We start from the raw sequence: 53,737 nt of genomic DNA, 5'->3' as shown, positions 1-53,737 counted from the left end.
AAGAAAACCCCCCGCCGGATCGCTCCGGCGGGGCTCGTTTCTGTCAGCGCAAGGCCGGGAGTAAGGCTTACGCCTCGCCCTCACCCTCCGGACGATCTTCGACCATCACGTCGTCGGTCGTGAAATCCTCACCCTGCACCTTGCCCAGCGGATCGTCGCCCATCGCGGCTTCCGGGCCTTGCGCCAGCTCGGCGGCATGCTCGGCAGCGGCGCTCGCCGGCGCGATCAGGTCCACCTGGTTCGCGGCGCGCATGGCGGCACGCAGCGCGGCATCCTTCGACGAGGCGGTGACGCGGACGCGGTTCATCGCCGCGCCCGTACCCGCCGGGATCAGGCGGCCGACGATGACATTTTCCTTGAGGCCCATCAGCGAGTCGACCTTGCCCTGCACCGACGCTTCGGTGAGGACGCGGGTCGTTTCCTGGAAGGACGCCGCCGAAACGAAGCTGCGCGTTTGCAGGCTCGCCTTGGTAATGCCGAGGAGGACCGGGCGGCCCTCGGCCGGCTTGCCATTCTTCGGCAGCTTGGCGTTATATTCCATCATCTCCAGATAATCGAGCTGCTCGCCCGGCAACAGCGTGGTGTCGCCGCCGTCGGTGATCTCGACCTTCTGCAGCATCTGGCGAACGATCACCTCGATGTGCTTGTCGTTGATCTTCACGCCCTGCAGTCGATAGACTTCCTGGATTTCCGCCACCAGATATTCGGCCAGCGCCTCGACGCCCATGACATCCAAAATGTCGTGCGGGTTCGGTGAACCGCTGATCAGCGCGTCGCCGCGCTTGACCTGGTCGCCTTCCTGCACTTCCAGCACCTTCGACTTGGGGATCAGATATTCGATCGGATCACCTTCTTCCGGAACGATCGCGATTTTGCGCTTCGCCTTGTAATCCTTGACGAATTCGATGCGGCCGCTGATCTTGGCGATCACCGCATTGTCCTTTGGAATGCGCGCTTCGAACAGCTCGGCCACCCGCGGCAGACCGCCGGTGATGTCGCGCGTTTTCGACGCTTCGCGGCTGACACGCGCCAGCACGTCGCCCGCCTGCACCGTCTGCCCGTCCTCGACCGACAGCATCGTGCCGACCGCGAGCAGGTAGCGCGCGGCTTCGCCCGACGCATCGTCGAGCAAGGTCAGGCGCGGCTGCAGGTCTTCCTTCTTGGCACGGCCCGCCGAACGATATTCGATCACGACGCGCTGGGCGATGCCCGTTGCTTCGTCGACCTGTTCGACCAGCGTCTTGCCGTCCAGCAAGTCCTGATATTTCACGACGCCCTGCTTTTCGGTGATCAGCGGCATGGTGAACGGATCCCATTCGGCAATCCGGTCGCCCTTCTTCACCTTTTCGCCGTCCTTGTGCATGATCTGCGCACCATAGGGCAGTTTGTGCGACGCGCGTTCGCGGCCTTCGCTGTCGATGATCGCGATTTCGCCCGAACGCGACAACGCCAGACGGCGGCCGCGCTGGTCGACGATCGTCGCCATGTCGCGATATTCGATCGTGCCGTCCGAAATCGCTTCGGCGTTCGACTGCTCGTTGACCTGCGCCGCACCGCCAATGTGGAAGGTGCGCATCGTCAGCTGCGTGCCGGGCTCACCGATCGACTGGGCAGCGATGACGCCGACCGCTTCGCCGATGTTGACCGGGGTACCGCGGGCGAGGTCGCGGCCATAGCATTTGCCGCACACGCCCAGCGTCGCTTCACAGACCAGCGGCGAACGGATCTTGACCGACTGAACCTCGGCATCTTCGATCCGCTGCGTCGTCGGCTCGTCGAGCAACGTGCCGACGGGCGCGATGACATTGCCGTCCTTGTCGACGACATCTTCCAGCGTCGTGCGGCCCAGGATGCGCTCGCCCAGCGAGGCGATCGTCGAACCGCCCTGGATGATCGCGCGCATTTCCATACCGCGGGTCGTGCCGCAATCTTCCTCGATCACGACGCAATCCTGCGACACGTCAACCAGACGGCGGGTCAGATAACCCGAGTTTGCCGTCTTGAGCGCCGTATCGGCCAGACCCTTGCGCGCACCGTGGGTCGAGTTGAAATATTCAAGAACGGTCAGACCTTCCTTGAAGTTCGAGATGATCGGCGTTTCGATGATCTCGCCCGACGGCTTGGCCATCAGGCCGCGCATACCCGCGAGCTGCTTCATCTGCGCCTGCGAACCACGCGCGCCCGAATGCGCCATCATATAGATGGAGTTGATCGGGGCGAGACGGCCGTCGTCGAGCTTCGGCGTCGCGCGGATTTCATCCATCATCGCGTTCGCGACCTTGTCGCCGCACTGCGACCACGCGTCGATCGCCTTGTTGTACTTTTCCTGCTGCGTGATCAGGCCGTCCTGATACTGCTGCTCGAAATCCTTCACCAGCGCGCGGGTTTCGTCGACCATCGCTTCCTTCGACGCCGGGATGATCATGTCATCCTTGCCGAACGAGATGCCGGCCTTGAACGCGTTGCGGAAGCCCAGCGCCATGATGGCGTCGGCGAACAGCACCGTCTCTTTCTGGCCGGTGTGGCGATAGACCTGGTCGATCACGTCGCCGATTTCCTTCTTGGTGAGAAGGCGGTTGACGACGTCGAAGGGCACCGTGTGCGACTTCGGCAGGCATTCGCCGATCAGCATGCGACCCGGCGTCGTTTCGAAGCGCTTGAGATACTCATTGCCCTTTTCATCGGTCTGCGGGACGCGGCTGATCACCTTGGTGTGCAGCGTCACCGCGCCGATGTGCAGCGCCTGATGGACTTCGGCCATGTCGGCAAGCAGCATACCCTCGCCCGGCTCGCCTTCGCGCTCCAGCGAGAGGTAATAGAGACCCAGCACCATGTCCTGCGACGGTACGATGATCGGCTTGCCGTTCGCGGGGCTCAGGATGTTGTTCGTCGACATCATCAGCACACGCGCTTCGAGCTGGGCTTCCAGCGACAGCGGGACGTGGACCGCCATCTGGTCACCGTCGAAGTCGGCGTTGAACGCGGCGCAGACCAGCGGGTGCAGCTGGATCGCCTTGCCTTCGATCAGCACGGGCTCGAACGCTTGGATGCCGAGGCGGTGAAGCGTCGGCGCGCGGTTCAGCAGGACCGGGTGCTCGCGAATGACTTCGTCGAGGATGTCCCAGACTTCCTTGCGTTCCTTTTCGACCCACTTCTTCGCCTGCTTCAGGGTCATCGACAGACCCTTGGCGTCGAGGCGCGCGTAGATGAACGGCTTGAACAGTTCGAGCGCCATCTTCTTCGGCAGGCCGCACTGGTGCAGCTTGAGTTCCGGCCCGGTCACGATGACCGAACGGCCCGAATAGTCGACGCGCTTGCCGAGCAGGTTCTGACGGAAGCGGCCCTGCTTGCCCTTGAGCATGTCGGACAGCGACTTCAGCGGACGCTTGTTGGCACCCGTGATCGTCCGGCCGCGGCGGCCGTTGTCGAACAGCGCGTCGACGGCTTCCTGCAGCATGCGCTTTTCGTTGCGCACGATGATGTCCGGCGCGCGCAGTTCCATCAGGCGCTTCAAACGGTTGTTGCGGTTGATCACGCGGCGATAGAGGTCGTTGAGATCCGACGTCGCGAAGCGGCCGCCGTCGAGCGGCACCAGCGGGCGCAGTTCGGGCGGGATGACCGGCACGACTTCCAGGATCATCCATTCGGGACGATTGCCCGATTCGATGAACGATTCGACGACCTTCAGGCGCTTGATGATCTTCTTGGGCTTCAGCTCCGACTTGGTCGTCGCGAGCTCTTCCATCAGGTCGACGCGCTCCTGCTCCAGATCGAGATTCTCGAGGAGCACGCGGATCGCCTCGGCGCCGATGCCGGCCGAGAAGGCATCTTCGCCATATTCGTCCTGCGCGTCGAGCAGTTCGTCTTCGGTCAGCAGCTGGAACTTCTCGAGCGGGGTCAGACCCGGCTCAAGAACGATATAGGCTTCGAAGTACAGCACGCGCTCGAGCTGCTTCAGCTGCATGTCGAGCAGCAGGCCGATGCGCGACGGCAGCGACTTCAGGAACCAGATGTGCGCGACCGGCGCGGCGAGCTCGATATGGCCCATGCGCTCGCGGCGCACTTTCGTGACCGTGACTTCGACACCGCATTTTTCGCAGACGATGCCCTTGTATTTCATGCGCTTATACTTGCCGCACAGGCATTCATAATCCTTGATCGGACCAAAGATGCGCGCGCAGAACAGGCCGTCGCGCTCGGGCTTGAACGTGCGGTAGTTGATGGTTTCGGGCTTCTTGATCTCGCCGAACGACCACGAGCGGATGCGTTCAGGGCTCGCGATGCCGATCTTGATCATGTCGAAAGTTTCGGGCTTCGCGACCGGGTTCATGAAGTTGGTAAGCTGGTTCATAATCTGGCTCCACTCTTCCCCCTTCGCGCCAGGCGAAGGGGGTGAGGAAAAATCTTATTCGGCGGCTTCGGGAAGGGCTTCCGGGCCTTCGTCGGGATCGATCTCCGCATAGGACGACAATTCGACGTTGAGGCCCAGCGAGCGCATTTCCTTGACGAGCACGTTGAAGCTTTCGGGAATGCCAGCCTCGAAGGTGTCGTCACCCTTGACGATCGCTTCGTAAACCTTGGTGCGGCCGATCACGTCGTCCGACTTCACCGTCAGCATTTCCTGAAGCGTGTACGCCGCGCCATAAGCTTGCAGCGCCCACACTTCCATTTCACCGAAGCGCTGGCCACCGAACTGCGCCTTACCGCCCAGCGGCTGCTGGGTGACGAGGCTGTACGGCCCGATCGAACGCGCGTGGATCTTGTCGTCGACCAAGTGGTGGAGCTTCAGCATATAGATATAGCCCACCGTCACCTTGCGATCGAAACGATCGCCGGTGCGGCCGTCGTACAGGTCCGACTGACCCGATTCATGCAGCCCCGCGAGGGTCAGCATGTTGGTCACATCGGCTTCCTTCGCACCGTCGAACACCGGGGTCGCGAACGGCACGCCAACCCGCAGGTTTTCGGCCATTTCGACGATGTTATCGGCATCGCGCGACTTGATGTCCTCGACATATTCGGCGCCATAGACATTCTCGAGCGCATCGCGCACCGCTTCGGGCATCTGCCCGCCGGTCGCGTCGGGATTGGCATCACGCCATTCGTCGAGCGCCTTGGTGACGCGCTGTCCCAGACCGCGCGAAGCCCAGCCAAGGTGCGTTTCCAGGATCTGCCCGACGTTCATGCGCGACGGCACGCCCAGCGGGTTGAGCACGATATCGACATGCGTGCCATCTTCCAGGAACGGCATGTCCTCGATCGGCAGGATGCGGCTGATCACGCCCTTGTTGCCGTGACGGCCGGCCATCTTGTCGCCCGGCTGCAGCTTGCGCTTCACCGCGACGAAGACCTTGACCATCTTGAGCACGCCCGGGGCGAGTTCGTCGCCGCGCTGCAGCTTTTCGACGCGGTCTTCATATTTCGCGTTGATGCGCTTGATCGCCTCGTCATACTGCGCCTTGATCGCTTCCAGCGCGGTCTGCGCGTTGTCGTCGACCACCGCGAGCTTCCACCAGTCGGCACGGTCGAGTTCGACCAGCATCTCTTCGGTGACCGTATCGCCCTTCTTCAGCCCCTTCGGCACCGCGCTGGTCGCCTGACCGATCAGCAGGTCCTTCAGGCTCGAGAAGGTCGCACGGTTCAGGATCGCGCGCTCGTCGTCGGCGTCCTGCTTCAGACGTTCGATCTCTTCGCGTTCGATCGCGATCGCGCGCTCGTCCTTGTCGATGCCGTGACGGTTGAAGACGCGGACTTCGACGACGGTGCCCGACACGCCGGGCGGCAGACGTAGCGAGGTGTCGCGCACGTCGCTGGCCTTTTCGCCAAAGATCGCGCGCAGCAGCTTTTCTTCCGGCGTCATCGGCGATTCACCCTTGGGGGTGATCTTGCCGGCCAGAATGTCGCCCGGGCCGACTTCGGCACCGATATAGACGATGCCCGCTTCGTCGAGGTTGCGCAGCGCTTCCTCGCCGACGTTCGGGATGTCGCGGGTGATGTCTTCCGGCCCCAGGCGGGTGTCGCGCGCGGTGACTTCGAACTCCTCGATGTGGATCGAGGTAAAGACGTCGTCTTTCACGATGCGTTCGCTGATGAGGATCGAGTCCTCATAGTTATAGCCGTTCCACGGCATGAACGCGACGAGCACATTCTTGCCCAGCGCCAGTTCGCCGAGCTCGGTCGACGGACCGTCGGCGATGATGTCGCCGGCCCGGACCACGTCGCCCACCTTCACCAGCGGACGCTGGTTGATGCAGGTGTTCTGGTTCGACCGCTGGAACTTCTGCAGGCGATAGATGTCGACGCCCGACTTGCCGGGTTCGACCATGTCGGTCGCACGGATAACGATACGCGTCGCGTCGACCTGGTCGATCACGCCGCCGCGGCGCGCCGCGATGGCGGCGCCCGAATCGCGCGCAACCGTCTCTTCCATGCCGGTGCCGACCACAGGCGCTTCGGCCCGCAGCAGCGGCACAGCCTGACGCTGCATGTTCGATCCCATCAGCGCGCGGTTGGCGTCATCGTTCTCCAGGAAGGGGATCAGCGACGCCGCGACCGAAACCAGCTGCTTCGGCGACACGTCCATCAGCGTGATCTGCTCGCGCGGCGCCATCAGGAATTCGCCCGCTTCGCGCGCCGAGATCAGCTCGTCGATAAAGCTGCCGTCGGGGTTGAGGTCGGCATTCGCCTGCGCAACCGTGTGCTTCTGCTCTTCCATTGCCGACAGATAGACGACCTCGTTGGTCACCTTGCCATCAACGATCTTGCGGTACGGGGTTTCGATAAAGCCGTACTTGTTCACCCGCGCAAAGGTGGCGAGCGAATTGATCAGACCGATGTTCGGGCCTTCCGGCGTTTCGATCGGACAGATGCGGCCATAGTGGGTCGGGTGAACGTCGCGAACTTCAAAGCCCGCACGTTCGCGCGTCAGACCGCCCGGCCCGAGCGCCGACACGCGGCGCTTGTGGGTGACTTCCGACAGCGGATTGGTCTGATCCATGAACTGCGACAGCTGCGACGAACCAAAGAATTCGCGCACCGCAGCGACCGCCGGCTTCGCGTTGATCAGGTCGTTCGGCATCACCGTCGACACATCGACCGAGCTCATCCGCTCCTTCACCGCGCGCTCCATGCGGAGCAGGCCGACGCGATACTGGTTTTCGAGCAATTCGCCGACCGACCGGACGCGGCGGTTGCCGAGGTTGTCGATATCGTCGATTTCGCCCTTGCCGTCCTTCAGGTTCACCAGCTCCTTGACGACGGCCAGAATGTCGTCGCTGCGCAGCGTCGTCACCGTGTCCTCGGCATCGAGGCCCAGGCGCATGTTCAGCTTGACGCGGCCCACCGCCGACAGGTCGTAACGCTCGGGGTCGAAGAACAGGCCGCCGAACAACGCTTCGGCGGTTTCGCGCGTCGGCGGTTCGCCGGGGCGCATCACGCGGTAGATGTCGCTCAGCGCCTGGTCGCGGTCCTCGGCCTTGTCGGCCTTCAGCGTGTTGCGGATCCACGGACCGGTATTGTTATGGTCGATGTCGAGCAGGACGAGCTTGTCGATGCCCGCCGCGTCGATCTTTTCGAGGTTTTCGGCCGACACTTCGTCACCGGCTTCGATGTAAATCTCGCCGGTCGACTCGTTGATCAGGTCATAGGCCGAGTAACGGCCGAAGATTTCCTCGGTCGGGATCAGCAGCGTGTCGAGCCCGTCCTTTGCCGCCTTGTTGGCCAGGCGCGGGCTGATCTTGTGCCCGGCGGCAAACACGACTTCGCCGGTCTTGGCATCCACCACATCGAAAGCCGGCTTCGATCCGCGCCAGTTTTCGACCTGGAACGGAACCTTCCAGCCGTTTTCGGCGCGCTCGAAGACGAGGCGGTCATAGAAATGGTTGAGGATTTCCTCGCCCGACATGCCCAGCGCATAGAGCAGGCTGGTGACCGGCAGCTTGCGCTTGCGGTCGATGCGGACGTTGACGATGTCCTTGGCGTCGAATTCGAAGTCGAGCCACGAACCGCGGTACGGAATGACGCGGGCAGCGAACAGGAACTTGCCCGACGAGTGGGTCTTGCCGCGGTCGTGGTCGAAGAGCACACCCGGCGAACGGTGCATCTGCGACACGATGACGCGCTCGGTGCCGTTGACGAAGAAGGTGCCGTTCTCGGTCATGAGCGGCATGTCGCCCATGTAGACGTCCTGCTCCTTGATATCGAGGACCGAACGGGTGTCGGTTTCGCTGTCGACCTCAAAGACGATCAGGCGCAGCGTGACCTTCATCGGCGCCGCATAGGTGATGCCGCGCTGACGGCATTCCTCGACGTCATACTTCGGCGCTTCGAGTTCATAATGAACGAAGTCGAGCTCGGCGGTACCGGCGAAATCGCGGATCGGGAAAACGCTGCGCAGCGTTTTTTCGAGGCCCGAGACATAGCCGATCGACGGATCCGAGCGCAGGAACTGCTCATAGGATTCGCGCTGCACCTCGATCAGATTGGGCATCTCCACCGCTTCGTGGATATTGCCGAACAGCTTGCGGATACGCTTGCTCGCCGTCGCTTCGAGGGCCTTGCCCACCGACTTCGCCTTGGTCGCCATAAGTGATTGTCTCGCCTGTCAAAAAATCGAATCGCGGGCGCATCGACGCGAAAAAAGCCGCAGGCAACCGTTACCGGTTTACCGCAGCTTTCCAACGCGTATCGTAATCCCCGCCGATCTATTCGTACAATCCGCTGCGCAAGGCGGACTCTATCTCGAACGACAGGGTGTGACGGCGATATAGGTTTGGGGGAGCAAAGTGTCAACGGGCCGATCGCAAAATGCCGCGTTCTGAGAGACGGTTTTGGGGCTGGGAGCGGCCATCCCGGTTGCGAGCTGATTTCCCCTCCCGCAAGCGGGAGGGGCAGCGAGACTTACGAACTTGTTCGTTAGTCGCAGCGGGGTGGGCCTTCTCAACGTCGTCGCCCACCCCCAACCCCTCCCGCCTGCGGGAGGGGAGAGGAAACGTCCACTATCGACCCTTTGCAGCCACCCCGATCCATCGACGCCGCCCGATCCGCGGCTCAGAAAATACCCTTCAGCAGCCCCGCCGGATTTTTACGCAGCGCCGCCTCCTCCCCCGCCATATAGTGAAATATCCCCTTCAATGCCTGCTCGGTCACTGATCGCGACAACCCGTCGCGCGACAGGCCGGCGCCCGCCAGCATGGGATTGCTTTGCGAAAGCTGGTCGAGCTGGCGAAACGCTCCCACGTCCGCCAGTGCCGAACCGACGAGCGGGGACAGCTTGCCGAACAAGGTGTCGCCCGCGCTCGACTGCAAATATCGCGTTGCGCCGTCTTTCTTCCCCACCAGGGCGGGCGCATCGCTCCAGCGCAGATCGTCGATTGCCGACCGAAAAATCGGCTTTGCCTCGCCCGCCGCCCGCCCCCCGGCATCGTTCAGGCTTTTGGTCAAATTGGTGGTCAGCCCCAGTCTGTCGCCCATGCCGAACAGCTTTGACGCCGCCTTGCCACCCGCACCCGGCAACAGGATACGCACCGCGGCATCGCGGTAAAAGGCACCCGGCACCGCCAGCTTGTCGAGGGCACCATCGGAAGCACCGCCAATCAGCCCCTTGACGCCGCCGCTCGGCAGTCTTGCGAGCGCCCAAGGCGCCTGCGCCAGCGCCGCCACACCAACCACTCCGGCGATCAACATGCGCCGCGCAATTCCTGATTCGTCCGACTCCATCGCGCGCTCCCTTCGGCCCGTTCATCCGCCGCGCGCAACCTAACAGCAAATCGCTCCTGGCCAAAGGGCATGACACACGAACGGCAATGACGTTCGCCATGCCGATTTAGCGGCTGTGATCCACTATTTCCTCTACTTGTCGCTGCTTGGGCACGGCTCGTCAGCACGTGGGCGGCTTTTGCGGCCCGACGCGCGTTCGATGGAGGAATGTTCCATTTATCATCCTCAAGGAGACCACAATAATGCGCAAATTTACTGGCTTGATCGCTTCCCTTTCGCTTGGCGCGGCCGCGATTGTCGCCGCTCCCGCAATTGCGCAGGATGCCGCGACGGCGACCGTCGAACTGTCGGCGGGTACCAAGGTTTTTGATTCGGAGGGCGCCGAACTCGGCACTGTCACGGCCACCCAGGACGCCAACGTCGTCGTCGACCTTGGCGCTGGCAAGCAGGTGACGCTGCCCAGCAATGCCTTTGCCCAGCTGGAAAAGGGCCCGACCATCGGCGCCACCAAGGCGCAGGTCGTTGCCGCGGTCGATCAAGCCGCCGCGGGCAGCGATGCCAAGCTGGCTGCCGCGCTTCAGCCGGGTGCCGACGTCCGCAGCGCCCACGGATCGGCGATTGTCGGCAAGGTGAAGCTCGCCGAGGCCGATGGCGTCGTGCTGACCACGTCCGACGGCGACGTCAAACTGCCGCGCAACGCCTTCTTCGTCGGCCAGTCGGGGCTTGCAACCAGCTTCACCGCCGAACAATTCGCCGCTGCGGTTGCGCAGGCCACTGCCGCCGCGACGTCGCAGCCGGGCGCGACGGCCGAGGCTGAAACGGAGACGCCGGGCACGCCGGCGAACTAAACTAGTGATCGGCTGACAAACAAAGGGCGCGGGAGTTGGCTTCCGCGCCCTTTCCCGTGGCCGCTTTCAATCACCGCGCGGCGTCAATTCACCATCCGCGCGTACCCCGCCCAATAAGGCGCCCGCAAATCCTTGCGCAAAATCTTGCCGCTCGCGTTGCGCGGCAGCGCGTCGATCACATCGACGCTGCGCGGGCATTTGAACGGCGCGATGCGTTCGCGCGCCCAGGCGATGATGTCGGCTTCGTCGATCGTCATCCCGGGCTTGGCGACGCACACCGCCTTCACCGTCTCGCCCCATTTGTCGTCGGGGATGCCGAACACCGCGACCTCCTGCACCGCCGGGTGGCCAAAGATCGCGCTCTCGACCTCGGCGGGATAGATATTCTCGCCGCCCGAAATGATCATGTCCTTCATCCGGTCATGGATGAACAGATAGCCGTCCTCGTCCATATAGCCCGCGTCGCCGGTGCGGATCCAGCCGCCGGCATCGACCGTCTTCGCCGTCGCGTCGGGCAGGTTCCAATACCCCAGCATGTTGTTCGACGAGCGGGTTACGACTTCACCCACCTCGCCCACCGGCATTTCGTCGCCATCGGGGCCAAGGATCTTGATCTCGACCCCCGGCAGCGGCTTGCCCGCCGACCGCATCCGCTTGTTGCCCGCGGGATCATGATCCTCGGGCGGCAGCATCGAAATGGTGCCGGTGGTTTCGGTCATCCCATAGGCTTGGATGAACTGCGCCCCGAACATCTGGATGCACTGGCGCAGCAGTTCGAGCGGGATCGGCGCGGCGCCATAGAGGATATATTTCAGGCGGCTGTAATCGACCGTCGCGCAGCGCGGGTGCATCAGCAGGAATTGTAGCGCCGCCGGCACCATGAAGAAACGCGTCACGCCATGCTGCTCGACCGCGTCGAACACGCCGTCGGGGTTGAATTCGGCCAGGATGATGCCGGGCAGCCCCGCCGCGAGCGCCATGATGCCGAGCCCGGTGCCGCCGATATGCGCGCAGGGCATCGCGACCAGCACCGCCTCGTCATCCTCCCACTTGGTATAGGGCATGTCGAGCGTGCTCGAATGTTTGCGCAGCGCGAACAGATTATGGTTCGACAGCACCGCGCCTTTGGGATTGCCGGTCGTGCCCGACGTGTAGAGCTGCAGCACGGCATCATGCGCGCCCGATGGTGCGAACGCCGTCCGCGCCGCCGCGTCGATCATCGCGCGCGCTGCGGCGGCGTCGATGATCCGCGGGGCGTGGTCAAGCTTGCCGGCGAGCTGGTCGCCCAGCGTCTCGAACCCCGGCCCCGCGAACACCATCTTTGCCTGCGTATCGTTGACGATGAACGCCCATTCGGCGGGCGACAGCCGCCAGCCGACCGGCGCCATCACGATCCCGGCGCGCGCCGCGCCATAGAAGAGGATGAAATAAAGGTCGCTGTTCTTGCCGATCCACGCGATCCGGTCGCCCTTGGTCAGCCCCGCGGCGAGCAACGCCGAGGCGACCTTCGCGGTCGCTTCGTCGAGCTCGGCATAGCTATAAACACGGTCTTCTTCGCGAAGCGCAATGCGATCGGGACGTTCGTCTGCCCAATGGGTCAGGAATTCGTCGAACGTAAACAGCTCCGAAACGTCGCGGGCCATGGGCTCTCTCTCCTCGAATCGCATCTTCTGTGCGCAATCGGGGAAAGGCTAGCGGCTGCAGGCAACAGGTAAAGCGCGTATCGACAACCCTGTCAGCAACGTCAGGTCGGGCGGAATAGCAGCATCAGGTTGTTGGCGGGCATCGCGCGGCGTTCGGTGAAGGTCAGTCCGGAGGCGGCTGCCGCTGCCTTGACGGCATTGAGATCGCGCAGCCCCCACACCGGATCGCGTGCGCGCAGGCTGGCGTCGAACGCCAGGTTGCTCTCGGCCGTCGGCACGTCGGGCTCGACATAGGGTCCATAGAGGATCAACGGCGCACCGGGCGCCAGCAATCGCGCCGCGCCCGCCAACAGCCCCAGCGTCGCCGCCCACGGGCTGATATGCACCATGTTGATGCACAATATGGCGTCGGCACGGTCGATCGGCCAGTCCGCCGCCGCCGCGTCGAGCGCCAGCGGCGCCGCGATATTCGCCAGGTCGGAATCGGCGCTCCAGGCGGCGATCGACACCAGTCCCGCGGGATCGGGATCGCTCGGCTGCCAGTGCAGCGCGGGAAAGGCCGCGGCAAAATGGACCACATGCTCGCCCGATCCGCTCGCGACCTCCAGCACCGTGCCCGTCGCTGGTAGCCATTCGGCTAGAACCGCGGCGATCGCGTCGCGGTTGCGCAGCGTCGCCGGGGCATGGCGCTTGTTGTCGTGGTCGCCGTCGCCGTCGCCGGGCATCCACGGCGGCGATGACGCCATCAACGCTTGGCCTGTGCCCGCGCGCGGCGGTCGCGGACGATCAGCCAGGCCAGCAGCCCGACCGGCCCGACCAGCAGGGTCAGGAGCAGGAACGGGAATTGCATGACGCGGCTGAACCCCTTCTGGTCGGCGTCGCGCGCGATCCACATGCCGGTGAACAGGTCGAACGCCAGATAATGCGTCCACCCCAATGTCGCGCCGCCGGGGCTGTCGAACAGCTTCATCACACCCGCCAGCGTCGTGAAGTCGCCACCCCCCGGGCCGCCCGGATCGATCCCGCCGCTCAGGAAGCCGACGATCATCACCGTGTAAGCAAGGCAGAGCAGGAACACCCCGGCGTAGAGGATTACAGCGAGAATTTTCGGATCGCGCGGCAAAAACGCCAGCGCGATCCAGCCAGCGAAAGCCCAGTAGTTGACGAGCAGAAAGATCGTATCCCAGGTCATGTTTGCTCCTCTTCGGCTGTCGTCGCGGCGGGTTCGGTCCAGCGATAGCGCGACGCAAAAATGCCGATGCTGATCGGCAGCGTCGCATACACCATCGGCGCAAGCGGCACCGTCACGCGAAAAAAGGTCATGACGGTGGAAACCAACCCCGTCGCGCCTAGGATCAGCCAGATGATGATCTGGCCAAAGGCCTCGCGATGCCCCTGCGCGTCCATCAGCGGATTACGGCGAGCCGCGGCGAACAGGCCCGCGGTCAACAGCGACATCAGGATGAAACCCGCGCCATAGAGCGCGAACATCTGCCCCAGCCGACCGTCATAGTCGTCGGCCCGTCCGGCAATGAACGCCGCAAAGCTTGCTGCCATCGCGCGCAGCGGATGAACATAGAGCAGGACGGTGAAGACGAGCGCGAGGGTGAGCAGCAGGAACCGCCAGTCGCCATCGCCGACCATCCGCCGCGCCCGAACATGCGCCAGCCAGAACATCGCGATGATCGCAAAAGCAATGGCAAAACTCGGCGCCCCGGCTATCGCGGCTTCGAGTTGGCGATAGTCGGGCGCCATGCCGCCGGTACCCGCGACCATGAGTGTAACCGCAAAGGCAAAGGCCGCGTCGGTGAACGCGTCGAGCCGCTCCTGTCCGCTGGTCATTGCCCCTCCCCCGTTCAAGCCTTGTGCCAGCGCTAGATCAACCCGCCAAGTCCGAACAGCACGATGCCGCCGAAAAGCGCAACCAGTCTGGTCGTCACGATCAGCAACGTCACCCGCGCCGCCGGCAGGCGTCGCGTTGCGGAAAAGGCCGCGGAGAGGCCCATCCCTAATGCGATTAACGGCGCGTAGAGAAACGCCCAGCCGTAGCTGAACTCGCGGCGCACCGCGATCAACTCCCACTGCTCGACGACCAGCCCGTAGAGCGTGATCGCGGCGAGCCAGACGGCGACGAAGACGACTGCAAACAACGCTCCGCCTGCAAGGCAGCCCGCCGCCGAGCGTTTCGCGCCGCTGTCGCCGTTTTCGCTCAACTGCCGCCGATCTCGCTCAGCGACGGTGTGCCGGGTGCAGCGGCGGGCTCGTTCCACGCCAGGATCGGCTTGCGCGCTGCGCCCGTCTCATCAAGCCGCGCGCGCGGCGCAAAGTGCGGTGCCGATTTGAGCGCCGGGTCGCCGTTCTTGGCGCGCATCGCGACGCTGCGCAGCGCGCCGATAAACTGGTCGAGCGCCGCCTTGCTCTCGGTCTCGGTCGGCTCGACGAGCATCGCGCCGTGAACGACGAGCGGGAAATAGACCGTCATCGGATGATAACCTTCGTCGATCAGCCCCTTGGCGATGTCGAGCGTCGAGAAGCCCTCCGCGAGGCCTTTGTCGCTGAACAGTGCCTCGTGCATGCACGGACCGGACGCCGCGAACGGCGCGTCGAGCACGCCCTCCAGGCTGCGCAGGACATAGTTCGCGTTGAGCACCGCATCCTCGGCGACCTGCTTCAGGCCGTCGGCGCCGTGGCTGAGGATATAGGTCAGCGCGCGGGTGAACATGCCCATCTGGCCGTGGAAAGCGGTCATGCGGCCAAAAGTCTGCGGATGATCCTCGCCCGCGCTTTCTTCTTCGATCAGGCGAAAGCCTTCGGCGTGTTTGGTCACGAAGGGCAAAGGCGCGAAGGGCGCTAGCGCTTCGGACAGCACCACCGGACCCGAACCCGGACCGCCGCCGCCATGCGGGGTCGAAAAGGTCTTGTGCAGGTTGATGTGCATCGCATCGACGCCAAGGTCGCCGGGGCGCACCCGGCCGACGATCGCGTTGAAATTGGCGCCGTCGCAATAGACATAGCCGCCCGCGGCGTGGACCGCGTCCGAAATCGCTTTCATGTCGCGCTCGAACAACCCGCAGGTGTTCGGGTTGGTGATCATCACCCCCGCGACATCGGGACCAAGCCGCGCCTTCAGTGCTTCGAGGTTGACGCGTCCTGCCTCGGTGGCCGGAATATCCTCAACGGTAAAGCCCGCAAAGGCGGCAGTCGCGGGATTGGTGCCGTGCGCGCTTTCAGGGACCAGAATGACGCGGCGGTCCTCGCCGCGCGCTTCCAATGCCGCCTTGATGCAGAGGATCCCGCACAGCTCGCCGTGCGCGCCCGCCTTGGGCGACATCGCGACGCTGTGCATGCCGGTGAGCGTGATCAGCCATTCGGCGAGTTCGTGGATCACCGCATAGGCGCCCTGCACCGTCTCCTGCGGCTGCAACGGGTGCGCGTCGGCAAAGCCGGGCATGCGCGCGACCTTTTCGTTGAGGCGCGGGTTGTGCTTCATCGTGCAGCTACCGAGCGGGAACAGGCCAAGGTCGATCGCGTAATTCTGGCGAGACAGGCGCGTATAGTGACGCACCGTTTCGGCTTCGCTGAGCCCCGGCAGCCCGATCGGCGCGGTGCGCGCCAGCGCGCCGAGATCGGCGGCGGGTGCGGCTTCGTCGAAATCGACCCCCGTCGTCGCGGTCGAGCCGATCTCGAAGATCAGCGCTTCCTCGAGCATCAGCGCGCGGTTGCCGGTGAAGGTCGTGTTATCATCGGCACCGCCCGCGGCGGTCATTTCGGGGCGCCAGCCGCCGGGGTTGAGCGCGGTCATGCCAGCACCTCCTTCAGAGCGGCAGCGAAGGCGGAAATATCCGCCTCGGTGACGGTTTCGGTGACGGCGACGACGAGGCCGTTCGCCAAGTTTGCGTTGGCGGGATAGAGCCGCCCGAGTGACACGCCGCCAAGGATGTCGCGCTCCGCAAGCTTGTGGATCACCGGGCGTGCCTCAGTCGGCAGCAGCAGCGTAAACTCGTTGAAATAGCTGTTGTTCAGCACCGACACGCCCGGGATTTTGGCCAGTTCGGTCGCGGCCATCTTGGCGCGGCCATGATTGATCGCCGCGAGCTGGCGCAGCCCTGCTTCGCCGAGCAAAGTCATATGGATGCTGAAAGCCAGCGCACAGAGCCCTGAATTGGTGCAAATATTGCTCGTCGCCTTCTCGCGGCGGATATGCTGCTCGCGCGTCGACAGCGTCAGCACAAAGCCGCGCTTGCCATTGGCATCGACCGTCTCACCGCACAGGCGGCCCGGCATTTGACGAACATATTTGGTCTTGCACGCGAACAGGCCGACGTAAGGCCCGCCAAATTGCAACCCGACACCGATCGACTGCCCCTCACCGACCACGATGTCAGCGCCCATTTCGCCCGGCGCCTTGATCAGACCGAGCGCGACGGGTTCGGTGACCACCGCGATCAGCAGCGCCCCCGCCGCCTGACACGCCGCGGCCAGCGCCGTCATGTCGTCGATGCGGCCCAGGATGTCGGGGTATTGCACGACGACACAGCTGGTGTCCTTGTCGATGCTGTCTGCCAGCGCCGCCCAGTCGGTCCCCGCCTCAAGGCTGGGATCGCCGTCAACCAGCACGTCACCGGTATATTTTGCCATCGTGCGCGCGACGCTGCGGTAATGCGGGTGCAGCCCGGTCGACAGCAGCGCCTTGCCGCGCTTGGTGATCCGCCGCGCCATCACGATCGCTTCCCAGCACGCGGTCGAGCCATCGTACATTGACGCATTGGCGACGTCGGTGCCGAGCAGGCGGGCGACTTGCGACTGGAATTCGAACAGCATCTGCAGCGTGCCCTGCGCGATTTCGGGCTGGTAGGGCGTGTAGGCGGTCAGGAACTCGCCGCGCTGGATCAGATGGTCGACGCTCGCGGGGACATGGTGGCGATAGGCGCCGGCGCCCAGGAAGAAGGGCCCGTCACCCGCCGCGCGATTCTGGCGTGCTAGCGCCGCCATATGGCGTTCGACCGCCAGTTCGCTGGCGTGCCGCGGCAGGTCGGCAATCGGTCCGTCGAGCCGCGCATCGACCGGAACATTGGCAAACAGATCATCGATCGACGCCGCACCGATGGTGGCGAGCATTGCGCTGCGGTCGTCTGACGTGAGGGGGAGGTAACGCATGAACTACTCCGCAGAAGAGGCTGGTTTTTGGGCAAAAAGCTGGACGGTATCGGCAAGCGTGCCGGAAAAGATCGCCGGACCGGCGTGGGTCGTGCGGATCCACGGCGCGAGCCAGAGGCGAAACCCCGCATCGCGCACCCGGCGGCAAAAGGCATAATCGTCCGACAGCAGCGCCTGGCTTTCGGGCTCGATATAGGGGCAGAAAAAGGCGGGGACGATGTCGCCAACGCCATGCGCCTGCCGTTCGGCGGGGTCGGGCCGGAACACCAGATCGGGCATTGCCGCCGCCATGCCTTCCAGCACCGCGCGGCGGATCAGCATCATCGCGGTGCCAAGCCGCGCCAGCTCGACCAGATCGGTCATCTTGAAATTTTGGTTCGGGTTCAGGAAATGCAGTGCGAAATCGCCGGTGTAGCGCGCCAGGTCGGCGGGATTGTCCTTCGCCAACCCTTGTTCGACCGCGCGCGCGACATTCGCCCAATTGATCATCCGCCGCGGATAGGCACCGCCCAGCACCCCGCAGTCGGGGTTCGCCTCCATCGCGCGGACCAGCGAGAACACATCGTCCGCCGAAAAGTCGATGTCGGCATCGATGAACAGCAGATGCGTGCAATCGCTGGCGAGGAACATCGCGGTCAGCATGTTGCGCGCGCGGGTGATCGACGGCTGGTACAGGATAAACTCGAACCGCACCGAGACGCCCGCCGCCTGCGCCCGCAGCGCGAGAGCCAGCGCGGCGCGGACATAAGTGCCCTGCGCGCCTTCGTAGATTGGTGTTGCCACCATCAGGCGGCAATTGGCGAGCGCGGCGTCGGTCATCGCATCCCTTCCCCCTTCCGTCCGGAAGGGTCGATCGTCTTACAGCGCGTCGCAGAACGCCTTGTACGCCTTTGCGTCCATCAGCCCTTCGAGCTGGCTCTTGTCGCCCAACGTCATGCGAAAGAACCAGCCTTCGCCTTCGGGGTCCGAGTTGACGAGCGCGGGGTCTTCCTCGAGCTGGCCATTGCCTTCGGTGACGGTGCCGTCGACCGGCGCATAAACGTCGCTCGCCGCCTTCACCGATTCGACCACCGCGGCATCGCCGCCCTGGCTCAGTTCGGCACCGGTGTCGGGAACCTCGACGAACACGATATCGCCGAGCTGGCCCTGCGCAAAATCGGTGATGCCGACCGTCGCGACATCGCCGTCGACGTCGATCCATTCATGTTCTTCGGTGTAATAACGCGGCATCGATCAGGCTCCCTGTTTGCGCACATAGCGGTGCGGAATGAATGGCATGGCGGTGACGGTGCAAGCGACGCGCTTGCCGCGCACCTCGGCGGCGATCGCGGTGCCGGGCTCTGCGTGATCGCGCGGGACATATCCCATAGCGATCGGCGCGCCGACGCTGGGGGCAAAGCCGCCCGACGTCACGACGCCGATTTCGGTGTTGCCATCGAACAATTTGGCGCCCTCGCGCACCGGCAGCTTGCCTTCGACCAGCAGCCCGACGCGCTTGCGCGGACTGCCGTCGGCCAGATGCCCCAGAATCCGCGCCGCGCCGGGAAAGCCGCCTTCCTCGCGGCGCCGCTTGCTGATCGCGAACGCCAGATCGGCTTCGACTGGGTCGATTGCGGGGTCGAGATCATGGCCATAGAGCGGCAGTCCGGCCTCCAGCCGCAGCGAATCGCGCGCGCCGAGACCGATCGGCTTGACCTCGTCCATCGCGCACAGCGCATCGGCAAAATCCGTGAGTGCCTCGTTGGGCAACGAAATCTCGAAACCGTCCTCGCCGGTATAGCCAGAACGGCTGATCGCGATCGCATGGCCGTTCCACGTCGCGCGCGTCGCCTGCATGAATACGAGACCCGCGGACTCGGGCACCAGCCGCGCCAGCGCGACAACCGCCTTCGGTCCCTGTAACGCCAGCAGGCCATAATCTTCATTATGATTGAGCGTGATGTCGTCGGGCAGGTTTTCGCGCAGATGACCGATGTCTTCCCACTTCACCGCGCCGTTGACGACGATACCGAACTGGTCGCCCTCATTCGTGATCATCAGGTCGTCGAGAATGCCGCCGTCTTCGTCCAGCAACAGCGAATAACGCATCCGTCCGGGCTTGAGCGCCGAAATGTCGCCGGGAACAAGCGTTTCGAGCGCTTCGGCGACCTTGTCGCCCGAAATCAGCAATTGACCCATGTGGCTGACGTCGAACAGGCCGGCGTTTTCGCGGACCCACAGATGTTCGGCCATGATGCCTTCATACTGGATCGGCATCCAGTAACCGGCGAATTCGACCATCCGCCCGCCCTGCGCGCGGTGCCACGCGTCGAGCGACAGCGCCTGAGTTTCCACCGCTCCTTCGTCGCCCGTCTGTTCGATTTCGCTCATGTCAGTCTCCCGCGGTTGCACGGCGGATGCGCGGCGGGGTGCCGCGCCTTTCGCCATGCCCCCTCTGTCACGGGAACCTGAGAGTTTTCCTCCGCCGCACGGCGAAGTTACCCCTTCGGTGGTTCCAGCCGACCGCCGGAACGCTTTCCAGAGTGTCCGTTCCAGCCTGCGCGGTCCTGCTGACCTGAGAGTTTCCGGGGCGGTTGCTCCTTCGGTGGTGAGGCGCCGGTTGCCCTGCCCCCACGCTCTCCCGCGCGGCCGGTCGAATCCCTTGCGAAACCCGACAGACGCCCGAGCCTTGGCGCTGCCCTTGCAGCAAGTCAATCGGCGAGCGCGCGGATGGCGTCGTTTTCGTGGATGTGCACGCCCGAACCGCCCTGCCGCGCCAGCCGGACGATCGCGGCGGCAACTATGTCGCCCGGAATCGAACGGTACCGGCGAAAGGAACCGTGGAGCAACGCGTTGGTCAAAGGCGCGGCGATCGTCGCCAACCCCTCACCCAGCCTCGGCGGCCCCGGCCGATCGCCGAGCAGCAGGCCGGGACGCATCAGATCGAGCCGCGCGAAACCCAGCGCGCGCAGCCCATCCTCGGTCTCGCCCTTGGTGCGTAAATAGAAATTGCCGGCTTTCGCCGACGCGCCGACCGAACTGACGGCAATCGCATGCGGCGTCCCGCCCGTGCGGGCGCCGCGCGCCGCGCCCAGGATCAGGTCGTGATCGACGGCCCGAAACGCCGCCTGCGACCCCGCCTGACGGATCGTCGTGCCCAGGCAGCAGATCAACACCGCGGGCCTTTCTGCGGCGATGATGTCCGTCCAGCCTTCGGGTGACGCAACGATTGCGCGGTGATGCGCGGCCAGCGCGGCCACCGGTCGGCGCGTGACGACCGTCGCAGATGCCGACCCCAGATGCTCGATCACTGCGCGCCCGACCATGCCGGTGGCGCCGACGATCAGCGCGTCAGACATGCGCCAGCGCGTCCGGCACTGCCTGCCGCCCGAAAATCTCGGCATAGCGGTCGATGGCAAAGCGGTCGGTCATTCCCGCAATATAGTCGCCGATATGGCGGATTGTCGCGCATTCTTCGCCGGGCAGCCGCGCCGACCAGTCGTCACCCATCAACCGCGGGTCGCGGCCATAAGCTGCAAACAGGTCGCCAACCACCTTTTGCGCGGCTTCGGCGGCGGCGAGTTGTTCGGGGTGGTGATAGAGGTTCGCGTACATGAAGCGTTTGAGCTCGCGCTCGTCGGTGGCCAGCGCGCCCGAAAATCCGCCGAGCGTCCGCCCCGCGGCACGGACGTCGGCGACGCTGGCGACGCCCGCCGCCGCGACATTGGCTTTGGTGGCGGCGATGACATCATTGACCATCACCCCGATCTGGTCGCGCACCAGTTCGCGCAGCAGGCGATCGCGCGGTGCGCCCGGAAAGCGCTGTTCGACGGCGCGGAAATTGGCCGCGACGAACGGCTGTTCCATCAACTGGTCGAGATCGAGCAAGCCCGCGCGCAGCCCGTCGTCGATATCGTGATTGTCATAAGCAATGTCGTCGGCGACCGCCGCGATCTGTGCTTCCAGGCTGGCGTGACTCGCCAGGTCGAGCGGAAAGTCGCGGTCGATCCCGGCCAGCGCCCAGCCCGGACGCGCGATCGGCCCGTTATGTTTGGCCAGCCCTTCCAGCGTCTCCCACGTCAGGTTCAGCCCGTCAAACTGCGGATACGGGCATTCGAGTTCGGCCAAGGTGCGGAGCGTATGGCCATTATGGTCGAAACCCCCATGCTCCGCCATCGCCACCTTCAGCGCGTCCTCGCCGGCATGGCCGAACGGCGGGTGCCCGATGTCGTGCGCCAGACACAAGGCCTCGGTCAGATCCTCGTTCAGCCCCAGCGCACGCGCGATGCCGCGGCCGATCTGCGCGACCTCTATACTGTGGGTCAGGCGAACGCGATAATGATCGCCGTCGGGGGCGACGAACACCTGCGTCTTGTGACGCAGGCGGCGAAAGGCGATCGAATGGATGATGCGGTCGCGGTCGCGCTGGAAATCGTCGCGCGGGCCGCGGACGACGCGGCCGACTTCATCAAAACGCCGCCCGCGGCTGTCGTCGGGACGACTGGCGCAGGCGGCAACACTCACTTGACGGGTTCGACGGTTTCGCCCGCCTCGCTGTTGAACAGGAAACCGTCACCGCCCGCCTTTTTATAATCGGTCAGCCAGTCCTGCGCCGCCTTGCGGTCCTTGAACGGCCCGACCAGCAGCCGCCGGGTCCGGCCCCATTCGGCCGTCGCGCCGGATTGACCCTTGAACAGATCGGGGCTCTTTTTGGCGAATTTTGCATAATCGAGTGCCAGCGCGCGCGCGTTCGCGCCGGTCGCAACCTGCACCCAGATGCGCGCCGGATGGGCCTTCTTCTCCGCTGCTTCGGCTTTCGCCTTGGCTTCGGCCTCTGCCTTGACCTTGGCCGCGGCCGCCTCCTTTTCCCGCTTGGCTTCTTCGGCGGCATCGGCGCGGCGCTTGTCTTCGACCAGCTTCGCCAACGTACCGGCATCGACCGCAGTGGTCGTCGATGCCAGTTCCTCGGGCGGAATCTCGATCGAACCGACAATATCGGCGAGCGACGCTAGCGCGGCAAGCGGTCGCCCCGCATCAGGCCCGTTCGGCGTCGGCGACGGAACCGCCGCGGGCGATGCCGGAACCGGCGTTGCAGGCGGCGTTGCGACCGCGGTAACCGCTGGCGGGGTGTCGGTGCGCCGACCGACGTCGGCAATGGTAAAGCCCGGCCCCACCCCAGCTGCGCCATCCGCAGCAACTGCGACGGGCCGCGACGCGGTGGCAGGCGTCGCAGCGGCAGGAACATCCGTTCCGCCTCCCCGTGCTTCGCCGCCCGCCGTTGCTGCAGGCAAGGGCCGGATCGTCTCGCGAAAGGGTGATTGCAGGACTGGCGCGGCGCCGGTTGCCTGATTGCTGGCGGTTGACGCCGACACGTCGGCCCGCACCGGGACGGTCGCGATTGGCGCAGGACTTGGCGCAACGGCGCGGCTTTGCTGCTGGGCAACCGCCGCCGGATTAGTCTCACCGCTCCGCCCGACCGGCTCGCGCGGCTGTGCATAGGCTGGCCCGACCTGCCGCGGCGCCGGTGGCGGGCTGGCCGTCGGAGTGGCCGCCGCAACCACCGCGGCGGCGGGTCGCCGACTGCTCGCGGTTGGCCGTTTGCCCGAAGCAGTCGCGGGCGGTGGGGACGGCGTTGCGGCGGCGACCTGCACCGGTTTGCGTTTCGGCCCCAGCTGGCCGGTCGGAAAACGACCGAAATGCGCCGCCGCGGCCTGCTGTGCCGGATTGAGCCGGTCCATCTGGGTCAGATAGGGCAGGATATTCTGGGCCATCGCGGGCGGCATCGTCGCATTGACGATCTCGGTGGCCTCGGCATCGCGGCCGTTCATCGCCAGGATCATGGCACGCAGACGCCAGGCGCCGCGATCCTGCGCGCGCAGCTGCGGGGTCAGCAGCTGGATCGCGCGATCGGCCTCGCCGCTGATCCCGAGCGACAGCGCATAACGGCGGGTCAGTTCGTCATTGGGAGCGATCGACAACGCCAGCTGGTAATCGCGCTGCGCCGCATCCTGCTGTCCCAGCAGGTCGCGCGCCAACGCGCGGTCGGCCAGGAACAAGCGTTCGGGGGCGCCCAGCAACTGCGCTTCGCCGAAATAATCGAGCGCCCGGGTGGGGCTTTCCATATGGACCATCGCCGACCCGAGCGCTGCCTTGATCGCACCGTCGCGCGGGCTTGCCTGCTCGGCACGGACCAGAAAGCCAACCGCGGCGCGATAATCGTCGAGGTCGATCGAGGCACGGCCGGCGTCCAGCAGCGCAGCCGAATCGCTTCCGTTCGACCCGATCCGTGCCAGCGCCGACGACAGCAGCGTACGCGCCGCGGTGCGCTTTTCCATCGCCGCCTTGGTCGCTGCATCGGGGGGCGTCACCTGCGCCGCCACCGGCGCCGCGCACAGTCCCAAAAGCAACGCGCCGAACGCACCGGCACAGAAGCGCGCGCGCGTCGGCTTCGCCGTCATTTTCGCTTGCCGCATGGGCAACTCATCCCGATCTCCGGCCAGCCTTGCCCGGCGGGCGGCCGTTTACAGCCCCGTTACTGGTTGTTCTGTCGCCCCAGGAAACGCGGAATATCGACACCGTCCGGCTTTTCCGCCGCGTCTTCCTCGGGCGGGTTCGCCCCGCGCGACAGCCGCGACATGCGTTCGAACAGGGTGCCGCCGCCGATGCCGCGCGACGACGACTCTTCGCCGGTGCCCGCGCTGCCAGCTGCAGCCGGCGCCGCGCGATAATCGGCTGCCGGTGCTTCGGGCGCATCAAGGACCAGCTCTCCGGCGGTATCGTCATAGGATGCCGCGACCTGCGACAATTCCATCGGCTCTTCGTCGGCAACCGGCGCTTCGGCCTCGGGTTCGGGCGCATCACCCAACGAGAAGCCCGGCGCCGGATCGCTCGCAGCTTCCGGTTCGGCCGCGGCTTCGGCGACGGCTTCTTCCTCGACCACCGGCTCGATCACCTCTTCGGTCACCGGCGCCGGAGCGGCGGCCCGCGCGGGTGCGAAGGAGAAACTGCGTGTGGCAGGTGCCGCCTGCACCGCGCTGTCGCCGGTGCCGTCGATTCCGGTCGCGACGACCGACACCCGGATCTTGCCATCCAGGCTGTCGTTGAACGCGCTACCCCAGATGATGTTGGCGTCGGGATCGACCAGCTCGCGAATATGGTTCGCGGCCTCGTCGACTTCCATCAGGCGCATGTCCTCGCCGCCGGTAATCGAGATGATGACGCCCTTGGCGCCCGCCATCGACACGCCGTCGAGCAGCGGGTTGGCGATCGCCTTTTGCGCGGCTTCGAGCGCGCGGCCGTCGCCTTCGGCTTCGCCGGTGCCCATCATCGCCTTGCCCATTTCGCGCATCACGCTGCGCACGTCGGCAAAGTCGAGGTTGATGAGGCCGGGCATGACCATCAGGTCGGTGATGCCGCGCACGCCCTGCTGCAGCACTTCATCCGCCATGGTAAAGGCTTCTTTGAAGGTCGTGTTCGGATTGGCGACCAGGAAAAGATTCTGGTTCGGAATGACGATCAGCGTGTCGACATGGTCCTGCAGCTCGGCAATGCCCGCATCCGCCGACCGCATCCGCCGCGCGCCTTCGAAAGTAAAGGGCTTGGTCACCACGCCAACGGTCAGGATACCGCGATCGCGCGCCGCTTTGGCAATCACCGGCGCCGCACCGGTACCGGTGCCGCCACCCATGCCCGCCGCGACGAAGCACATGTGCGCGCCGTTCAGCGCTTCTTCGACCTGCGCGATGCTTTCTTCGGCCGCCGCGCGCCCGACCTCGGGCCGTGAACCCGCGCCCAGCCCCTGGGTAATCTGCGTCCCCAGCTGGATACGCCGTTCGGCGGGCGAGGCGTTCAGCGCCTGCGCGTCGGTGTTGGCGACGATGAAATCGACCCCCTCGACGCGCGCTGCGATCATATTGGCGATGGCATTGCCGCCCGCGCCGCCGACGCCGATCACCGCGATCCGCGGCTTCAGCTCGTCGACCTGCGGTGGGCCAATATTGATGCTCATCAAAAAGTCTCCCTGCAGCGGCGGACAGGTGCCGCTTCCCCAACCTTGCGACCCACCCGGGCGGGTGTCCGACCGTCCGGTTTTCTGCACCCGCATTGCACTATTGTGACGTGGGAATCACCCAAAAAATTAACCTTTTCGCCTTTGCGACCCCTAAAAACTGCTTTTTAATGCGGCCATCAACCGGTGCAGGATCGACGTGCCAGTCGGCTTGTACACATCCTGCGCCATCATCGGCAGGTCGCGCAGATCGACCGGGTCCGACGCCGCATACAGAACCAAACCCGCGAGCGTCGCGAAAGCGGGTCCGCTGTGCGCATCGGGCAGGCCGTGCAGCCCGCGCGGCCTGCCGACGCGCGCGGCGCGGCCGAGCGCGCTCTGCGTATAATCGGCAATCCCCTTCAGGTCGGCACCGCCGCCGACCAGCACCACCTGCCGCCCGATCGGGCCGACGAAATGCAGATCTTTCAGCGTCCGGCCGATCTCGCCCATCATCGCGTCGAGCCGCTGGCGGATCACCGACACCAGCTGCGCGCGCGTGATGCGCGGCGAATCGCCGCCCGCGGGCGCGCCCGGTTCCAGCTCGATCACCTCGTTATTGTCGCGCGGGCTGGCCGACGCCGAACCGTAAAAGCTTTGTAACCGCTGCGCCTGGCTGCGCCTTATGCCAAAGGCCGAGGCGATGTCGTCGGTGATGTCGCTCGCGCCGAACGGCAGTGACGCCATTTCGACGAGCATCCCGCCCGCATAGAGCGAGACCGTCGTCACCGCGGCGCCCAGTTCGACCAGCGCCACGCCCAGGTCGCGCTCCTCATCCGACAGGCACGCCAGCCCCGCCGCGATCGGCGAGGCGACCACGGCGTTGACGTCGAGATGCGCCTGCCGCACCGCCGATTCCAGGTTCCGCACCGGCGCCCCGTCGGCCATGATGATATGGATGTCGACGCCCAGCCGGTCGGCGTGGAGGCCGATCGGGTTTTTGACTCCGGTCAGCCCGTCGAGGGTGTAGAGTGCCGGCTGCGCGTGCAGGATCATCCGCCCTTCGGGGTCGATCCCGGCGCGGCCCGCCGCGAGCAGGTCGTCGATGTCTTCTTTTTCGATCCGGTGGCCGCCGAGTTCGCTTTCGATCGGCGCGACGTCGCTGAGCAGGCCGCCCGCGGAAAAACTGACCCAGACGTCGTCGATGTTGAGCCCTGCGATGCGTTCGGCCTGCTCGATCGCTTCGCGCACGACATGTTCGGTCTGTTCCATGTCGGCGACATAACCACGCTGGACGCCGCGGCTCTCGCGCTGCCCGGTACCGAGCACGTGCAGCTGGCCGTCGGCGGTCTGCCCCGCGATCAGCGCGCAGACCTTCCACGAGCCGACATCGAGCGCGGTGATGATCTTTTCGATGCGCGGCGGCGGCATGGCTCAGCCCTTCTCCGCCGTAGCGGCCGCTGCCACGGCGTCGACCGCCTCGCGCGCCTCGTCGAGCCGCGCGGGGGCCACCTGTCCCTCGTGCGGCAATCGCAGAACAAAGCGTTTCGGATCGCGCATGTCGAAACGCAGGATGCCGCGCCCGAGCAGCCGGTTGGCGCCGTCGAGATGCGCAAACTTCGCCAGCGCCGCCTTGGCCTCCGCCTCGCCTTCGGGCAGCGACAGCGTCTCGCCGCTGCGAAAGCGCAGATCCCAGCGGCGGTTGCCGACCCATGTCGCGCCGGCGAGCAATTCCTTGAGCGAACTCGCCTCGGCCAGCAACCGGTCAAGATCCTGCGACCGCTGGTTCGCCTTGGGTCCGATGACCAGCGGCAGGTCGGGCATCGTTGCCACCGTCACCGGCTCCAGCACCACGCCCTTTTCGTCGATCAGCGACAAGCGCCCGCCATGCTGCCAGATCGCCGCGGGGGTACGCTCGACGATATCGACGACCAGCGTGTCGGGTAGCCGCCGCGATACGCGCGCATCCTTGATCCAGCCATAACGCATCAGGTCGCTGCGCACGTCGGCGAGATCGACCGCCGCCATCGACCGGTCCTTCTGCGCCAGCGCGATGTCGTACACTTTCAGCCGGTCGATCCGGTCGGCGCCGACGACCTCGACCTTCTTGACCTGGAACCCGGCGCGGCCGACGACCTGCGCCCACTCCTCATGCACCTTGGCGGTCACCCCCGTCGCATGCGCCACCAGCCCGGCGACCGCGAACAGGCTGATCCCGACGGTCCAGTTGGCGATCTTCTGCAACCGCTGCGGACTGATCGGCAGCGCGTTGATGATCGCGTTCAGCCGCGACTGCTGGACCTTGCGCCGTTTCTTCGGCGCGCGTGCGGGCCGCCGCGGCGGCGCCTTACCGCGCTTGATCTGGGTCTTGCTCATAATAACGCTTCCCCCACGATGCGTTCGACGAGTTCGGCATAATCCATGCCGACGGCGCGTCCCTGTTCGGGCACCAGGCTGAGCGGCGTCATCCCCGGTTGGGTGTTGACTTCGAGCAGGAAAATGCCCGCCAGCCCATGTTCGTCATCCCAGCGAAAATCCGAGCGCGAAGCACCCTTGCAGCCGAGCAGGCGGTGTGCTTGCAGCGCCAGGTCCATCATCCGCTGCGCCACGTCGGCGGGGATGTCGGCTGGGCATATATGTTCGGTCAAGCCCGGAGTATATTTGGCGTCATAGTCGTAGAAGCCCGACTTCACGCGTAATTCGGTAACCGCGAGCGGCGTGTCAGCAAGGACGGCAACGGTCATCTCGCGTCCCTTGATAAAGGGTTCGGCGAGCAGGCGGTCAAACTTCTGCCAAGGACCCATCGCATCGCGCGCAATCGGGTTGCCGTAATTGCTGTCGTCCTTGACGATTGCAATCCCGACCGACGAGCCTTCGTTGACGGGTTTCAGCACATAAGGGCGCGGCAAAGGGTCGACTGTAAACAGGCTTTCGCTGTCGACCATGGTCCCCGTCGGCATCGGAATGCCATGCGGCACCAGCGCCTGCTTCGTCAATTCCTTGTCGATCGCGATCACCGATGTGACGAGGCCGCTATGGGTATATTTGAGCCCCATCAGGTCGAGCATCCCCTGCACCGTGCCATCCTCGCCCGGAACACCGTGGAGCGCGTTGAACACGACATCGGGCTTCGCATCGGCGAGCTTACGGGCGACGTCGCGGTCCATGTCGATTCGCGTGACCTTGTGCCCGCGGCTTTCCAGCGCGTCGGCGACGCCGTTGCCGCTCATCAGCGACACTTCTCGTTCGGCGGACCAGCCGCCCATCAGGACGGCGACATGCCAGGGGCCGCGGCTCACTTCATGACCCCCACGCGCTGAATCTCCCATTGCAATTCGATGCCGCTCTTGTCCTTCACCCGCCGGCGGACTTCCTCGCCCAATGCTTCGATGTCGGCGCTCGTCGCTTCGCCGGTATTGATGAGGAAATTGGTGTGTTTTTCGCTGACCTGCGCGCCGCCCACCGCGAGGCCGCGGCACCCGGCCGCGTCGACGAGCTGCCAGGCCTTGTGGCCGTCGGGGTTCTTGAAGGTCGAGCCGCCGGTTTTCGAGCGCAGGGGCTGCGACGCTTCGCGGCTCGCCGAGATGCGGTCCATCTCGGCCTGAATGGCGGCGGGTTCGCCGGGGCGACCGCGGAAGGTTGCGCCGACGACGACCGCGCCCTCGGGCAGTTCGCTGTGGCGATAGGTGTAGCCAAGGTCGGCGAGCGTAAGCGTGCGGCGCTCGCCCGAGCGCAAAACGACCTCGCAATCGACCAATATATCCTTGACCTCGCTGCCATAGGCACCGCCGTTCATGCGGACGAAACCGCCGACCGTGCCGGGGATCGAGCGAAGGAACTCCATCCCTGCAATCCCGGCATCTCGCGCGGTCGAGGAGACTAGGATGCCCGAAGCGCCGCCGCCGCAGCGCAGCGTCGTCGCGTCGATCGCCTCGACCTTGGCGAAGGCCTTCCCGAGCCGCACGACGACGCCGGGAAAGCCGCCGTCGCGGACGATCAGGTTCGAACCGAGGCCGAGCGCCATTACGGGGATCGCGGGGTCAAGATCGCGGAGAAAATCGGCAAGGTCGTCGGCGTCCCTGGGTTCGAACAGCCAGTCGGCGGGGCCGCCCGACTTGAACCAGACGAGCGGGGCGAGCGGGGCTTGCTGGGTGAGCTTGCCGCGGACGGATGTGAGGGTGACAAGGTCGCTCACAACCGCACCCCTTCCCCGTTCGTCCCGAGCGAAGTCGAAAGACGCTTGGCGCGGCGTTGCCGTGTCTCGACTTCGCTCGACACGAACGGAAAGTTGAGCATGATGTCGGGCAAAAGCAGGATCACTTGGCTCCCTCCACCGCGCTCGCCAGCCCCGCTGCCATCTTGGTAATGTCGCCCGCGCCAAGGCAGATAATCATGTCGCCCGCACCAAGATCGCCTGCCTTGATGCTATCCGCGATGCTTACAGCCAGCTCTGCCGCATCCGCGACGACGCTAGCCTGCCGATGCCCGCGGTCGCGCAGCCCCGCGACCAGCGCGTCCGACGTCACGCCCTCGATCGGCGCCTCGCCCGCGGTGTAGACCGGCAAGGCGAGCACGATGTCGGCGTCGTTAAACGCCTGCTGGAAATCGTCCATATGATCGCGCAGGCGTGTAAAGCGGTGCGGCTGGACCACGCCGACAACGCGCCCGGCCCCGACGCCTTCGCGCGCCGCCGACAGCACCGCACGGATCTCGACCGGGTGGTGGGCGTAATCGTCAATCACCGTGATGACACCCTCTCCGGTCGCAAACTCGCCAACCTTGGTGAAGCGGCGCTTGACCCCGGCAAAACCGTTGAAGCCCGACACGATCTTGTCGTCCGGCACACCCATGTGCAGCGCGACCGCAATCGCCGCGAGCGAGTTCTGGACGTTGTGGCGCCCCGACATCGGCAGGTGGATGCCTTCGATCGTCCGGCTGTTGCCGTCGCGGTCGCGGACGACGACGTCGAAGCGATTGCCGTCGGGACCGGGCACCACGTTGGTGCCGCGCACATCGGCTTGGGCGGAGAAACCATAGGTCACGATCCGCCGGTCGCGGATGCGCGGGATGATTGCCTGCACCTCGGGATGGTCGAGACACAGCATCGCCGCGCCATAGAAGGGGACATTCTCGATAAACTCGACGAAGGCGTCCTTGATCGCGTCGAAGCTGCCATAATGGTCGAGATGTTCGGGATCGATGTTGGTGACCACCGCGATCGTGCCGTCGAGGCGCAGGAAGCTGCCGTCGCTCTCGTCGGCCTCGACGACCATCCAGTCGCTGTCGCCAAGGCGTGCGTTCGATCCGTAATTGTTGATGATCCCGCCGTTGATCACCGTCGGGTCGATCCCGCCCGCGTCGAGCAACGCCGCGACCAGGCTGGTCGTCGTCGTCTTGCCGTGCGTCCCGGCGATGGCGACGGTCGATTTCAGCCGCATCAGTTCGGCGAGCATTTCGGCGCGCCGGACGAGCGGGATGCGCTGCGCCAGCGCCGCCTCGACCTCGGGATTGCCGCGTTTAACCGCGGTCGAGGTGACGACCACCGAAACGCCCTCGACGTTCGCGGCATCATGCCCGATCGCAACCTTGATCCCGCGTTTGCGCAACCCTTCGATGACATAGCCGTCGGCAATGTCGCTGCCCTGCACCTGATAGCCGAGGTTGTGCATGACCTCGGCGATGCCCGACATGCCGATGCCGCCGATGCCGATGAAATGGATGGTGCCGATGTCGGTGGCAACGCCGCGCATCATTCGCCTCCCATGCGCGCCGACGCCATGCCGGTTGCGGCGGCACGCTGGCCCGACGGTCCACCGACGCGGATCACGTCCATCATCGGCGGCGCGGCGAGCGATTCGACAAGGTCGGCAAGGTCGCGCGTCGCATCGGGCAGGCCGCAGCTCGCGGCGCGCGCGGCGGCATTCTCCAGCGCGCCGGGTTCGAGCGCCATGCGCTGGATCTGCTTCGCAAGTTCGCCGGCGGTGAATTGCGGTTGCGGGATCGAGCGCGCGCCGCCCGCCTCGACCATATCGACAACATTATAGGTCTGGTGATTGTCCATCGCGTGTGGATAGGGAACGAAAATCGCGGGCCGCCCGGCGCAGGCGAGTTCGGCGACGGTCGACGCCCCGGCGCGCGCGATCACCAGATGCGCCCAGCGCAGCCGGTCGGGGAAATCGGCAATGTAAGTGGCGCATTCGGCGGCGACGCCCAGCGCGGCATATTTGCCGCGCACATCTTCCAGGTCGGCCTCGCGGCACTGCTGCACCACCTGCAACCGGTCGAGCAGCGCGCGCGGCAGCATCGCGATCGCGGCGGGAACGACATCGCTGAGCACCGTCGCCCCCAGGCTGCCGCCGACCACGAGCAGGCGGAAAATGCCATCCTCGCTCAGCGGCGGGAAACCCTCCTCGCGGATCGCGACAATCTCGTCGCGCACCGGATTGCCGGTGATGTGCTTCTTCAGTTCATGCCCCGCCGGATAGCGCTGGATATTGTGATAGGCGACCGCCACCGCATCGACGCGCGGCGCCATCATGCGATTGACCCGGCCGAGCACGGCATTCTGTTCGTGCAACACGCGCGGCCGTTTCGTCGCGCCCGCGGCGAGCAGGCTGGGCAGCGAGGGATAGCCGCCGAAGCCGACGACGACCGCAGGGTCGAAGTCGCGGATCAGGTCGATCGCCATGCGGCGCCCCTTGCGGATCGCCAGCGCCGCCTTGATCCAGCCGATGGGCCCGCCCGCCACGCGACCGGCGGGCAGGACATGCGTTTCCATCTCGGCAGGGGCGCCGGGAATCTTCAGGCCGCGATCGTCGCTGACCAGCGCGACGCGATGCCCGCGCGCGATCAGTTCACCCGCGAGCGCATAGGCGGGCAGCATATGCCCCCCCGTCCCGCCCGCGGCGAGCAGATAGTGGCGGGTCGCGGTCATTTCCGGGCACTCATTTCTTGTTCCAGTTGCGGGTCATCGACACCCGCGCCGCATAGGGGTTTCGCCGGGTCAGCGACAAGAGCAAACCCATGCCGATCGACAGCGCGATGAACGACGACCCGCCATAGCTGATGAACGGCAGGGTCATGCCCTTCGACGGGAACAGCTGGGTGTTTACCGCCATGTTGATCGTCGCCTGCCCGCCGAACTGCGCGATCAGGCCCGCGACCGCGAGAATCAGGAAGCTGTCTTCTTCGTCAAGCAGGCGCACCAGCACGCGGACGATGATCGCGAGATAGAGAATGGCGATCGCGATGCAGGCGATCATCCCGAATTCTTCGCCGATGACCGAGAAGATATAATCGGTGTGCGCTTCGGGCAGCTGGAACTTCGCCAGTCCCGCCCCCGGCCCGGTGCCGATCAGGCCGCCCGCGGTCAGCGTCGCATGCGCGCGGTCGACCTGGAAACTGTCGCCTTCGGCGAACAGCCAGATGTTGATGCGCTGCTGCGCCACCGGATAGAAGAAATAGGCGAGGATGATGCCGACAACCCCGGTCGCCGCGAGCATCCCCATGATCCGCATCGACAGCCCGGCGACGAGCACCAGCACCAGCCAGGTCGCGGCAAAAATCACCGTCTGCCCCAGATCGGGCTGCCCCATCAGCAGCACGGCGATGACCCCGGTCAGCACAAAAGTCAGCGGCACGACTGGCAGGCTCTGGTCATGCAGGCGCAGCGACAGCACCCATGCCAGCGTGACCGCAAAAAAAGGTTTCAGAAACTCGGACGGTTGCAAGCGGAAAACCCCGCTGCCGATCCAGCGCTGCGCGCCGTTCACAGTGGTGCCGACCAAGGGCACCAGGAACAGCAGGACAAGAAAAGTGATCGTCCCGTAGATCGCGAAGCGTCGCGCCTGCGCCTTGGGCAGCATCGAAACGGCGAGCATCACCGGCACCCCGACGATCACCCACATCATCTGGCGATAGAAATAATAGAGCGGGTCGAGCGACGCGGTGCTGGTCGACAATTTCTGCGCCGCCACCGGCGACGCTGCCGCCACCGCGACCAGCCCGATCGCCACCAGCATCGACACGAGGAGGAGAAGGACGCGGTCGATTTCCCAGAACCACAGGCCCAGCGGGGTGCGGTCGGCGCGGCTGAGCCGCGGGCCGCGGCGCTTGACGGTCCGCGTCGCTGCGATCACCGGCCGTTCGGTCACGCTGTCCATCTGGTCCATTCCCCCGCTCATGCCCCCAGCGCCTGCACCAGCGCGCGGAATGTATCGCCGCGCTGCTCATAATCCTTGAACTGGTCGAACGACGCGCAGGCCGGTGACAACAGCACGACGTCGCCCGGCCGCACCGCCGCCGCCGCCTGTGCGACCGCGGTTGCCATATCGCCCGACCGTTGCACCGCAATGGCATCACCGATTTCGGCCGAAAACGACTCCATCGCCTCGCCGATCAGATAGGCCTGTTTCACATGACCGAACCACGGGCGGCACGCCGTCAGCCCGTCGCCCTTCGCCTGCCCCCCGGCAATCCAGTGCAGGCGCTGGTCCGGCGCCGGCGGAAACGCCGCCAGCGCCGGTGCAGCGGAAGCCGCGTTGGTCGCCTTGCTGTCGTTATACCAGCGCGCGCCACGGGCTTCGCCGACCAATTCCATCCGATGCGGCAACGACCGAAAGGTGGCGAGACCGCGTTCGATCGCTTCGTCGTTCAATCCCAGCACCCGGCACACCGCGATGGCACAGACGGCGTTCTGCGCATTGTGCGGGCCTTGCAGCGCGGGCCAGCGCGCCTGGTCGACCGGGTCGATATCCTTGCCCGACACGCGGTGCAGACGGTGGTTGATCCGCCCCGCGATCATCTTTGACGGGTCGTCGTCGACCGCGACGATCGCCACCTGATCCTGGTGCTGGAGCGAAAAGAGCCGCGCTTTGGACGCCGCATAGCCGGCGAAACCGTCGTAGCGGTCGAGATGGTCGGGGCTCAGGTTGGTCAGCACCGCAACGTCGCACGCCAGGCTGTGCGACAGGTCGATCTGGTAGCTCGACAGTTCGAGCACATAGACCCCGCCTTCGGGGAGAGGATCGCGCGAGAGGATCGGCAGCCCGATATTGCCGCCCATCAGCGACGCCATCCCGGCGCTTTCCAGCATATGGTGGATCAGCGCGGTGACGGTCGATTTGCCGTTGGTGCCGGTAATGCCGACCACCTTGTGCGGCGGCAGTTCGCCTTGCGCCTCGGCGAACAGCTCGACGTCGCCGATCACCGGCACATGCGCCTCGCGCGCATGCGCCGCGATCGGGTGGCGGTTGAGCGGCACGCCCGGCGACACCACCACGCCCGCAAAACCGATCAGGTCGATCTCGAGCGGATTGCCGATGTCGGCGCCGAGCGCCATCGCGTCGTCGCGCGCATCCTCGCGGTCGTCCCAGGCAGTCACCCCGGCGCCGCTGGCAACGAGCGCCGCGACCGTCGCGAGCCCCGAGCGCGCCAGCCCCAGCACCGCATAGCGGCGACCGGCAAAGGCGCGCGAAGTGATCACCGCAGTTTCAAGGTCGCGAGCCCCGCGAGCGCCAGAACGATCGAGACGATCCAGAAGCGGATGACGACGGTCGATTCGGGCCAGCCCATCTGCTCGAAATGATGGTGGATCGGCGCCATGCGGAACACCCGCTTGCCGGTGCGCTTGTACCAGAAAACCTGGATGATCACCGACAAGGCCTCGACCACGAACAGCCCGCCGACCAGGACCAGCACCAGTTCATGCTGCGCCGTCACCGCGATCGTCGCCAGCGCGCCGCCGAGCGCGAGGCTGCCCGTATCGCCCATGAACACCGCCGCGGGCGGCGCGTTGAACCACAGGAAGGCCAGGCAGGCGCCGATGATTGCGGCGGCAAACACCGCCAGCTCGCCTGCCCCCGAAACATGCGGGATGCCCAGATATTCGGCGAATTTCACATTGCCCGACAGATAGACGATGACGAGGAAGGTCAGGCTGGCGATGATGACCGGAAAGGTTGCGAGCCCATCGAGCCCGTCGGTCAGGTTCACCGCATTGCCGAAACCGACGATCAGCACCATCGCAAAGACATAATAGAGCGGCCCCAGCTCGATCACGACATCGTTGAAAAAGGGCAGATACAGGTCGGTACCGGTGCGCGACACGATCAGGAATACTGCGACTCCGGCGATCAGGAATTCGATCAGCAGCCGCACCCGCCCCGGAATGCCGCGGTGGCTGGCTTTGGTGACCTTGTCCAGATCGTCGAGAAAACCGACCGCGGCGAACCCACCGGTCACGAAAATACAGGCCCAGACAAAGCGGTTCGACAGGTCCATCCACAGCAGCGCCGAGATCATCAGCGAGATGAGGATCATCAGCCCGCCCATTGTCGGCGTGCCCTTTTTCGCGAGATGGCTCTGCGGCCCGTCGTCGCGGATCGGCTGCCCCTTGCCCTGCCGCATCCGCAGCATCAGGATGAAGCGCGGCCCGATCCACAGCCCGATGATCAGCGCGGTCGCGACCGCCGCGCCCGAGCGGAAGCTCAGGTAACGGATGAGGTTCAAAACCCCCGGAAAGCCCAGCCATTCCGCCAGCCAGTAAAGCATCAAAATTCCCCGTTGGTCAGCGCCGACACGACATGTGACAAGCCGACGCTGTTCGACCCCTTGACCAGCACGGTGTCGCCAGGGCGGATCACTGCGCCCAGCCGCTCCGCCGCGTCAGAGTGGGCGGCCACATGCTCGAAATCGATCTGCCCCTCAAGCGCTTTGGCGAGCGGCGCCATCTCTTCGCCCACAAGCAGGGCGAATTGCACCCCGGCTGCGACGAGCGGAGCGGCAAGACCGGCGTGATAGGCCGCACCGTCCGGGCCGAGCTCCTTCATCGCGCCGAGAATCGCCACTTTGCGGTCGCCGGATTCGCTGCCCAGCTGCTCGATCGTCGCCGCCATCGACGCCGGGTTGGCGTTATAGCTTTCGTCGATCAGCAGGATATGCCCGCCGCCCAGCGGCACCCGGTGGCGCGCGCCGCGGCCTGCGAGCCCGGCCATTTCGGCAAAGGCGAGCCCCGCCGCGGGCAGGTCGCCGCCGACCGCCTTGACCGCCGCCAGCACCGCGAGCGAATTGGACACCCAATGCACCCCGGCCTGCGCGATCGTGTAGCACAGCAGCGCATCCTGCACTTGCGCGGTCACGAGCGAGCCGCCCTGCCCGTCGGGCAGCCAGTCGACCGCGCGGACGTCGGCATCGGCGCCGAGGCCAAAGCTGATGACATGCGTCGCATGGCGTTCGGCCTTGGCGCGCAGCCGTGCATAATGCGGACTGTCGAACGGGACGATCGCGGTGCCGCCGGGCTCCAGCCCCTCGAAAATTTCGCCCTTTGCGTCGGCGATCGCCTCTTCGCTGCCGAAAAACTCCATATGCGCGGGGGCGATGGTGGTGACGATGGCGACGTGCGGGCGCACCATGCGCGTCAGTTCCGCAAGCTCGCCCGCATGGTTCATCCCCATTTCGAACACGCCGAAATCGGCGGTCGAGGGCATCCGCGCCAGGCTGAGCGGTACGCCGACATGGTTGTTATAGCTTTTGACCGATCGGTGCGCCCTGCCCGGGCGGAAGCGGTCGAGCGCCTCGAATAGCGCCTCCTTCGTTCCCGTCTTGCCCGCCGATCCGGTCACCCCGATGATCCGGCCATGGCTGCGCGCGCGCGATGCGGCGCCCAGCGCATTCAGCGCCGCCGCGCTGTCGGTGACGCGGACATGCGGATGATCGATGGGGGTTTCGCAGACGATGCCGGCGGCGCCCGCGGCAATCGCCTTGTCGATGAATTTATGCCCGTCGGTCGCCTCGCCGCGCATCGCGACGAACAGGTCGCCCGTCGTCACCTCGCGCGAGTCAAAGGCGACGCCATGCACGGTGAAATCAGCGCTCGCTTCGCCGCCGGTTGCGGCGGCGATGGCGCGGGCGGTCCACAGCGGGTTCATGCCGCACACTCGCGCGCGACCGCGACGTCGTCGAAGGGGATGATGCGCATGTCGGCGCCCGCACCGACGATCTGCCCCTGTTCATGCCCCTTGCCCGCGATGCAGATGATGTCGTCGGCGCGCGCTTCGGCAATCGCGGCGGCGATCGCGGCGCGGCGATCGCCGATGACCTGCGCGGTTGGCGCGCCCTCTGCAATCGCCGCGCGGATGACGGCCGGATCCTCGCCGCGCGGATTGTCGTCGGTGATGATCAGCACATCGGCTTTCGCAGCGGCGACCCTGCCCATCTCGGGCCGCTTCGCCTGATCGCGGTCGCCGCCCGCGCCGAACACCAGGATCAATCGCCCGCGCGCGTGAGGGCGCAGCGCATCGAGCGCCGCCGCGAGCGCGTCGGGGGTATGCGCATAGTCGACGTAGACCGGCGCGCCAGCCTTGGTGATCGCAGCCCGTTCCAGCCGTCCGCGCACCGGCTGAAGCCGGCCGAGATTGCCTAGCGTCTGCGCCATATCGCCGCCGGTCGCGATGACCAGCCCCGCCGCCACCAGCGCATTGGCAACCTGATAGCCACCGATCAGCGGCAGGTCGACCCGATGAGCCGCATCGCCTGCCGCAATGACCAGCGACTGGCCGAGCTGGGTCGGCTCGCGCGATACCAGTCGCAGCGTCTCTCCCCGCGTGCCGACCGTCAACAGCCGGACGCCGCGCGCCTTGACCGCATCGATCACCTGCGCCGAATAGTCGTCGTCGGCCCACACCACCGCCGCGCCGTCCTGATCGACCACTTCGGTGAACAGGCGCAGCTTGGCCGCCAGATAGGCGTCCATCGTGCCATGATAGTCCAGATGGTCGTGGCTGAGATTGGTGAACGCCGCGGCTTTCACCGGCAGGCCTTCGGTGCGATATTGATCGAGCCCGTGGCTCGATGCCTCGAACGCCGCATGACCGACCCCTTCGACCGCCAGTCCCGACATGTTGCTGAGGAAGGTCACGATGTCGGGGGTCGTCAGCCCGGTCGACGAACTGTCGACCGAAGTGGTGATCCCCAGTGTGCCGATCGACGCGGCGTTGAACCCCGCCATCCGCCACAGCTGGCGCGTCATTTCCACCGTCGACGTTTTGCCGTTGGTCCCCGTCACAGCGACGCAGGTGGCTGGAAAACGATGAAAGAATCGCGCCGCAATATGGGCAAAGGCGCGGCGCGGATTGGGCTCGGCGATATGCACCGCGCCATCGACCCGCGCTTCGGGGCGCGCGACGACCGCAATCGCCCCGGCGTCGATCGCCGCCGGAATGAAATCCTCGCCGTTGAATTTTTCGCCGACGAACGCGCCGAACACCGTTCCCGGTGCCACCTTGCGATGGTCGATCGCCAGCCCGGTCACGACCGGGTCGGGCGTCCCGTCATGCGATTTGTCGAGCAGCGCAGACAGGCGCATTACCCGCCTTCCCCGTTTCTCCAGAGCAGCGGAGTGAGTTCGGAGACATCGACGTCACGACTTTCATCGGGGAACACGCCCAGCATCGGCCCGGCGCGCATCACGACCTTGCTGACCACCGGCGCCGCGGTCCAGCCCGCGGTGCGCTGGCCCGAGCTATAGGCATTGCCCTTGGGCTCGTCGATCATCACCAGCACGACGTAGCGCGGATTGTCCATCGGGAAAGCGGCGGCAAAGGTCGCGACGACCGAGCTACGGCGATAGCCGCCCGCGCCGGGCTTTTCGGCGCTGCCGGTTTTGCCGCCAACGCGGAAACCGGGCGCTTCGGCCTTTTTGCCGGTGCCGTCGGACACGATCAGGCGCAGCAGCTGGCGCATCCGCGCACTGGTCGCGGCCTTGAACACGCGGTGCCCCTTCGGCGGCGCCGTATCGCCCAGCTTGGTGATCGTCGCGGGGCGATAGATGCCGCCATTGACCAGCGCGGCATAAGCGCTGGCGAGGTGGAGCGGGGTGACTGCGATGCCATGGCCATAACCGGTGGTCATCGTCGTGATCCGCCCCCAATCGCGCGGCCACAAGGGAAAGGCGCGTTCTTTCAGGTTGATCTGCGGTCGGCCATCGAACTCCAGGCTGCGAAACATCGCTTCCATCTTTTCGCGCCCCAACTCGTCGGCGATGCGCGCGGTGGTGATGTTCGAACTGTGGATCAGCGTTTCGGGGACATTCAGCCAGCGCCGCGACGGGTGGCTGTCGCGGATGCGAAAGCCCGCGATCGCAAGCGGCTGGGTCGCATCATAACGGCGCGCCATGCTGGTCACGGTCCCTGCGTCGATCGCCGCGGCAACGGTCAGCGGCTTGAACGTCGATCCCAGCTCGTACAAATTATGCGTCACCGCATTGCGCCGCGCCGCCATATTGTCGGGGGCCAGTTTGTTGGGGTTATAGGTCGGCAGCGATGTCATCGCAGCGATTTCGCCGGTGTGAACGTCCAGAATGATCCCGGCGCCGCCGATCGCTTCCAGATTGGCGACCGCCGAACCCAGCTCGCTTTCCAGTACGCCCTGCACCCGCGCGTCGATCGACAGCGCCAGCGGCTCGCCGCGGGTCGCCGCATCGGTGAGGCGGCTCTCGAACGCACCCTCGACACCCGCGACACCTTCGCCGTCGGCGTTGATAAAGCCCAGCACATGCGCCGCCAGCGACAATTGCGGGTAAAGCCGTTCCTTCTCGCGCGGAAAATCAAAGCCGACATCGCCGATGGCATTCACGGCCGCGACCTGGTCGGGCAGCGCGCGGCGGCGGATATAGGTCGGTCGCGGCCCGCTCAGCTTGGCGAACAGTTCGGCGCGGGGGGTATCGGGAAAAATCTTGTGCAGCTCGTCGGCCAGATACTGGCGGTTGTTGAGCAACTTTTCAGGCACCACGCGGATCGCATAGCCGTCGATGGTACGCGCCAGCGGCACCCCGTTGCGGTCGACGATATCGGCGCGCGCCGGGATGAAGCCGCCGGTCCGCGATCCCGATTGCGATCCGGTGTCGAACACCGCAAAATAGACCAGCCGGACCGACACCAGAAAAAATGCCGCCATGAACAGCAGCATCAGGATCATCAGCCGCTGCTGGGCAGTCAGCAAAATCTGCTGCCGGACGCCGGCGGTACGTACCCGGGTCGGACGGACGACCAGCGTGTTCATCGGGCGGGCTTGCCTCCTGCCGCTTCGAGAGCCGCCGCGCGCTTCAGATCGGCCAGCGTCGATTCGGCCAGCAACTGGTCCTCGATCATTTTCAGTTGCTCGCGGCGGCGGGTTGGCGCCATGCGCGGCGCGGTATCGCTGCGGACCTCGCTGTCGGCCTGCGCCAGCACGACAGGCTTGGCGGCGGGCTTCGGTGGCGTCGCGGGCGTCGGGGTTTCGGCGACGGGGCTTTGTTTCGGCGCTTCGGGGATGGCGACAGGCGATACCATCGCCATCAGCACCGGTGCGACCTCGTTGGCGCCGCGCGCGCGCGGCAGGCGGTCAAGCGAGGCAAGCTGACGCTCGCTCTCCAGATACTGGTCCGCCGACGGCGCCGAATAGCCAAAGGTGTCGGCGTTCCAATGTTCCAGCTGCCGCATCGAGGCGCGGACCGCGAGTTCGGATTCCAGATAGCGGATATTGTCGCGCGTCCGCTCGATCTGCCGTTCGATCCGCGTCAATTCGCTGCGCGTTGCCGCCACCTTGAGCGACACCGGGTACAGCATCATGGCGCAGATCAGCACCAGCAGGACCAGCCCGATGCCCTGAAGCTTGCGTGCCGCCATCAGCATGAGATCGCCTCCTTCACATGGGGTTGACCCGGCCATGCCGGGGCTGCGGTGCGCACCGCACTGCGCAGCGTTGCCGACCGGGCGCGGGGATTGCGTGCCTCCTCGACCTTGCCCGGCCGCACCTTGCGCGCCGGGGTTTCAAAGGTGGCGGCCCGCGCCAGAGGGATCGGCGCGGGCCGGTGACGCGAACCCGCGGCATCGCCTCCGCTGCGTTCGCGCAGAAAATTTTTCACGATGCGGTCCTCGGTGCTGTGAAAGCTGACGACCGCCAGCCGACCGCCGGGACGCAGGACGCGCTCGGCCGCCGCCAGCCCCGCCGCCAGTTCGTCGAGTTCGCCGTTGATGTGGATGCGGATCGCCTGAAAGCTCTTGGTCGCGGGATCCTTCGGCGCGCCCGGCGGGTGGCGCAGCGCTTTGCGGATCACCGTCGCCAGTTCGCCGGTGCGGCTGAGCGGGCGCGCCGCAACGATCGCGCGCGCCACGCGGCGCGACTGGCGCTCGTCGCCATAATGAAACAGCACATCGGCGATCTCGGTTTCGTCGGCGCGGTTCAGCCAGTCGGCGGCGCTTTCGCCCTCCTGCGCCATGCGCATGTCGAGCGGGCCATCCTTCTGGAACGAAAAACCGCGCTCGCCGTGGTCGAGCTGCATCGACGACACGCCGATGTCAAAGGTGATGCCGTCGACCGCGTCGATCCCGCGCTCGGCGAGCAGGCGATCAATCTCGCCGAAACGGCCGTGGACTAGCGTCAGCTTGCCGCCCGCCTCCTCGACCAGCGCCTGCCCATCGGTAATCGCATCGGGATCGCGGTCGCACGCCACCACCTCGGCGCCCGCGGCGAGCATCGCGCGGGTATAGCCTCCGGCACCGAAGGTCGCATCGACATGACGCTCGCCCGGTACGATCGCGAGCGCGGCGATGACTTCGTCGCGCAGCACCGGGTCGTGACGGGGGTCGCGCGGCAGATCGGGCAACGACGCGCTCATTTGCGCCCCCTCCCCTTCGTCGCATCCCACGACGCCGCCAGCCGCTGGAGCACCGGGTCGGCCTGGGCGCATTCGGCCAGCGTCGGCAGCCACCAGATTTCCAGGCGGCGACCCGACCCCACAAACGCCGTCGCGCCGGCATCGCCGACGCGGTCGCGGTGGATGAAGCTGGGCAGGAAACGACCGCTGTCGTCGAGCGTGTACGGCTCGGTATAGCTGAAGCGTTTCTTGAACTCTGCATCCTCGTCGAAATCGAGGTTGCGTGAGCGCGCGGTTTCGCGATCGCGCTCGATCTCGCCGTTCAGCCGGTCATATTGATCCTGGCCATAGGCAACCAGGCACGGCAGCTTTTCGTGAAAGCCGACCCAGAGTACGCGCTGGCCGTCCGCAATGAGGGGCACATTGTTGCGGAATTGAGAGGGGACGGCGATGCGCCCCTTGCCATCGATCGCGGCGAAACTGGTGCCCGCATATTGGCCGGGCGTCACAATCGCCATCGCTTTGCCCCCCGTATGCGCCACCGGGCAATAATTTCCCGTCCCCGGAATCGCTTGGATTCCAGCAGTTTCGGCTCAGGCGGAGATTGCCCCTCTCCGACTCCTGCCTATCAACTATGAATTGGGGTGAAAAGGGGAAATTTAGGGCAAAATAGGGAATCTAGCCCTAAATCAGCGCAAAATGAGCCGGATCGAGGGCAAAAGCGGTCGCCCCCGCGCCTGACGGGGGTGAAATCGCTATCTTTTCCGGACGAGAACGACTGAGACGACTCGCCTCAGTGGGCGTCGCTGCGAATCCACAGCGGGCTGAACGGCGCGACTCCGGCTCCCGGCCACAACCGCGCGGCCATCCAGGCCATGGTATCGGCGGGCCGCAGATGTTCGGCACCGGGGATGGCCGGCGTCCATAACGGCGCAAATAACAGGTCAGCGTCGCCCACCAACCAGACCTCGCCCTTCCCGATCGGGCACCGGGCGACATGGCGGTCGGCATAGCCGCGGCAAGCGGCGGGCAGCCGCTCGAACCGCCCCGCGCTGGCGAGCAGCAGCCGCGCTGCATCGACATCGGCGGCGACCACCATCGGCGCGTCGGGGTTCGCCGCAGCCAACGTCACGCCCCAATGGTCGAGCAGCGGGGTCAGCAAACTCGTCACCGGCGGGTTGCGGGGATCGCCGATCGGGTGTGCCGCAGGCCAGCCCGACAGGGCATCTGCCAAGATCACAGCCTTGCCGCCGCCGCGCACAAAGCCGTCGATCGCAACCAGTTCCTGCGGCGCCAGCGCGCGCGGGTGCGCGAGCAGCAGTGTCCCGCCCGGTGGCGGCCGGTGTTCGACCAGACTGTCGACAAGCTGCAGCGGCCCGGCGGCTTCCAGCCGGACCAGCGCCGGATCATCGGCGCGCTGCCCGGCAATGATCGCAGCCAAATCGGCCTCACCCGACCAGCGCAGCGGTAGCCCCGTCAGCACCGTGGCGACGGGCGCGTCTGCCGGCGCCGCCGCAGGCCGATAGAGACGGGCGAGCATCGCATGGCTCGCCGCGAACCAGCCGACCGCGATCAGCAAGGCGACCAGCCACGTCAGAATCCGCCAGCGCGGGCGCCAGCCCATCAGCGTTTCGGCAAGGACACCGGCCGCAAGACTTGCCGTCGCGATCAACGCCAGCTGCAACCACGCGAGCTGTCCCGCCAGCACCATACCCAACACTGCCTGCGCCAGCACGATGCCGAACGCCGCAACGAGCAGCGCCCGACGTCGCACGGTCGCTTCGTCGCGGCAGCACCACGCAGCGAGCAGCACCAGCGGCGGAAACAGCACCGGCAACGCCAAGGCCGGGTCGATCCGCCCGAACTGCGCTTGGCCGCCGCCCAGCCATGCGAGCAGCGTCGCCAGCAAGATCACCGGGACAGCGCGGCCCAACGGGCGGCGCCAGCAGGTCATCGCGGCGCCGACTGGCGCGCGCGCTGCAATTCGGGATCGGGTTCGAGATCGGGCACGGTGGCCGTCGACGGCGCGGCCTGCGGCACCTTCACCGCCGTGCCGGGATTTTCCTCCTTCGACACCGGCTGGACTCCCAGTTCCTCCAGCGGCGCCTTGCCGGCCTTGGTGTCGTCGCCCGGCATCTTCACCGTCGCGTCGGCGGCAGCGTCCTCGAACGCCCGTTCGCGGGCGCGGTCGCCGATCAGACCGGCCATGCCGACCAGTAACAGCACCGTCAGCACCCCGGCTATGCCGATCTGAAGCCGCCGCATCGAATCATTGACCGGTCCGGGCGCGGGGGGCAGCGGCGGCACCGGCCCGTCGGTATGCGCTCTTTTCATGCCTCGGCCTCCGCCAGCCCCTTGCTCGCCAGCCATTCGGGGTTGTACAGCGTCGAAAGATAGCGAAACCCGCTGTCGCAAAGGACGGTTGCAATACGCTTGCCGGGGCCCATCTGCCGCGCCAGCGCCATCGCGCCCGCGACATTGATCCCTGACGACAGGCCCAGGCACAGCCCCTCATCGCCCAGCAACTGGCGTACAACCTTCAGCCCCTCGGCATCCGAAATGCGGAACTGGGTGTCGATCGGCGCGCCGTCGAGGTTGGCGGTGATGCGGTTCTGGCCGATCCCTTCGGCAACACTGCTGCCTTCGGCTTTCAATTCGCCGCACTGGTAATAATTATACAGGCCCGCCCCGTGCGGATCGGTCAGCGCAACGACGATGTCGGGATTATGCGCCTTCAACCCCAGCCCGGTTCCGGCAATCGTGCCGCCGGTCCCCGCTGCACAGGTAAAGCCGTCGATCCGCCCGTCCATCTGCGTCCAGATTTCCTCCGCCGTGCCCATCACATGCGCCTTGCGGTTGGCGATATTATCGAACTGGTTGGCCCAGATCGCATTATCGGTCTCCTCGGCGATGCGGCGCGAGGTGTGGACGAAATGGCCGGGGTTGGCGAACGGCGCGGGCGGCACCAGCACCAGCTCGGCCCCCAGCGCGCGGATCGTCGCCATTTTCTCGGCGCTCTGGTTGTCGGGCATGACGATGATCGTCCTGTACCCCAGCGCATTGCCAACCAACGCCAGCCCGATGCCGGTGTTGCCGGCGGTCCCCTCGACGATCGTACCGCCGGGCTTCAGACTGCCATTCGCCTCTGCGTCGCGGACGATATACAGCGCGGCGCGGTCCTTCACCGACCCGCCGGGATTGGCATATTCACATTTGCCCCAGATTTCGCAGCCGGTGGCTTCGCTTGGCCCTTTCAGCAGCACGAGCGGGGTGTTGCCGATCAGGTCGAGGCTGTTTGCAGCAATCGTCATGCCGAGTGATTTAGGGGGGCGCCCGCCGCCCCGCAAGACAGCTTCGCTTGGCCCGGCCAAGCCCGGCCTTTTGTCGACCAACGCCACGTCCCGACCGACGAACGGCCCGATATGCCGTGGCCGACCCTTGCATTAGAGATATTATATCATTACTGACCCCGCCAACCTTCCACGCTCATCATCAGGATTTTTCGTCGATGCGACTGCTTTCTTCCGCCGGTTTCACCCTTGCCGTCATGCTTTCGACCCCGGCTTTCGCCCAGGGTCGCGCGGCCACAGGCAGCGGCGACGATCTGCACACCGGCGATCCGATCATCGTTACCGCGCCCTATGTCCGCAGCCTCGATATTCTCGGGAATATCACGGTCCTCGACGGCGATGAACTGGCGCGGGATATTCGCGGCCAGATCGGCGACACACTGACGCGTCAGGCCGGGCTTTCGGCGACCAGCTTTGCGCCCGGCGCCTCGCGCCCAGTGCTCCGCGGCTTTTCGGGCGAGCGCGTTCGCATCCTGACCGACGGCATCGGGTCGATCGACGTGTCGAACACCTCCGCCGACCATGCCGTCACCATCGATCCGCTGACCGTCGAGCGTGTCGAAATTCTGCGCGGCCCCGCGGTGCTGCTGTTCGGCAGCCAGGCGATCGGCGGCGCGGTCAACCTGTTCGACCGTCGCATTCCGCGCAAGGTGCCCTCCGATCACGTCCATATCGACGCGCTCGGCGGCTATGCGACTGCCGCTAACGACCGCAACGGCGGCGCCTCGGTCGATGTCGCGCTGGCCCCCAATATCGTCGCGCACGTCGACGGCAGCTGGCGCAAGACCGGCAACCTGCGCACCGGCGGCTTTGTCCATTCCGCCGATTTGCGCGACGACCTGCTCCACGCTGCCGAACATGAGGCGGAGGAAGGCCATGACGACGAAGCTGCCGAACTCACCGCGCTGGCGAACAGCCGCGGCAAGATTCCGAACACCGCCAGCGAAACCTGGACCGCCGCGGGCGGCCTGTCGCTGATCAATGAGGGCGGCCAGCTCGGCATCTCGGTCAGCTATTATGACAGCAAATATGGCGTCCCCAGCCGCCCAGGCTTCGAGCATCACCATGATGACGAAGACGAGGGCGAAGACGACCATGACCACGATCACGAGCATGGCGAGGGACCGGTCACCATCGGCCTCAAACAATGGCGCGCCGATCTGCGCGGCGAGGTCGAAATGGGCGACGGCTTTTTCGAAAAACTGCGTATCCGCGCCGGTTTTGCCGATTATCAGCACACCGAGTTCGAAGGCGACGAGGTCGGTACCGTCTTTACCAACAAGGGGATCGAAGGGCGGCTCGAGCTGGCACAGAACGACCGCGGCGGCTGGCGAGGCGCCAGCGGGATCCAGTACAGCCACCGCGATTTCAACGCGATCGGCGCCGAGGCCTTCGTCCCGCGCAACCTGACCGACCAGTTCGCGCTGTTCACGCTGCAGGAATGGACGCTGGGCTCGCTCGGCATCGAAGCTGCGGCGCGCTATGAAACCACCGACGTGCGCGCGCCCTCGCTCGGCATCACCCGCAACTTCGACGCCTTTTCGGGCGCGCTCGGCGCGAACTACGAACTCGGGGAAAATGCCAAGATCGGCCTGTCGGTGGCCCGCGCCGTTCGCGCGCCGTCCGCCGAGGAGCTGTTCTCGAACGGCCCGCACATCGCAACGCAGGCTTTCGAAGTCGGCGACGTCGATCTGAAGCGCGAGGCAAGCTGGGGCGCCGAAGCGTCGTTCAAGCTACGCACCGACGCCTTCAACCTCAGCATCGCCGGCTATTACAACTGGTTCGACAATTTCATCTATTCCGAAGCCACGGGCGAGGAAGAGGACGATCTGCCGGTGTTCCAGTATTTCCAGCGCGATGCCCGTGTCTGGGGCTTCGAGGCCGAAGCCAGCGCCCGGTTGGCGCAGATCGGCGGTTTCAACATCGTCGCCGATCTGGTCGCCGACATGACGCGCGCCAAGGTCAAGGGCGGCGACCATATCCCGCGCATCCCGCCGCTGCGCGTACTGGGCGGGCTCGAAGCGCAGGGCGCGCGCATCGATGCGCGTGCCGAGGTCGAATGGACCGACGGCCAGAACCGCGTCGCGGCCTTTGAGACCCCGACCAAGGGCTTCACGCTGGTCAATGCCTCGATCAGCTGGCGGCCGCTGCCCGATACCAAAAATCTGACGCTGTCGCTGGCCGCGAACAACATCTTCGACGTCGAGGCGCGGCGCCACGCCAGCTTCACCAAGGATTATGTCCCGCTCGCGGGCCGCGATTTCCGGATTACGGCGCGGGCGAGTTTCTAAAATGCCGTCGCCCTCGCGCAGGCGGGGGCGACGACCATGTCAAAATGGCAGTTGCTTGCGCTTGTTCCAGTAAATCGACGTCGCTGCAGCATAGGCACCGACCTTTTCCCACGCCTCTGACTCGACCGCTTCGATATCGATCCCGCTGTCGATATAGGCTTGGACGATGGCCATGATATGGTCCTCGTTCATCTCGCCCGACAAATCGGGATTGGCGCCGGCGGGGCCGAAATCCAGCGCCTTGTCGACGGTGGCGGGCGCCAGGTTGAGGCGTGCCATGTCGCCTGCCAGCCATTCGCGCGCAATACGGGCGAGGCTATAGTCGAAATAGTCGCGCTTCTGCGCATCCGTCATCGCATGCTGCGTGGCGCAGCCCTGGGCGATCGTCACCAGTTGCTGGAACAGCGCATCGCGGCTGGCATCGTCACCCGCTCCGGCCATCGCCGCACCGATCGCCGCTTTTTGCTCCGTCGGCACCTGCACCACCGCACAATCGAATTTCTCGCCTTCCTGCGCCGCGGCGGTCGTCGGCAGGGTGACCGCAAACAGGGCGGCGCCCGCCATCAAAATCTTCCTCATGTCCGATCCTTCCGTCGTCGCAGCGCGATTGCTTACGACAGCATGGCCATCCCGCCGTTCACATGCAATGTCTGACCGGTGACATATCCGGCCTCCTTCGACGCGAGATAGACGACCGCGGCGGCAATATCGCTGCCCGCGCCCATCCGCCCCGCCGGTATGCGCTGATTGAGCGCTTCCTTTTGCGCGTCGGGCAGGTCGTCGGTCATCGCGGTCGCGATAAAGCCCGGTGCGACGCAGTTCGCGGTCACCCCACGGCTCGCCAGTTCCTGCGCCAGTGCCTTGGTCATGCCAGTCACCCCGGCTTTCGACGCGGCATAATTGGCCTGCCCCGGATTGCCGGTGGCGCCGACGACGCTGGTGATCGAGATGATGCGCCCGAAACGCGCCTTCATCATCGGCTTCGCCGCGGCGCGCGCGAGGCGGAAATTCGCCTCAAGGTTGATGCGGATGACGTCCATCCACTCCTCATCCTTCATCCGCATGATCAGATTGTCGCGCGTCACCCCCGCATTGTTGACGAGGATGTCGAGCTGGCCAAGCGTCTCAACCGCCGAAGGCACCAGCGCATCGACCGCGGCGCCGTCGCCGAGGTTGCACGGCAAAGCGATATGGTCGCCGCCCAGCGTATCGCGAAAAGCATTCAGCTTGTCCGCATTGGACCCCGACACCGCCAGCCGCGCGCCCTGTGCCGCGAGCGCCTGCGCGATGGCTGAACCGATACCGCCCGAAGCGCCGGTAACAAGGGCGGTCATGCCGGTGAGATCGAACATCTGAATTTCTCCTGAAATCGCAAAATTAGAGCGTTTTGAGCAAAGCCTCGATGTCATCCATCGAAATCACGCTGATCGTCTCGACCTCGCCGCTCGCGCTGCGTTTCACCATCGGTGACAGCACCTTGCCGCCGAATTCGACGAACTGCCCGACGCCGATATCCTCCATTGCGCCAACGCTTTCGCGCCAACGGACGCGGCCGGTGACTTGTTGCACCAGCAGGTCGCGGATCGTGTCGGCGTCGCTCACCGGGCTCGCGGTGACGTTCGCGACCACGGGAACCAGCGGCGGCGCGGGCGGGTTGGTGCCGAGCGCCTCGGCCATCGCGTCGGCCGCAGGCTGCATCAGCGGACAGTGGAAGGGCGCCGACACCGGCAGCAACACACCCCGCTTGATGCCATAATCCTTGACCAGCGCAACCGCGCGCTCGACCGCGCCCTTGTGGCCCGAAATCACGACCTGCGAAGGGTCGTTATCGTTCGCGACAGTGCAGACCTCGCCCTCGGCGGCGGCATCGGCGAGCTTCTGCGCGGTTTCGATGTCGGCGCCCAGCAGCGCCGCCATCGCGCCGACCCCGACGGGCACCGCCGCCTGCATCGCCTGCCCGCGCGTCTTGAGCAGCCGCGCGGTGGTCGCAAGATCGAACGCCCCCGCGGCGCACAGCGCGCTATACTCGCCGAGGCTGTGGCCCGCGACATAATCGGCCTTGGCCGCCAGCGTCACGCCGCCCTCCTTTTCCAGCACGCGCAAGGTTGCGATTGCGTTCGCCATGATCGCGGGCTGGGCATTTTCGGTGAGGGTCAGCTGCTCTTCCGGCCCTTCGCTCATCAGCTGGAACAGCTTTTGTCCCAGCGCGTCGTCGACCTCCTGAAATACTTCGCGCGCGACCGGCGACGCGTCGGACAGCGCCTTGCCCATGCCAACCGCCTGGCTGCCCTGACCCGGAAAAATGAATGCGCGCATATTGCGTCCCCTAGTGTGATTATGAATTGGGCCGCGCCTATTCCTTCACCCCGCACGATGCAAGCCGAAGGGCACCACCTTGTTAGCCGCATCATGGCCGATGTCGGCGCCGCCAAAAAAAGGAATGCCGCACCGTGCGCACCAATGCCGCACGATGTCCTCCGCCTCCATCCCGAACGGCCGCTCATTCTCGCGCACATCGCTCACCCGCCCCAGCCGCAGCCCGGCAAGTCCGCGCGGCCCCAGATAGCTGGCGACATGAAAAAAGGCGCGGTCAAAGGCATAAAGATATTCGCTGACCTCCTCGACGATCAGCACGTGGCCCGAAAGGTCGGGTTCGAGCGGGGTGCCGAGCAGCATCGACAGCGTCATCAAGTTGAACGCCGCATGGCGCGCGCCATGCTGCAGCCCCGGCTCGCACGCTCCCGGGTCGCGTCCGACCAGCCAGTCGAGCGCGCGCAGCACGGCCGCGTCGCCACCCTCGCGGCGAATATCCGCCACCATCGGTCCGTGCGCGACATGGTCGAACCCGTCGCGATAGAGCGCACCGAGCAGATTGCCCTGATCCGAATAGCCAAGGAACGCCTTGCCGCGCGCGACGTCGGTCATCGCCGCCACGGCATCCTCGGCGATCCGGCAGGCGCCATAACCGCCGCGGGCGAACCAGACCGCGTCGACATCGGGCTGGTTCGCCATCTCGACCAGCGCCGCAAAGCGATGCCCGTCCTCGCCCGCAAAATGGCCGTGCGTCGCAAAGCATTGCGGGTCGAAGATGAGCTCGACGTCGGGATAACCCAGGCTGGCGAGCGCGCGCACCGCCTCGGCATCGTCGGGGAGGATCGGGGTGCTGGGGGCAACGATTCCGATACGCATGATTGAAATCCCATAGTCCTCGGTTGCCTCGCTCCGTCATTGCGAGCGAAGCGAAGCAATCCAGAGCGGTTTACTCTCACGCTGGATTGCTTCGCTTCGCTCGCAATGGCGAGGCTCATGAATATCACTGGCCGCCGGTTGCAAACCCTTCGTCAAAGCCATAACGCGCCTCGATGACCGAAACCAAATCCTATTTCTTCTGCGGTATCGGCGGGTCGGGGATGTTGCCGCTGGCGATGATCGTCGCGGCGCGCGGAGCAAGGGTAGCGGGATCGGACCGCAGCCGCGACCAGGGCCGCTCGCCCGATAAATTTGCCTGGCTCGAACGCCACGGCGTCGCCCTGTTCGCGCAGGACGGCAGCGGCATCGCCCCCGGCCAGACGCTGGTCGCCTCCGCCGCGGTCGAAGACAGCGTGCCCGACGTCGCCGCCGCCAGCGCGCTCGGCCTGCCGCGCCAGACGCGCGCCGAACTCAACGAGGCGCTGTTCAACGCCGCCGCGCAGGGAGTGGGGATCGGGGGTACGAGCGGCAAGTCGACGGTCACCGCGATGATCGGCTGGATCCTCGACTGCGCGGGCCGCAATCCGACGGTGATGAACGGCGCCGTCATGCGCAATTACGCCACCCCCGACGCGCCCTTCGCCAGCGCCCGCGTCGGCGGCGACACACTCTATGTCAGCGAGGTCGACGAAAGCGACGGGTCGATCGCGCTCTATCGCCCCGGCGTCGCGGTCGTCACCAACATCAGCCTCGACCACAAGAGCCTGGCCGAACTCCACGCGCTGTTCGGCGATTTCGTCGCCAAGGCGCGGATCGCGGTCGTCAACGCCGACGATCCCGAATCGGCGGTACTGTTCAATGGCGACAATAATCTGCGCTTCGGCTTCGGCGAGGGCGCCGCGATGCGCGGCAGCGATTTTGTCGCCGAACCCGACGGCTGCCGCTTCACGGTCAACTTCATGGCGACCCGTCACGATGTCCGGCTCAAAATGCCCGGGCGTCACAATGCCATGAACGCCCTCGCCGCGATCGCCGCGGCGCGCGCGCTAAACATTCCGGTCGCGCAGTCGGTCGCCGCGCTGGCCGATTTCGCCGGTCTCGCACGCCGCTACGAGGTGCTCGGGCAGGCCGGCGGGGTAACGGTGATCGACGATTTCGCGCATAATCCCGACAAGGTCGCCGCGACACTTGCCGCGGTCGCCGAACTGCCGGGCCGCGCGCTGCTGTTCTTCCAGCCGCACGGGTACGGACCGCTGCGCCAGATGGGCATCGAACTGGCGGCCAGCTTTGCGGCGGGCATGCGCGCGGACGACAAGCTCTTCGTCTGCGACCCCGTCTATTTCGGCGGCACCGTCGACCGCAGCATCGGCAGCGAGGCGCTGGTCACCGAAACGCGAGCAGGCGGCGGCGACGCCGTCCATCTGACGACGCGCGCCCACTGCGGCGCCGCGATCCTCGACGAAGCCAAACCCGGCGACCGCATCCTCATCCTCGGCGCGCGCGACGACACGCTCACCGAATTCGGGAACGAACTGCTGGAAAAGCTTGCCCGCCGCGCTTGATTCTTCCGGGCGAATCTGTATAGGCGCGCTCATTCGGGGCGAGGCCTTGTGCCGTTCGCCCCGTTTGCTTTGCACCAATACGCAAAGCCGGACGACAGCCGGAGGGGTCTTGCGATTGGCGCAGGACCAGCGATCGGCCAAATCGAAGGAAGCGCACCATGCCGTTTTACGAGCATGTCTTTATCGCGCGTCAGGACCTGAGCCAGGCTCAGGTCGATGCGCTGGCGGAAACCGTCACCAATGTTATCGGCGAATATAAGGGCCAGGTTCACAAGACCGAAACCTGGGGCCTCAAGCAGCTCGCCTACAAGATTCAAAAGAACCGCAAGGGTCATTATGTGATGCTGTCGGCCGAAGTGTCGGGCGAAGCGATCGCAGAAATCGAGCGTCAGGCGGCGATCAACGAAGACATCATCCGCTGGATGACGATCAAGGTCGACGAACTCGAAAAAGGCCCGTCGGTCATGATGCGCAAGCAGGAACGTCGGGGCGGCCGCGGCCGCGACCGCGACGGCGAAGAATAAGGAACAGCAACATGGCACGACCCTTTTTCCGCCGCCGTAAGACCTGCCCCTTCACCGCGAAGGACGCACCGGTCATCGATTACAAGGACGTCCGCCTGCTCCAGGGTTACCTGTCGGAGCGCGGCAAGATCGTCCCGTCGCGGATCACCGCGGTGTCCACCAAGAAGCAGCGCGAGCTGGCCAAGGCGATCAAGCGCGCCCGCCACATCGGCCTGCTCCCCTACATTGTGAAGTAAGGAGGGCAGCGTCATGGAAATCATCCTGCTCGAACGTATCGAGAAACTGGGCGGCATCGGCGACGTTGTTACCGTCAAGAACGGCTTTGCCCGCAACTATCTGCTGCCGAACAACAAGGCGCTTCGTGCCAACGACGCGAACCGCAAGCTGTTCGAAGCAAACCGCGCCAAGATCGAGGCCGATAACGCCGAACGTCGTGGCGACGCCGAAGGCCGCGCCAAGGACATCGACGGCAAGCAGATCGTCCTGATCCGCCAGGCGTCGAACACCGGCCAGCTGTACGGCTCGGTCGCCGTCCGCGACATCGTCGAGGCGCTGGCCGAAGACGGCGTCCAGGGCGTCACCAAGGCGATGGTCGAGCTCGAACGCCCGATCAAGTCGCTGGGTCTCGTCGACGTCAAGGTCAAGCTGCACCCCGAAGTCGTCGTGACCGTCGGCGTCAACGTCGCGCGCTCGCCCGACGAAGCCGAAATGCAGAGCCAGGGCATCGACGTCATCGCCGCCATGTTCGAGGAAGAACAGGCTGCCGCCGCCGCGGTCGCGCTCGAACCCGACAGCGAAGACGAATATGACGACGCCACGCCGCCATCGGAAGCGGCGGGCGGCGCGCCCGGCCCCGG

Annotated in this window: 46 protein-coding genes and 2 riboswitches; of the genes, 6 read left to right on the top strand and 40 right to left on the bottom strand. The window is 65.6% G+C overall.

All coding sequences use genetic code 11. The annotated features are described in order from the left end of the window. Positions 1-67: 67 nt before the first annotated feature. The 3 genes from rpoC to IR187_RS13275 form a co-directional block, all read right to left on the bottom strand. The gene (gene rpoC / locus IR187_RS13285) at positions 68-4,351 is read right to left on the bottom strand and encodes a DNA-directed RNA polymerase subunit beta' (protein WP_194955064.1); all 4,284 of its coding nucleotides are present in this window, start codon (positions 4,349-4,351) and stop codon (positions 68-70) included. 54 nt (positions 4,352-4,405) lie between these two features. Further along, complete coding sequence (gene rpoB, locus IR187_RS13280; protein WP_194955063.1) at positions 4,406-8,584, bottom strand: DNA-directed RNA polymerase subunit beta; 4,179 nt, start codon at positions 8,582-8,584, stop codon at positions 4,406-4,408. 464 nt (positions 8,585-9,048) lie between these two features. Next, the gene (locus IR187_RS13275; protein WP_194955062.1) at positions 9,049-9,684 is read right to left on the bottom strand and encodes a DUF4197 domain-containing protein; all 636 of its coding nucleotides are present in this window, start codon (positions 9,682-9,684) and stop codon (positions 9,049-9,051) included. Between the two features lie 275 nt (positions 9,685-9,959). On the opposite strand from IR187_RS13275, the gene IR187_RS13270 reads away from it, so the two are divergent. Further along, positions 9,960-10,565: a hypothetical protein gene (locus IR187_RS13270; RefSeq protein ID WP_194955061.1), complete on the top strand. Its 606-nt coding sequence runs from the start codon at positions 9,960-9,962 to the stop codon at positions 10,563-10,565. Positions 10,566-10,648: 83 nt separating this feature from the next. Here IR187_RS13270 and IR187_RS13265 read toward each other — a convergent pair whose 3' ends face one another. The 33 genes from IR187_RS13265 to IR187_RS13110 all read right to left on the bottom strand — a co-directional run bounded on the left by IR187_RS13265 (position 10,649) and on the right by IR187_RS13110 (position 45,275). Beyond that, positions 10,649-12,208 carry a fatty acid--CoA ligase gene (locus IR187_RS13265; RefSeq protein ID WP_194955060.1) on the bottom strand — a complete coding sequence of 520 codons (1,560 nt, stop codon included), beginning with the start codon at positions 12,206-12,208 and terminating at the stop codon, positions 10,649-10,651. A 101-nt stretch (positions 12,209-12,309) separates the two neighbouring features. Next, positions 12,310-12,954, bottom strand: coding sequence for a DUF938 domain-containing protein (locus tag IR187_RS13260; RefSeq protein WP_194955059.1), 645 nt, complete (start codon positions 12,952-12,954; stop codon positions 12,310-12,312). After that, positions 12,954-13,400, bottom strand: a complete 447-nt coding sequence (locus IR187_RS13255; protein ID WP_194955058.1) for an ABA4-like family protein — start codon at positions 13,398-13,400, stop codon at positions 12,954-12,956. The genes IR187_RS13260 and IR187_RS13255 overlap by 1 nt, the downstream gene beginning before the upstream one ends. Further along, complete coding sequence (locus IR187_RS13250; protein ID WP_194955057.1) at positions 13,397-14,050, bottom strand: TMEM175 family protein; 654 nt, start codon at positions 14,048-14,050, stop codon at positions 13,397-13,399. Before IR187_RS13250 ends, IR187_RS13255 begins: the two co-directional genes overlap by 4 nt. 32 nt (positions 14,051-14,082) lie before the next feature. After that, positions 14,083-14,421, bottom strand: a complete 339-nt coding sequence (locus IR187_RS13245; protein ID WP_194955056.1) for a hypothetical protein — start codon at positions 14,419-14,421, stop codon at positions 14,083-14,085. Beyond that, positions 14,418-16,010: an aminomethyl-transferring glycine dehydrogenase subunit GcvPB gene (gene gcvPB, locus IR187_RS13240; RefSeq protein WP_194955055.1), complete on the bottom strand. Its 1,593-nt coding sequence runs from the start codon at positions 16,008-16,010 to the stop codon at positions 14,418-14,420. The genes IR187_RS13245 and gcvPB overlap by 4 nt, the downstream gene beginning before the upstream one ends. Next, positions 16,007-17,365, bottom strand: coding sequence for an aminomethyl-transferring glycine dehydrogenase subunit GcvPA (gcvPA, locus tag IR187_RS13235; protein ID WP_194955054.1), 1,359 nt, complete (start codon positions 17,363-17,365; stop codon positions 16,007-16,009). The genes gcvPB and gcvPA overlap by 4 nt, the downstream gene beginning before the upstream one ends. Positions 17,366-17,368: 3 nt before the next feature. Continuing rightward, positions 17,369-18,184 carry a glycosyltransferase family 2 protein gene (locus IR187_RS13230; protein ID WP_194955053.1) on the bottom strand — a complete coding sequence of 272 codons (816 nt, stop codon included), beginning with the start codon at positions 18,182-18,184 and terminating at the stop codon, positions 17,369-17,371. 39 nt (positions 18,185-18,223) lie between these two features. After that, on the bottom strand, positions 18,224-18,595 hold the full coding sequence (gcvH, locus tag IR187_RS13225; RefSeq protein ID WP_194955052.1) for a glycine cleavage system protein GcvH: 372 nt from the start codon (positions 18,593-18,595) through the stop codon (positions 18,224-18,226). A gap of 3 nt (positions 18,596-18,598) precedes the next feature. Beyond that, positions 18,599-19,735, bottom strand: a complete 1,137-nt coding sequence (gene gcvT / locus IR187_RS13220) for a glycine cleavage system aminomethyltransferase GcvT (RefSeq protein WP_194955051.1) — start codon at positions 19,733-19,735, stop codon at positions 18,599-18,601. Positions 19,736-19,789: 54 nt separating this feature from the next. Next, positions 19,790-19,896: riboswitch (glycine riboswitch) on the bottom strand. Continuing rightward, positions 19,897-19,998, bottom strand: a riboswitch (glycine riboswitch). Between the two features lie 57 nt (positions 19,999-20,055). Further along, positions 20,056-20,703, bottom strand: coding sequence for a Rossmann-fold NAD(P)-binding domain-containing protein (locus IR187_RS13215; protein WP_194955050.1), 648 nt, complete (start codon positions 20,701-20,703; stop codon positions 20,056-20,058). Next, positions 20,696-21,868: a deoxyguanosinetriphosphate triphosphohydrolase gene (locus IR187_RS13210; RefSeq protein ID WP_194955049.1), complete on the bottom strand. Its 1,173-nt coding sequence runs from the start codon at positions 21,866-21,868 to the stop codon at positions 20,696-20,698. Before IR187_RS13210 ends, IR187_RS13215 begins: the two co-directional genes overlap by 8 nt. Then, positions 21,865-23,802, bottom strand: coding sequence for an SPOR domain-containing protein (locus IR187_RS13205; RefSeq protein ID WP_228765929.1), 1,938 nt, complete (start codon positions 23,800-23,802; stop codon positions 21,865-21,867). The genes IR187_RS13210 and IR187_RS13205 overlap by 4 nt, the downstream gene beginning before the upstream one ends. Positions 23,803-23,876: 74 nt before the next feature. Then, positions 23,877-25,352 (bottom strand): cell division protein FtsZ, encoded by a 1,476-nt coding sequence (gene ftsZ, locus IR187_RS13200; RefSeq protein ID WP_194955047.1) that lies wholly within the window; start codon positions 25,350-25,352, stop codon positions 23,877-23,879. A 153-nt stretch (positions 25,353-25,505) separates the two neighbouring features. Continuing rightward, the gene (ftsA, locus tag IR187_RS13195; protein WP_194955046.1) at positions 25,506-26,762 is read right to left on the bottom strand and encodes a cell division protein FtsA; all 1,257 of its coding nucleotides are present in this window, start codon (positions 26,760-26,762) and stop codon (positions 25,506-25,508) included. A gap of 3 nt (positions 26,763-26,765) precedes the next feature. After that, on the bottom strand, positions 26,766-27,707 hold the full coding sequence (locus IR187_RS13190) for a cell division protein FtsQ/DivIB (protein ID WP_194955045.1): 942 nt from the start codon (positions 27,705-27,707) through the stop codon (positions 26,766-26,768). Further along, positions 27,704-28,630 (bottom strand): D-alanine--D-alanine ligase, encoded by a 927-nt coding sequence (locus IR187_RS13185; RefSeq protein WP_194955044.1) that lies wholly within the window; start codon positions 28,628-28,630, stop codon positions 27,704-27,706. Before IR187_RS13185 ends, IR187_RS13190 begins: the two co-directional genes overlap by 4 nt. After that, complete coding sequence (gene murB, locus IR187_RS13180; protein ID WP_194955043.1) at positions 28,627-29,526, bottom strand: UDP-N-acetylmuramate dehydrogenase; 900 nt, start codon at positions 29,524-29,526, stop codon at positions 28,627-28,629. The genes IR187_RS13185 and murB overlap by 4 nt, the downstream gene beginning before the upstream one ends. Beyond that, positions 29,523-29,651 (bottom strand): hypothetical protein, encoded by a 129-nt coding sequence (locus tag IR187_RS17035; RefSeq protein ID WP_267463787.1) that lies wholly within the window; start codon positions 29,649-29,651, stop codon positions 29,523-29,525. The genes murB and IR187_RS17035 overlap by 4 nt, the downstream gene beginning before the upstream one ends. Next, the gene (murC, locus tag IR187_RS13175; protein WP_194955042.1) at positions 29,648-31,081 is read right to left on the bottom strand and encodes a UDP-N-acetylmuramate--L-alanine ligase; all 1,434 of its coding nucleotides are present in this window, start codon (positions 31,079-31,081) and stop codon (positions 29,648-29,650) included. The genes IR187_RS17035 and murC overlap by 4 nt, the downstream gene beginning before the upstream one ends. Continuing rightward, complete coding sequence (murG, locus tag IR187_RS13170) at positions 31,081-32,265, bottom strand: undecaprenyldiphospho-muramoylpentapeptide beta-N-acetylglucosaminyltransferase (RefSeq protein ID WP_194955041.1); 1,185 nt, start codon at positions 32,263-32,265, stop codon at positions 31,081-31,083. The genes murC and murG overlap by 1 nt, the downstream gene beginning before the upstream one ends. A 10-nt stretch (positions 32,266-32,275) precedes the next feature. Continuing rightward, entirely contained in the window at positions 32,276-33,514 is a 1,239-nt protein-coding gene (locus tag IR187_RS13165) for an FtsW/RodA/SpoVE family cell cycle protein (protein ID WP_194955040.1), read from the bottom strand. Beyond that, positions 33,511-34,815: a UDP-N-acetylmuramoyl-L-alanine--D-glutamate ligase gene (gene murD, locus IR187_RS13160; RefSeq protein ID WP_194955039.1), complete on the bottom strand. Its 1,305-nt coding sequence runs from the start codon at positions 34,813-34,815 to the stop codon at positions 33,511-33,513. The genes IR187_RS13165 and murD overlap by 4 nt, the downstream gene beginning before the upstream one ends. Beyond that, the gene (gene mraY / locus IR187_RS13155) at positions 34,812-35,882 is read right to left on the bottom strand and encodes a phospho-N-acetylmuramoyl-pentapeptide-transferase (protein WP_194955038.1); all 1,071 of its coding nucleotides are present in this window, start codon (positions 35,880-35,882) and stop codon (positions 34,812-34,814) included. The genes murD and mraY overlap by 4 nt, the downstream gene beginning before the upstream one ends. Beyond that, complete coding sequence (locus tag IR187_RS13150) at positions 35,882-37,258, bottom strand: UDP-N-acetylmuramoyl-tripeptide--D-alanyl-D-alanine ligase (protein WP_194955037.1); 1,377 nt, start codon at positions 37,256-37,258, stop codon at positions 35,882-35,884. Before IR187_RS13150 ends, mraY begins: the two co-directional genes overlap by 1 nt. Further along, a complete protein-coding gene (locus IR187_RS13145) occupies positions 37,255-38,694 on the bottom strand; it encodes a UDP-N-acetylmuramoyl-L-alanyl-D-glutamate--2,6-diaminopimelate ligase (protein ID WP_194955036.1) in 1,440 nt (479 codons plus the stop codon). The genes IR187_RS13150 and IR187_RS13145 overlap by 4 nt, the downstream gene beginning before the upstream one ends. Continuing rightward, positions 38,694-40,388: a peptidoglycan D,D-transpeptidase FtsI family protein gene (locus IR187_RS13140; protein ID WP_194955035.1), complete on the bottom strand. Its 1,695-nt coding sequence runs from the start codon at positions 40,386-40,388 to the stop codon at positions 38,694-38,696. Before IR187_RS13140 ends, IR187_RS13145 begins: the two co-directional genes overlap by 1 nt. Continuing rightward, the gene (locus IR187_RS13135; protein WP_194955034.1) at positions 40,385-40,999 is read right to left on the bottom strand and encodes a hypothetical protein; all 615 of its coding nucleotides are present in this window, start codon (positions 40,997-40,999) and stop codon (positions 40,385-40,387) included. The genes IR187_RS13140 and IR187_RS13135 overlap by 4 nt, the downstream gene beginning before the upstream one ends. Continuing rightward, positions 40,993-41,985, bottom strand: a complete 993-nt coding sequence (gene rsmH / locus IR187_RS13130) for a 16S rRNA (cytosine(1402)-N(4))-methyltransferase RsmH (protein WP_194955033.1) — start codon at positions 41,983-41,985, stop codon at positions 40,993-40,995. Before rsmH ends, IR187_RS13135 begins: the two co-directional genes overlap by 7 nt. Then, positions 41,982-42,482 carry a division/cell wall cluster transcriptional repressor MraZ gene (locus tag IR187_RS13125; RefSeq protein WP_194955032.1) on the bottom strand — a complete coding sequence of 167 codons (501 nt, stop codon included), beginning with the start codon at positions 42,480-42,482 and terminating at the stop codon, positions 41,982-41,984. The genes rsmH and IR187_RS13125 overlap by 4 nt, the downstream gene beginning before the upstream one ends. Positions 42,483-42,757: 275 nt before the next feature. Further along, positions 42,758-43,918, bottom strand: coding sequence for a Gldg family protein (locus IR187_RS13120; protein ID WP_194955031.1), 1,161 nt, complete (start codon positions 43,916-43,918; stop codon positions 42,758-42,760). Then, positions 43,915-44,298 carry a hypothetical protein gene (locus IR187_RS13115; protein WP_194955030.1) on the bottom strand — a complete coding sequence of 128 codons (384 nt, stop codon included), beginning with the start codon at positions 44,296-44,298 and terminating at the stop codon, positions 43,915-43,917. Before IR187_RS13115 ends, IR187_RS13120 begins: the two co-directional genes overlap by 4 nt. After that, positions 44,295-45,275 carry a cysteine synthase A gene (locus IR187_RS13110; RefSeq protein ID WP_194955029.1) on the bottom strand — a complete coding sequence of 327 codons (981 nt, stop codon included), beginning with the start codon at positions 45,273-45,275 and terminating at the stop codon, positions 44,295-44,297. Before IR187_RS13110 ends, IR187_RS13115 begins: the two co-directional genes overlap by 4 nt. A 197-nt stretch (positions 45,276-45,472) precedes the next feature. On the opposite strand from IR187_RS13110, the gene IR187_RS13105 reads away from it, so the two are divergent. Further along, the gene (locus IR187_RS13105) at positions 45,473-47,605 is read left to right on the top strand and encodes a TonB-dependent receptor (protein ID WP_194955028.1); all 2,133 of its coding nucleotides are present in this window, start codon (positions 45,473-45,475) and stop codon (positions 47,603-47,605) included. 39 nt (positions 47,606-47,644) lie between these two features. On the opposite strand, the gene IR187_RS13100 is transcribed toward IR187_RS13105, so the two are convergent. From IR187_RS13100 to IR187_RS13085, 4 genes are read right to left on the bottom strand one after another with little or no spacing between them, the layout of a single operon-like run. Then, a complete protein-coding gene (locus IR187_RS13100) occupies positions 47,645-48,184 on the bottom strand; it encodes a hypothetical protein (RefSeq protein WP_194955027.1) in 540 nt (179 codons plus the stop codon). A 32-nt stretch (positions 48,185-48,216) separates the two neighbouring features. After that, on the bottom strand, positions 48,217-48,957 hold the full coding sequence (gene fabG / locus IR187_RS13095; RefSeq protein WP_194955026.1) for a 3-oxoacyl-[acyl-carrier-protein] reductase: 741 nt from the start codon (positions 48,955-48,957) through the stop codon (positions 48,217-48,219). 25 nt (positions 48,958-48,982) lie between these two features. Next, complete coding sequence (fabD, locus tag IR187_RS13090; RefSeq protein WP_194955025.1) at positions 48,983-49,921, bottom strand: ACP S-malonyltransferase; 939 nt, start codon at positions 49,919-49,921, stop codon at positions 48,983-48,985. Between the two features lie 45 nt (positions 49,922-49,966). After that, positions 49,967-50,794, bottom strand: coding sequence for an LD-carboxypeptidase (locus IR187_RS13085; protein ID WP_194955024.1), 828 nt, complete (start codon positions 50,792-50,794; stop codon positions 49,967-49,969). Between the two features lie 173 nt (positions 50,795-50,967). Between IR187_RS13085 and IR187_RS13080 the strand changes: the two genes are divergently transcribed. From IR187_RS13080 to rplI, 4 genes are all read left to right on the top strand, one after another. Further along, on the top strand, positions 50,968-52,356 hold the full coding sequence (locus IR187_RS13080; protein WP_194955023.1) for a Mur ligase family protein: 1,389 nt from the start codon (positions 50,968-50,970) through the stop codon (positions 52,354-52,356). Positions 52,357-52,514: 158 nt separating this feature from the next. Beyond that, the gene (gene rpsF, locus IR187_RS13075; protein WP_194955022.1) at positions 52,515-52,880 is read left to right on the top strand and encodes a 30S ribosomal protein S6; all 366 of its coding nucleotides are present in this window, start codon (positions 52,515-52,517) and stop codon (positions 52,878-52,880) included. Positions 52,881-52,891: 11 nt separating this feature from the next. Next, the gene (gene rpsR, locus IR187_RS13070; protein WP_194955021.1) at positions 52,892-53,116 is read left to right on the top strand and encodes a 30S ribosomal protein S18; all 225 of its coding nucleotides are present in this window, start codon (positions 52,892-52,894) and stop codon (positions 53,114-53,116) included. Positions 53,117-53,129: 13 nt separating this feature from the next. Further along, a partial coding sequence (rplI, locus tag IR187_RS13065; protein ID WP_194955020.1) for a 50S ribosomal protein L9 occupies positions 53,130-53,737 on the top strand: 608 nt, incomplete at its 3' end.

This window comes from Sphingopyxis solisilvae (assembly GCF_015475875.1).
GTDB lineage: Bacteria > Pseudomonadota > Alphaproteobacteria > Sphingomonadales > Sphingomonadaceae > Sphingopyxis > Sphingopyxis solisilvae.
The sequence above is the reverse complement of the archived record's forward strand: the minus strand, read 5'-3'. Positions and strand labels throughout refer to the sequence as shown.

Excerpts from the sequence above, each read along its gene's own strand:
- fabD (WP_194955025.1), bottom strand. The coding sequence starts at position 49,921 with ATGCGCGCATTCATTTTTCCGGGTCAGGGCAGCCAGGCGGTTGGCATG.
- IR187_RS13270 (WP_194955061.1), top strand. The coding sequence starts at position 9,960 with ATGCGCAAATTTACTGGCTTGATCGCTTCCCTTTCGCTTGGCGCGGCC.
- fabG (WP_194955026.1), bottom strand. The coding sequence starts at position 48,957 with ATGTTCGATCTCACCGGCATGACCGCCCTTGTTACCGGCGCTTCGGGC.
- IR187_RS13250 (WP_194955057.1), bottom strand. The coding sequence starts at position 14,050 with ATGACCAGCGGACAGGAGCGGCTCGACGCGTTCACCGACGCGGCCTTT.
- rpsR (WP_194955021.1), top strand. The coding sequence starts at position 52,892 with ATGGCACGACCCTTTTTCCGCCGCCGTAAGACCTGCCCCTTCACCGCG.
- IR187_RS13215 (WP_194955050.1), bottom strand. The coding sequence starts at position 20,703 with ATGTCTGACGCGCTGATCGTCGGCGCCACCGGCATGGTCGGGCGCGCA.
- ftsA (WP_194955046.1), bottom strand. The coding sequence starts at position 26,762 with ATGCCGCCGCCGCGCATCGAAAAGATCATCACCGCGCTCGATGTCGGC.
- IR187_RS13165 (WP_194955040.1), bottom strand. The coding sequence starts at position 33,514 with ATGAGCGGGGGAATGGACCAGATGGACAGCGTGACCGAACGGCCGGTG.
- IR187_RS13275 (WP_194955062.1), bottom strand. The coding sequence starts at position 9,684 with ATGTTGATCGCCGGAGTGGTTGGTGTGGCGGCGCTGGCGCAGGCGCCT.
- murG (WP_194955041.1), bottom strand. The coding sequence starts at position 32,265 with ATGACCGCGACCCGCCACTATCTGCTCGCCGCGGGCGGGACGGGGGGG.
- IR187_RS13120 (WP_194955031.1), bottom strand. The coding sequence starts at position 43,918 with ATGACCTGCTGGCGCCGCCCGTTGGGCCGCGCTGTCCCGGTGATCTTG.
- IR187_RS13205 (WP_228765929.1), bottom strand. The coding sequence starts at position 23,802 with ATGACGGCGAAGCCGACGCGCGCGCGCTTCTGTGCCGGTGCGTTCGGC.
- IR187_RS13115 (WP_194955030.1), bottom strand. The coding sequence starts at position 44,298 with ATGAAAAGAGCGCATACCGACGGGCCGGTGCCGCCGCTGCCCCCCGCG.
- gcvH (WP_194955052.1), bottom strand. The coding sequence starts at position 18,595 with ATGCCGCGTTATTACACCGAAGAACATGAATGGATCGACGTCGACGGC.
- gcvPB (WP_194955055.1), bottom strand. The coding sequence starts at position 16,010 with ATGACCGCGCTCAACCCCGGCGGCTGGCGCCCCGAAATGACCGCCGCG.
- IR187_RS13125 (WP_194955032.1), bottom strand. The coding sequence starts at position 42,482 with ATGGCGATTGTGACGCCCGGCCAATATGCGGGCACCAGTTTCGCCGCG.
- IR187_RS13110 (WP_194955029.1), bottom strand. The coding sequence starts at position 45,275 with ATGACGATTGCTGCAAACAGCCTCGACCTGATCGGCAACACCCCGCTC.
- IR187_RS13145 (WP_194955036.1), bottom strand. The coding sequence starts at position 38,694 with ATGCGCCTGTCTGCGCTGCTCGACAAATCGCATGACGGGACGCCCGAC.
- IR187_RS13140 (WP_194955035.1), bottom strand. The coding sequence starts at position 40,388 with ATGAACACGCTGGTCGTCCGTCCGACCCGGGTACGTACCGCCGGCGTC.
- rpsF (WP_194955022.1), top strand. The coding sequence starts at position 52,515 with ATGCCGTTTTACGAGCATGTCTTTATCGCGCGTCAGGACCTGAGCCAG.
- rpoC (WP_194955064.1), bottom strand. The coding sequence starts at position 4,351 with ATGAACCAGCTTACCAACTTCATGAACCCGGTCGCGAAGCCCGAAACT.
- IR187_RS13260 (WP_194955059.1), bottom strand. The coding sequence starts at position 12,954 with ATGGCGTCATCGCCGCCGTGGATGCCCGGCGACGGCGACGGCGACCAC.
- IR187_RS13230 (WP_194955053.1), bottom strand. The coding sequence starts at position 18,184 with ATGACCGACGCCGCGCTCGCCAATTGCCGCCTGATGGTGGCAACACCA.
- IR187_RS13265 (WP_194955060.1), bottom strand. The coding sequence starts at position 12,208 with ATGGCCCGCGACGTTTCGGAGCTGTTTACGTTCGACGAATTCCTGACC.
- IR187_RS13100 (WP_194955027.1), bottom strand. The coding sequence starts at position 48,184 with ATGAGGAAGATTTTGATGGCGGGCGCCGCCCTGTTTGCGGTCACCCTG.
- IR187_RS13190 (WP_194955045.1), bottom strand. The coding sequence starts at position 27,707 with ATGAGCAAGACCCAGATCAAGCGCGGTAAGGCGCCGCCGCGGCGGCCC.
- IR187_RS13255 (WP_194955058.1), bottom strand. The coding sequence starts at position 13,400 with ATGACCTGGGATACGATCTTTCTGCTCGTCAACTACTGGGCTTTCGCT.
- gcvT (WP_194955051.1), bottom strand. The coding sequence starts at position 19,735 with ATGAGCGAAATCGAACAGACGGGCGACGAAGGAGCGGTGGAAACTCAG.
- IR187_RS13150 (WP_194955037.1), bottom strand. The coding sequence starts at position 37,258 with ATGAACCCGCTGTGGACCGCCCGCGCCATCGCCGCCGCAACCGGCGGC.
- IR187_RS13080 (WP_194955023.1), top strand. The coding sequence starts at position 50,968 with ATGACCGAAACCAAATCCTATTTCTTCTGCGGTATCGGCGGGTCGGGG.
- rpoB (WP_194955063.1), bottom strand. The coding sequence starts at position 8,584 with ATGGCGACCAAGGCGAAGTCGGTGGGCAAGGCCCTCGAAGCGACGGCG.
- ftsZ (WP_194955047.1), bottom strand. The coding sequence starts at position 25,352 with ATGAGCATCAATATTGGCCCACCGCAGGTCGACGAGCTGAAGCCGCGG.
- IR187_RS13105 (WP_194955028.1), top strand. The coding sequence starts at position 45,473 with ATGCGACTGCTTTCTTCCGCCGGTTTCACCCTTGCCGTCATGCTTTCG.
- murC (WP_194955042.1), bottom strand. The coding sequence starts at position 31,081 with ATGCGCGGCGTTGCCACCGACATCGGCACCATCCATTTCATCGGCATC.
- IR187_RS13085 (WP_194955024.1), bottom strand. The coding sequence starts at position 50,794 with ATGCGTATCGGAATCGTTGCCCCCAGCACCCCGATCCTCCCCGACGAT.
- IR187_RS13135 (WP_194955034.1), bottom strand. The coding sequence starts at position 40,999 with ATGCTGATGGCGGCACGCAAGCTTCAGGGCATCGGGCTGGTCCTGCTG.
- gcvPA (WP_194955054.1), bottom strand. The coding sequence starts at position 17,365 with ATGCGTTACCTCCCCCTCACGTCAGACGACCGCAGCGCAATGCTCGCC.
- rsmH (WP_194955033.1), bottom strand. The coding sequence starts at position 41,985 with ATGAGCGCGTCGTTGCCCGATCTGCCGCGCGACCCCCGTCACGACCCG.
- mraY (WP_194955038.1), bottom strand. The coding sequence starts at position 35,882 with ATGCTTTACTGGCTGGCGGAATGGCTGGGCTTTCCGGGGGTTTTGAAC.